The sequence below is a fragment of the Thiobacillus sp. SCN 63-57 genome (assembly GCF_001725555.1).
Classification (GTDB): Bacteria; Pseudomonadota; Gammaproteobacteria; order Burkholderiales; family Thiobacillaceae; genus Thiobacillus.
This window is the reverse complement of the sequence record NZ_MEGP01000006.1, coordinates 1-57212: the sequence shown is the minus strand read 5'-3', so window position 1 is coordinate 57212 and position 57212 is coordinate 1. Positions and strand designations below refer to the sequence as shown.

The 57212-nt window shown below is 65.2% G+C and carries 54 protein-coding genes (1 of these 54 running past the window's edge); 23 read left to right on the top strand and 31 right to left on the bottom strand.

All coding sequences use genetic code 11. From position 1 onward, the window contains the following. The 7 genes from argJ to fdxA form a co-directional block, all read right to left on the bottom strand. A protein-coding gene (gene argJ, locus ABT23_RS03460) for a bifunctional glutamate N-acetyltransferase/amino-acid acetyltransferase ArgJ (protein ID WP_296631240.1) crosses the window boundary here: on the bottom strand, positions 1-290 show its beginning. Its footprint begins 937 nt before the window's first position; 290 of the gene's 1227 nt are visible here — the first part of the coding sequence; its start codon is at positions 288-290; its stop codon lies beyond the left edge, outside the window. A gap of 64 nt (positions 291-354) precedes the next feature. Further along, positions 355-513: a hypothetical protein gene (locus ABT23_RS03455; protein WP_245539322.1), complete on the bottom strand. Its 159-nt coding sequence runs from the start codon at positions 511-513 to the stop codon at positions 355-357. Between the two features lie 214 nt (positions 514-727). Continuing rightward, a complete protein-coding gene (locus ABT23_RS03450; RefSeq protein ID WP_296631238.1) occupies positions 728-1066 on the bottom strand; it encodes a type 1 pili tip component in 339 nt (112 codons plus the stop codon). A 67-nt stretch (positions 1067-1133) separates the two neighbouring features. Continuing rightward, a complete protein-coding gene (locus ABT23_RS03445; RefSeq protein WP_296631235.1) occupies positions 1134-1733 on the bottom strand; it encodes a DUF938 domain-containing protein in 600 nt (199 codons plus the stop codon). Between the two features lie 36 nt (positions 1734-1769). Then, a complete protein-coding gene (locus ABT23_RS03440) occupies positions 1770-5066 on the bottom strand; it encodes a UvrD-helicase domain-containing protein (RefSeq protein WP_296631233.1) in 3297 nt (1098 codons plus the stop codon). Further along, positions 5059-7680: a PD-(D/E)XK nuclease family protein gene (locus tag ABT23_RS03435; protein WP_296631230.1), complete on the bottom strand. Its 2622-nt coding sequence runs from the start codon at positions 7678-7680 to the stop codon at positions 5059-5061. Before ABT23_RS03435 ends, ABT23_RS03440 begins: the two co-directional genes overlap by 8 nt. A 5-nt stretch (positions 7681-7685) precedes the next feature. After that, entirely contained in the window at positions 7686-8009 is a 324-nt protein-coding gene (fdxA, locus tag ABT23_RS03430; RefSeq protein ID WP_296631226.1) for a ferredoxin FdxA, read from the bottom strand. 159 nt (positions 8010-8168) lie between these two features. Between fdxA and trxA the strand changes: the two genes are divergently transcribed. The 6 genes from trxA to mobA all read left to right on the top strand — a co-directional run bounded on the left by trxA (position 8169) and on the right by mobA (position 13875). After that, positions 8169-8495, top strand: coding sequence for a thioredoxin TrxA (gene trxA / locus ABT23_RS03425; protein ID WP_018076670.1), 327 nt, complete (start codon positions 8169-8171; stop codon positions 8493-8495). Between the two features lie 109 nt (positions 8496-8604). Next, positions 8605-9864: a transcription termination factor Rho gene (gene rho, locus ABT23_RS03420; protein WP_296631220.1), complete on the top strand. Its 1260-nt coding sequence runs from the start codon at positions 8605-8607 to the stop codon at positions 9862-9864. A gap of 109 nt (positions 9865-9973) precedes the next feature. Then, on the top strand, positions 9974-10180 hold the full coding sequence (rpmE, locus tag ABT23_RS03415; protein WP_018509257.1) for a 50S ribosomal protein L31: 207 nt from the start codon (positions 9974-9976) through the stop codon (positions 10178-10180). A gap of 144 nt (positions 10181-10324) precedes the next feature. Further along, the gene (locus tag ABT23_RS03410; protein WP_296631214.1) at positions 10325-11749 is read left to right on the top strand and encodes a M48 family metalloprotease; all 1425 of its coding nucleotides are present in this window, start codon (positions 10325-10327) and stop codon (positions 11747-11749) included. Positions 11750-11780: 31 nt separating this feature from the next. Then, entirely contained in the window at positions 11781-13304 is a 1524-nt protein-coding gene (locus tag ABT23_RS03405) for a hypothetical protein (RefSeq protein ID WP_296631209.1), read from the top strand. After that, positions 13291-13875, top strand: a complete 585-nt coding sequence (gene mobA / locus ABT23_RS03400) for a molybdenum cofactor guanylyltransferase MobA (RefSeq protein ID WP_296631205.1) — start codon at positions 13291-13293, stop codon at positions 13873-13875. The genes ABT23_RS03405 and mobA overlap by 14 nt, the downstream gene beginning before the upstream one ends. 39 nt (positions 13876-13914) lie before the next feature. Here mobA and ABT23_RS03395 read toward each other — a convergent pair whose 3' ends face one another. The 7 genes from ABT23_RS03395 to ABT23_RS03365 are packed head-to-tail and all read right to left on the bottom strand — an operon-like array spanning position 13915 to position 22380. Continuing rightward, positions 13915-14664 (bottom strand): MBL fold metallo-hydrolase, encoded by a 750-nt coding sequence (locus tag ABT23_RS03395; RefSeq protein WP_296631202.1) that lies wholly within the window; start codon positions 14662-14664, stop codon positions 13915-13917. A 19-nt stretch (positions 14665-14683) separates the two neighbouring features. Beyond that, positions 14684-15922 (bottom strand): glycolate oxidase subunit GlcF, encoded by a 1239-nt coding sequence (gene glcF / locus ABT23_RS03390; RefSeq protein WP_296631196.1) that lies wholly within the window; start codon positions 15920-15922, stop codon positions 14684-14686. A gap of 1 nt (position 15923) precedes the next feature. Further along, on the bottom strand, positions 15924-16304 hold the full coding sequence (locus ABT23_RS03385) for a VOC family protein (protein WP_296631190.1): 381 nt from the start codon (positions 16302-16304) through the stop codon (positions 15924-15926). Next, positions 16305-17351 carry a glycolate oxidase subunit GlcE gene (gene glcE, locus ABT23_RS03380; RefSeq protein ID WP_296631186.1) on the bottom strand — a complete coding sequence of 349 codons (1047 nt, stop codon included), beginning with the start codon at positions 17349-17351 and terminating at the stop codon, positions 16305-16307. It abuts the gene before it with no gap. Further along, positions 17351-18805 (bottom strand): FAD-linked oxidase C-terminal domain-containing protein, encoded by a 1455-nt coding sequence (locus tag ABT23_RS03375; RefSeq protein WP_296631179.1) that lies wholly within the window; start codon positions 18803-18805, stop codon positions 17351-17353. Before ABT23_RS03375 ends, glcE begins: the two co-directional genes overlap by 1 nt. Before the next feature lie 18 nt (positions 18806-18823). After that, positions 18824-20158 carry a four-carbon acid sugar kinase family protein gene (locus ABT23_RS03370; protein ID WP_296631171.1) on the bottom strand — a complete coding sequence of 445 codons (1335 nt, stop codon included), beginning with the start codon at positions 20156-20158 and terminating at the stop codon, positions 18824-18826. Beyond that, positions 20155-22380 (bottom strand): phosphoketolase, encoded by a 2226-nt coding sequence (locus ABT23_RS03365; protein ID WP_296631163.1) that lies wholly within the window; start codon positions 22378-22380, stop codon positions 20155-20157. Before ABT23_RS03365 ends, ABT23_RS03370 begins: the two co-directional genes overlap by 4 nt. Before the next feature lie 107 nt (positions 22381-22487). Here ABT23_RS03365 and ABT23_RS03360 point away from each other — a divergent pair, with 107 nt between their 5' ends. Together ABT23_RS03360 and ABT23_RS03355 are read left to right on the top strand one after the other, a co-directional pair. Then, positions 22488-23252 (top strand): IclR family transcriptional regulator, encoded by a 765-nt coding sequence (locus ABT23_RS03360; RefSeq protein WP_296631161.1) that lies wholly within the window; start codon positions 22488-22490, stop codon positions 23250-23252. Between the two features lie 258 nt (positions 23253-23510). Next, the gene (locus tag ABT23_RS03355; RefSeq protein WP_296631155.1) at positions 23511-24116 is read left to right on the top strand and encodes a DVUA0089 family protein; all 606 of its coding nucleotides are present in this window, start codon (positions 23511-23513) and stop codon (positions 24114-24116) included. A 74-nt stretch (positions 24117-24190) separates the two neighbouring features. Here ABT23_RS03355 and ABT23_RS03350 read toward each other — a convergent pair whose 3' ends face one another. The 3 genes from ABT23_RS03350 to ABT23_RS03340 are packed head-to-tail and all read right to left on the bottom strand — an operon-like array spanning position 24191 to position 29750. Beyond that, positions 24191-25717 carry a glucan biosynthesis protein gene (locus ABT23_RS03350; protein ID WP_296631152.1) on the bottom strand — a complete coding sequence of 509 codons (1527 nt, stop codon included), beginning with the start codon at positions 25715-25717 and terminating at the stop codon, positions 24191-24193. A 29-nt stretch (positions 25718-25746) separates the two neighbouring features. Beyond that, entirely contained in the window at positions 25747-28278 is a 2532-nt protein-coding gene (gene mdoH / locus ABT23_RS03345) for a glucans biosynthesis glucosyltransferase MdoH (protein ID WP_296631149.1), read from the bottom strand. Then, complete coding sequence (locus ABT23_RS03340; protein WP_296631145.1) at positions 28251-29750, bottom strand: glucan biosynthesis protein G; 1500 nt, start codon at positions 29748-29750, stop codon at positions 28251-28253. The genes mdoH and ABT23_RS03340 overlap by 28 nt, the downstream gene beginning before the upstream one ends. Positions 29751-30022: 272 nt before the next feature. Between ABT23_RS03340 and ABT23_RS03335 the strand changes: the two genes are divergently transcribed. The 3 genes from ABT23_RS03335 (at position 30023) to ABT23_RS03325 (ending at position 32013) form a co-directional block, all read left to right on the top strand. Continuing rightward, a complete protein-coding gene (locus tag ABT23_RS03335; RefSeq protein ID WP_296631142.1) occupies positions 30023-31048 on the top strand; it encodes an AI-2E family transporter in 1026 nt (341 codons plus the stop codon). Positions 31049-31050: 2 nt separating this feature from the next. After that, the gene (locus tag ABT23_RS03330; protein WP_296631140.1) at positions 31051-31590 is read left to right on the top strand and encodes a glycine cleavage system protein R; all 540 of its coding nucleotides are present in this window, start codon (positions 31051-31053) and stop codon (positions 31588-31590) included. A gap of 63 nt (positions 31591-31653) precedes the next feature. Beyond that, positions 31654-32013, top strand: coding sequence for a CbiX/SirB N-terminal domain-containing protein (locus tag ABT23_RS03325; protein WP_296631137.1), 360 nt, complete (start codon positions 31654-31656; stop codon positions 32011-32013). Here the strand turns inward: ABT23_RS03325 and ABT23_RS03320 are convergent, their stop codons facing one another. Then, complete coding sequence (locus ABT23_RS03320) at positions 32014-32979, bottom strand: hypothetical protein (protein WP_296631135.1); 966 nt, start codon at positions 32977-32979, stop codon at positions 32014-32016. A 31-nt stretch (positions 32980-33010) separates the two neighbouring features. Further along, complete coding sequence (locus tag ABT23_RS03315) at positions 33011-33631, bottom strand: DUF502 domain-containing protein (RefSeq protein ID WP_296631133.1); 621 nt, start codon at positions 33629-33631, stop codon at positions 33011-33013. Positions 33632-33851: 220 nt separating this feature from the next. Between ABT23_RS03315 and ABT23_RS03310 the strand changes: the two genes are divergently transcribed. Both ABT23_RS03310 and ABT23_RS03305 read left to right on the top strand, forming a co-directional pair. Then, positions 33852-35201: an HDOD domain-containing protein gene (locus ABT23_RS03310; RefSeq protein ID WP_296631131.1), complete on the top strand. Its 1350-nt coding sequence runs from the start codon at positions 33852-33854 to the stop codon at positions 35199-35201. A 6-nt stretch (positions 35202-35207) separates the two neighbouring features. Then, positions 35208-35480, top strand: a complete 273-nt coding sequence (locus ABT23_RS03305) for a GIY-YIG nuclease family protein (protein ID WP_296631130.1) — start codon at positions 35208-35210, stop codon at positions 35478-35480. Between the two features lie 12 nt (positions 35481-35492). On the opposite strand, the gene rssA is transcribed toward ABT23_RS03305, so the two are convergent. Together rssA and ABT23_RS03295 are read right to left on the bottom strand one after the other, a co-directional pair. Then, a complete protein-coding gene (rssA, locus tag ABT23_RS03300; protein ID WP_296631128.1) occupies positions 35493-36410 on the bottom strand; it encodes a patatin-like phospholipase RssA in 918 nt (305 codons plus the stop codon). A 7-nt stretch (positions 36411-36417) separates the two neighbouring features. Continuing rightward, positions 36418-38151 carry an adenosylcobalamin-dependent ribonucleoside-diphosphate reductase gene (locus tag ABT23_RS03295; protein ID WP_296631121.1) on the bottom strand — a complete coding sequence of 578 codons (1734 nt, stop codon included), beginning with the start codon at positions 38149-38151 and terminating at the stop codon, positions 36418-36420. Between the two features lie 94 nt (positions 38152-38245). Between ABT23_RS03295 and ABT23_RS03290 the strand changes: the two genes are divergently transcribed. Genes ABT23_RS03290 through ABT23_RS03270 form a run of 5 tightly spaced genes read left to right on the top strand, consistent with a single transcriptional unit; the run spans position 38246 to position 43095 of the window. Further along, a complete protein-coding gene (locus ABT23_RS03290) occupies positions 38246-39229 on the top strand; it encodes a serine/threonine protein kinase (protein WP_296631119.1) in 984 nt (327 codons plus the stop codon). Positions 39230-39242: 13 nt separating this feature from the next. Next, a complete protein-coding gene (locus ABT23_RS03285; protein WP_296631117.1) occupies positions 39243-41024 on the top strand; it encodes an N-acetylglutaminylglutamine amidotransferase in 1782 nt (593 codons plus the stop codon). Then, positions 41017-42267 carry a lytic murein transglycosylase gene (locus tag ABT23_RS03280; protein ID WP_296631114.1) on the top strand — a complete coding sequence of 417 codons (1251 nt, stop codon included), beginning with the start codon at positions 41017-41019 and terminating at the stop codon, positions 42265-42267. The genes ABT23_RS03285 and ABT23_RS03280 overlap by 8 nt, the downstream gene beginning before the upstream one ends. A 55-nt stretch (positions 42268-42322) precedes the next feature. Then, complete coding sequence (locus ABT23_RS03275) at positions 42323-42724, top strand: DUF2237 domain-containing protein (RefSeq protein WP_296631112.1); 402 nt, start codon at positions 42323-42325, stop codon at positions 42722-42724. Beyond that, positions 42721-43095 carry a hypothetical protein gene (locus tag ABT23_RS03270; RefSeq protein ID WP_296631109.1) on the top strand — a complete coding sequence of 125 codons (375 nt, stop codon included), beginning with the start codon at positions 42721-42723 and terminating at the stop codon, positions 43093-43095. Before ABT23_RS03275 ends, ABT23_RS03270 begins: the two co-directional genes overlap by 4 nt. Here ABT23_RS03270 and ABT23_RS03265 read toward each other — a convergent pair. The 3 genes from ABT23_RS03265 to ABT23_RS03255 form a co-directional block, all read right to left on the bottom strand. Then, positions 43085-43975 (bottom strand): DMT family transporter, encoded by an 891-nt coding sequence (locus ABT23_RS03265; RefSeq protein ID WP_296631105.1) that lies wholly within the window; start codon positions 43973-43975, stop codon positions 43085-43087. The genes ABT23_RS03270 and ABT23_RS03265 overlap by 11 nt on opposite strands. Positions 43976-43987: 12 nt before the next feature. Continuing rightward, entirely contained in the window at positions 43988-44404 is a 417-nt protein-coding gene (gene rnk / locus ABT23_RS03260; protein WP_296631102.1) for a nucleoside diphosphate kinase regulator, read from the bottom strand. Positions 44405-44510: 106 nt separating this feature from the next. After that, positions 44511-45149: a HEAT repeat domain-containing protein gene (locus ABT23_RS03255; protein ID WP_296631099.1), complete on the bottom strand. Its 639-nt coding sequence runs from the start codon at positions 45147-45149 to the stop codon at positions 44511-44513. 44 nt (positions 45150-45193) lie between these two features. On the opposite strand from ABT23_RS03255, the gene ABT23_RS03250 reads away from it, so the two are divergent. Together ABT23_RS03250 and ABT23_RS03245 are read left to right on the top strand one after the other, a co-directional pair. Beyond that, the gene (locus ABT23_RS03250) at positions 45194-45832 is read left to right on the top strand and encodes an MBL fold metallo-hydrolase (RefSeq protein WP_296631096.1); all 639 of its coding nucleotides are present in this window, start codon (positions 45194-45196) and stop codon (positions 45830-45832) included. Between the two features lie 40 nt (positions 45833-45872). Next, positions 45873-46355, top strand: coding sequence for a rhodanese-like domain-containing protein (locus tag ABT23_RS03245; RefSeq protein ID WP_296631093.1), 483 nt, complete (start codon positions 45873-45875; stop codon positions 46353-46355). Between the two features lie 19 nt (positions 46356-46374). Here the strand turns inward: ABT23_RS03245 and ABT23_RS03240 are convergent, their stop codons facing one another. From ABT23_RS03240 to ABT23_RS03215, 6 genes are all read right to left on the bottom strand, one after another. Next, on the bottom strand, positions 46375-47268 hold the full coding sequence (locus ABT23_RS03240) for an arginase (RefSeq protein ID WP_296631090.1): 894 nt from the start codon (positions 47266-47268) through the stop codon (positions 46375-46377). Between the two features lie 26 nt (positions 47269-47294). Next, a complete protein-coding gene (locus ABT23_RS03235) occupies positions 47295-48749 on the bottom strand; it encodes an NAD-dependent succinate-semialdehyde dehydrogenase (protein WP_296631088.1) in 1455 nt (484 codons plus the stop codon). 30 nt (positions 48750-48779) lie between these two features. Further along, positions 48780-49145, bottom strand: coding sequence for a hypothetical protein (locus ABT23_RS03230; RefSeq protein WP_296631086.1), 366 nt, complete (start codon positions 49143-49145; stop codon positions 48780-48782). Next, entirely contained in the window at positions 49142-50032 is an 891-nt protein-coding gene (locus tag ABT23_RS03225; protein ID WP_296631083.1) for a 2-hydroxy-3-oxopropionate reductase, read from the bottom strand. The genes ABT23_RS03230 and ABT23_RS03225 overlap by 4 nt, the downstream gene beginning before the upstream one ends. After that, the gene (locus tag ABT23_RS03220; RefSeq protein ID WP_296631080.1) at positions 50029-50985 is read right to left on the bottom strand and encodes an AEC family transporter; all 957 of its coding nucleotides are present in this window, start codon (positions 50983-50985) and stop codon (positions 50029-50031) included. The genes ABT23_RS03225 and ABT23_RS03220 overlap by 4 nt, the downstream gene beginning before the upstream one ends. Positions 50986-51137: 152 nt before the next feature. Next, complete coding sequence (locus tag ABT23_RS03215) at positions 51138-52097, bottom strand: serine hydrolase (RefSeq protein WP_296631076.1); 960 nt, start codon at positions 52095-52097, stop codon at positions 51138-51140. Between the two features lie 225 nt (positions 52098-52322). Here ABT23_RS03215 and ABT23_RS03210 point away from each other — a divergent pair, with 225 nt between their 5' ends. The 3 genes from ABT23_RS03210 to ABT23_RS03200 are packed head-to-tail and all read left to right on the top strand — an operon-like array spanning position 52323 to position 56443. After that, the gene (locus tag ABT23_RS03210; protein ID WP_296631073.1) at positions 52323-54056 is read left to right on the top strand and encodes an HD domain-containing protein; all 1734 of its coding nucleotides are present in this window, start codon (positions 52323-52325) and stop codon (positions 54054-54056) included. Beyond that, positions 54041-54238: an ATP-binding protein gene (locus ABT23_RS03205; protein ID WP_296631067.1), complete on the top strand. Its 198-nt coding sequence runs from the start codon at positions 54041-54043 to the stop codon at positions 54236-54238. Before ABT23_RS03210 ends, ABT23_RS03205 begins: the two co-directional genes overlap by 16 nt. A gap of 21 nt (positions 54239-54259) precedes the next feature. Then, complete coding sequence (locus ABT23_RS03200; protein ID WP_296631062.1) at positions 54260-56443, top strand: EAL domain-containing protein; 2184 nt, start codon at positions 54260-54262, stop codon at positions 56441-56443. Positions 56444-56613: 170 nt separating this feature from the next. On the opposite strand, the gene ABT23_RS03195 is transcribed toward ABT23_RS03200, so the two are convergent. Then, complete coding sequence (locus ABT23_RS03195) at positions 56614-56820, bottom strand: hypothetical protein (RefSeq protein ID WP_296631058.1); 207 nt, start codon at positions 56818-56820, stop codon at positions 56614-56616. Positions 56821-57212 lie beyond the last annotated feature (392 nt).

Genomic DNA, 57212 nt, shown 5'->3' with positions numbered 1-57212 from the left:
TGGCGAGCCCGCGCGAGGCCTTCCTCGCCAGTCCCGGCGTTGGCGTTGCCGGTGTTGATCACCAGCGCGCGGATGTTTCCCGTCGCCAGATGCTGCTTGCACAGCGTGACCGGTGCGGCACAGAAGCGGTTTTGCGTGAACACGCCGGCGACCTGGCTGCCGGCAGCGAGCTCGATCAGCGTGATATCGCGCCGCCCCGGCTTCTTGATGCCGGCGGAGGCGATGCCGAGCCGTACGCCGGCAACGGGCAGCAGTGAGGCAGGGTCGGGAGCGGTAAGGTTGACGGGCATGGCGGCGGGGTAGGACGGAAAGCCGCTATTTTATGCCGGGCTTGCTGCAAATAGATGGCTGGGTCTACTGCGCGCGCCCCAGCAGTACGTTCAGCAGGCGGCGGAATCCCGGCCGCCATGGCCACACAGGGTCGAGTTCGATCGAGCGTGCCAGCGCGGCTAGCGCAATCAGCGCAAAGACGAGAAACAGCAATTCCGAGATGAGCTGACGCGAAGTAAGCATTCCCAGTGGCATGTCCAGAAAGCCGGGAACATAAAACAGACTGGCAAATGCTGCGAAGAGAAAAGCCGGGCCGAGATACATGGTGTTCGCAGTCAGGGTTGTTGTAAGAGGAAGGGCAGCAATCGTCGTGCCAGGAAATAAACACCATAAGAAACAAGGCGCTGGCTTGTTTGGGCCAACGCGGCGCAGCGCGATATGTAAATTAATTCGACAGCTACTTGTCCATGGGCGGCGCGGCCAGCTTGCGCAGGATCTCATGCGACAGCGAATAGAACTGCGGGGTGGGACCAAGATCCTCATAGATCGGATCGCCATAGTCGTCTTCGGCAATGATGCGGTTGCCCGGTATGTAGGGCATGGCAACCTCGAGTTCGTCGAGGGCGGCCCGGATCAGGTCGGCTATCAGTTGGGAGTCGCTGCAGTCGGGATACATCACGTGCAGCGCTTCGACGCGGGCGGCATCACGCAATGGCAAGTGAACCGTATAGGTGCGCGCATCCGGGTGCGCATGCCCCTCCTGGCCCCAGCGCTGGATCAATTCGGCGATGCGCATTCAAGTTCCCCAACCAGCTTCTTAATGGTTGTGTTATAGCAAAGCGCCCCGCAAGGCAAAGTGGAATTCAGTCCGCCATGCGCCACACCAGTGTGCGATTGTTGGCCGGCATGGCGATGTCCTGCTGCAGAAGCAGACCCTGCGAACGCGCCAATGCATCCACTGCCTCGAAATCGCGTACGCCCGAAGCCGGGTCGCGTGCCTTCAGCCAGGCGTCAAAGCGGGCATTGCTCTCCGACGTGTAGTGGCCGCCATAGTTGAACGGGCCGTATACCGTCAGGATGCCGCCGGCTCCCAGCACTGCGCCCACGCCCGCGAAGAATCTTTCCACCTCGGGCCAGCCCATGATGTGCAGGGTGTTGGCGGAAAACACCGCGTCATAGTGGCCGCTGCGCCAGGCGGTGTCGTTGACGTCGAGCGCCAGCGGCGGCAACACATTGGGCAGTGCGGCCTCTTCAAGCCAGGCCTGGATGCCGGAGTGATGCTGCGGCACGTCGGCGGTCTGCCAGATGAGATGCGGCAGGGCGGCCCCGAAATACACGGCATGCTGGCCGGTGCCGCTGCCGATTTCGAGCACATGCCGGCGATCGGCGAACAGCGTGCGCAATATCGCCAGAATGGGGTCGCGGTTTTGTACGCAGGATTCGGAAAAAGGCTTGTCGATCAAGGTTGCGGTCCTAATAACAGTGAAGCAGGGCTGTATTTATACGCTGTTCAGTTCGATCAGCCGTCCGTCGGCCAGCAGCAAGACGGTATGGAGGGGCTTGCCGGGATACAGTGCCGCCAGCAGGGTGCGATACCCCGCCAGTTGTGGGCGGTGGCGCTCGGCCAGCTCGACGTCGGATAGCGTGAGGCTGTCGTCGCCGGTTTTATAGTCGATCAGCCACACCGAATCGTCGCGTTCCACCACACGGTCGAGCCGCTGCAAGCAGCCGAGGCCATCGAGCAGCGCCAGTTCGTTGTACGCGCGCCGATACTGCGCGGGGTCGAAAAAGCGCACCAGATGTGGCTGCGCCAGCAGTGTGCGGGCGGCGGATTCGATGGCGTCCAGCCGGTTTTCGAGCCCCAGACGCGTCGCCAGCGCCGCCAGGTCGCGCGGGCTTCCGGGTGGCGCATGGTGTTCCAGGCAGGCGTGAAAGAGTTCGCCACTTGCCGCGGCCGGGTTCGTCACCGGCGTGCCGACGCGCTGCCCGATTGCCGGGGCGTCGATGGGGGGCGGTGGCAGGAGGCGATCCACCGTCCGGGTGGTTGTGGGAGGCAGGTCGGCCGGCAGGCCCAGATTCCGCCACGCAGCATCGACGCGTTGCAGCCATGCGTTTTTCTCCGCGTCTCCGCTTACGACCAGCGCCTGTTCGGCGCGGGTGAGTGCGACATACAGCAAATTGTCGGATTCGCGCTGGGCCAGCCCGGCTTCTTCCTCGAACCAGGCTTCGCGGCATGCGCCGCGCTCCTCCTGCCTGCCGAAGAGGGAAAAATGCACTGGCCGCGACGCTTCGGGAGGCCATGGCGCCAGCACGGCGTAGCTCATGCCTTTCTGGTGGTCGCTGCCGCCCAGCAGCCAGACGATGGGCGCTTCCAGCCCTTTGGCACCGTGGATGGTCAGCAGGCGAACCGCGTTCTCGCCGTCGGCGGCCAGGCCTTCGCCGGGTGCGGCGTCGGCATCGTCGACCAGACTGGCGAGTTCGCGGATGAAGCCGGCCAGCGTGGGGTAGCGTCCTGCGTCCTGCGTCAGCGCCAGTTGCATGAAGGCGCGCAGGTTGGCGGCGACCTGCGGCCGCATCGCCTCCGGCACGGCGTCGGCATAACGCGCTTCGAGGTCACCTTCGAAATAGATGCGGTCGAGCAGGTCGTGTACCGGCAACGTGCCGCAATGCGCTCGCCAGCGACCGAGCAGGGGCGCGGCGCGTGCCAGGGTGGGTGGACAATCGGGCTGATGGATCAGGGTGGCCAGCCGCTCCCAGCCGCGTGTTTCGTCCGGCGGTCGCGGCGCGAACACCCACAGCAGGTCCTCGTCGCTGCAGCCGAACACCGGGCTTTTCAGCACGTGCGCCAGCTTCAGGTCGGCGTGAGGCAGCAGCAGCGTTTCGAGCAGCGCAATCACATCCCGCGCTTCCAGCGCATGCAGCAGGCCGCCGCGGCGCGAGGTGATGAACGGGATGCGCGCCGCTTCCAGTTCGCGTTCGTACAGATGCAGGTGCGTACGTTTCCTGACCAGCGCCATCACGTCGCCCGGGCGTGCCGCACGCGGGCTTCCGCCATCCATCACACCCCAGCGACCCAGCACCTCGTCGCGCAATACCTGTGCAAACTGCCGTGCCTCCTCATGCACGGCGCGGTCGTCGACTTCCGGCTGCGGAGTGGTGAGCGGGTTGCGCAGTCGACCCCACACGCGGCCGGAGGCCGCGTAGTGGACCGGAGTCCCCGTGTGGAGCAGGCCATCGGCCATGGCGGCTTTGGTTTTTTCCGCCTGTACCGGCAGGCTGCGCAGCGCGCCCGGGCGGTCGGCGTTTTCTGGCGCGTAGGTGTGGGCGGCAAATCCTGCCACGTCGGCGAATACCGGATTGATCGCCGCCACCACCGACGGCGCCAGCCGGCGCGTCATGTCGGTGCTGAAGCGGGTGGCGTCGAAATGCGTGGCCAGAAAATCCGCCGCCGCGTCGAACACCCGTGCCTCCCCGCGTCGGAAGCGGTAGATCGCCTGCTTGGGGTCGCCCACCATGAAGACGGTCATGCTGCTGTCGGCGCCGTGTGCCTCAAGCAGCCAGGTCGACAGCGCCTGCCACTGCAGCGGATTGGTGTCCTGGAATTCGTCGAGCAGCAGGTGCCGGTAGCGTGCGTCTAGCTTCAGCGCCAGCGCCGGAGCGTGCTCCTCGCTGGCAAGGAGGCGGCAGGCCTGCCATTCGGCATCGGCAAAGTCGATCACGCCCTGCTGCGACTTGGCCTCCTGATAGGCCGCGATCAGCGCGTGACCGAGCAGCAGACCGTGGCGATTGAGGACCCAGATGCGAATGTCGGTCTGGATCGCGGTCAGGGTTTCGAGCGCGGTTTCCAGCGTGTCGAGGTCACGCAGATACGTGTCGAAATCCACCCCGAGCGCTTTTTCGAGTTCCCTGGTCGCCTGCTTCTTGCGCCGCTTGCCTGCCGTCATCAGGTGCTTCATCAGCGCGGCATGGGCGTCGTCGGGCGGCAGATCCAGGCTGCGCCGGATTTCCGGCGCGCGCGCCTGTTCGCTCTTGCTGCCTTTTTCCAGCGCAAGGCCGACCCGCTTCACACGGGCTGCCATTGATTCATCGGCCCAGAACGCTGATACGGGATCGCTGTCCAGGTCGGCGTGCAACAGCGGCCGCAACTGTTCCAGCGCATGGCTCACTGGATCGGCCGCGCCGTCGGTATAGGCCCACCATTCCGCGCGCGCCTGGACGAAATGCTTCAACAGTGTGCGCAGGTTGTGCTCGCCGATGTCGGCCAGCAGCGCCAGCAGCGCGGCGCCTTCGGCGGTGTCCGGAGCGGCGGCCCAGCGGTTGAACTGGCGATCGCGCACTTCGTTCAGCAGCTGGCTTTCGCGTTCCAGCAGCGGCGCGCCCCATGGCAAGCCGGCTTCCAGCGGCGCGCGTTTCAAGAGATCAAGAAACCAGCCGTGAAAGGTCGTCACCGTCGGCCCTGGCTGCGCGGTCAGCACGGCTTCCAGCAGGCCGCGCGCGCGCGGTAGCATCGCGTCGATCTCGGTGTCCGGCACTGCGCGCGCGCGCAGAAATTCGCGCACCGTCGCGTCATCCGCCAGCGCCAGCACGCGCAGCCATTCATGCAGCCGATCGGTCATCTCCTGCGCCGCCTTGCGCGTGAAGGTGATCGCCAGCAGTTCCGACGGCGCCGCGCCGGCCAGCAGCAGGCGCAGCATGCGCGACACCAGCAGCCAGGTCTTGCCGCTGCCGGCGCAGGCTTCCACCACCGCCGAGCGGGCGGGGGACAGGGCAATGGCGTTATCCAGCGGCTCACTCATGCCACATTCCCTTGCGGCACAGTCCGCGCGCTTCGCAGTATGCGCATACGCCGTCGATGCCATGGGCGGGAAGCCTGGCGCCTGCGGCGATGGCCTCGAGCAGGTCGGGCAGGCGGCGGCTGATGGCCTCGACGTCGGTTTCGCCGTCCAGTTCGAGCGGCACGATGGGCGCTTCGTTGACCGGCAGGTAGGCGGCGGCGGCGTCGCACAGCCAGGCGTAGAACGGCAGCTGCACGGCTTCGTCCGGCGCCTTGAGTTTTTTCCTGAGGCTCTGCGCGGCGCTGGTCTTGTAGTCGATCACGTAGCGGGTGTCGTCTTTTGCATCGACGCGGTCGACGCGACCGTGCAGGGTGACTTCGCCGAGTCCGGCAATGGGGTACGGCACCGCGAAATCGGTTTCGCCGGATTCGTAGCGCCAGCCAGCGGACGCGTGGGCCAGCCAGGCGTCGAGGTAGGCCGGCTGGATTTTGTCCCACTTGCTGCGCCAGGCGGCGGCGGTCCATGCTGGCAGCGCGGCGAATTCGGCGGCCGAAACCGCATTCAGCCGGGCCAGCGCGGCGTCGCGTTCAAGCGGCGGACGGCTGTCGTGGAAGGCCTTGAGGATACGATGCAGCGCGTTGCCGTAATCGCTCTTGTCGAGCGCCTCGTCGGCCTCGTCGAGCTCGCGGATGCCGAGTACGCTGCGTGCAAAAAACCGGTAGGGGCAATCGAGCAGGGTCTGGTAGGCGGTGGGCGAATAATGGCGCGGCAGCTGCGCGGCCGAGACCGTCGGCGCAGGTTGCGCGGATGCGCCGGGCAGCGGACTGGATTGGGCAGGCGGCACGCCGATGGTTTGTGTCGGCAGGGCCGTACCCCATGCGGCCTGGTGCAGGGCCTGCAACCGCAGCACCAGCGAGGAAGCGGGATTGGGCTCGTCATTGTTCCAGGCCTGCCAGCTCAGCAGGGCAGGCCCCTGCGTCAGCAATGCCATCAGATCGGCGGTGGCGGCGCGTGCCTCGTCGGCCGGGGTAGGCAGGCCGAGCTGCATGCGGGTAGCCTGGCTGAACAGGCCGGGGGTGGGGTGGGCAGGCAGGTGACGAGCGTCGGCGCCGATCACCGCCACCGCGTCGAAAAGACGGCCGCGCGCGGCGGGCAGCGAGGTCAGCACGATGGGACTGGCCACGCTGGCGTCGATGAAGCTTTCCGACTCCAGTGCCAGATTGAGCCAGCGCCGCCATTCGCCGAAGCCGTATTTTTCGCCGTCGTCCGCCAGGTCGCGGCGCAGGGTGTCGAGCGTGTCGAGCACGCGGGTACCGGCGGCGTCGGCCTTGAGGGATGCGGTGGCCTCCAGCTTGCCGAGGCTTTCGACGAGACGGCCGAGCCAGACCGCCAGCGGGGCACGGGTCTGGACGAAGCCTCGCCGGGCGTCGGCCAGTGCGGCCAGCCAGACGGGAAGTGCGGCGAACTCGCGGTGCGCCAGTCGCTGCATGTCGGTCATGCCTTGCGATACCCCGTGCCGGCGCAGTGCCAGTTCGAATGCGAGTACCTGATCCTGGCGTGCGCTGGGTTCGCCCAGCACGAACGGCGATTTCAGCAGGTCCAGCAGTTCGATGTGCGGAAAGTCGCTCGCCACGCATTCCAGCCAGCGGTCGATCACGGCGGCGGCGGCCGTGGTCGATAGCGTCCAGCCGGTCTCGTCGGCCACCAGCACGTCCATGCGCTCGAGCAGCGCGCGCACCCGGCGCGCGGTTTCGCGGTCGAGCGCGATCAGCGCGATGCCCTGCCGGCCGGCCTGCAGCTGGCCGGCCACCCAGGTGGCAACGGCGCGCGCCTCGGCTTCGAGGTGCGGCGCCGGGCTGAGCGTGATGCGGGCCTGCAGCGGCGAGGCGGGGCAGTGCTGTGCCAGCAGGGCGGCGCGCTCGCGCAGCGGCGGCGCGGTCTCCTGCCAGGCCTGCCGCAGAGCGAAGGCCACGTCATCGCCGGTGTCCTGTTCGAACAGTGTGAGCGGAACATGCTCGGCACAGCGTGTGAGAAACCGTTGTTCGACGGCGGTGAGCATGCCGAGCGCGTAGCCATAGACTGGCCGGGGCGCGGCGCGAAGCTGTTCGAACAGGGTGTCGAGTGCGCGCGCATAGTGCGCCTGCGGATCGCTGCCGTCGGTATTGAGCGCCTGCCACACGCCCTCGATCAGCGCGGTTTCCCGGTCGAGAGCTCCCCCATGCAGTGCGCGAATACGCGATCCAATGGCGTCGCCCAGCCGCGCGGCAGACAGTTCGTCGGCCAGTAGCAGGAGTTCATTAGCGAGTGCCCACTTATCGACTGCCCCTAGCCAATCCTGGTGCCGAAGCACACCGTGCAGCCGCGCCAGCCTTCTCGCCTGCGGCTCGGCGCGACCGTCAGCCAGGCTTGTGCCCATCAGAGTGCTTTCAGCCCAGCTTTTCAGCGGGGTGAGGTGCGGCGGGATCAGAACGGGTCGGCCCGCGCCCTGTGCCAGCGCGCGGGCAAGATCGAGTCCGGCGCGATGATTGGGGACAAGTACCGTCAGGCCGGAGAGATCGGGCAGGCGGTCGGCATGCTGGTCGAGCAGGTGGCGGGCGACGGCGTGCGGCAGTGCCGGACCGCCCAGGGTTTCCAAGCGCGTCAGCGCTCCAGGTACTGGCGCTTGTCCTTGACGCCGGCCCACTCGTCGGCGTCAGGTAGCGGATCCTTCTTCTCGATGATGACTTTCCACACCTTGGCAAGGTCGGCGTTGAGCGCAATGTAGGCGCGTTGATCGTCCGGAACGTCGTCTTCGGCGAAAATGGCTTCGACCGGGCATTCGGCTACGCACAGGGTGCAGTCGATGCATTCCTCCGGGTCGATGACGAGGAAGTTGGGGCCTTCGTGAAAGCAGTCGACCGGACAGACATCGACACAATCGGTATATTTGCACTTCACGCAGGCGTCGGCTACAACGTATGTCATTCGTAATTACCCTGATGAGTTGATAAATGCCCGGATGCTTGCAGGCGGCAATTTTGATGTAGCATATCGGCACAAAACCGAATTTTCCAGCATTACCATCTTCCCAAACTGCCCAGGCCGTATCCGGCTACCCCTACTTCTAAACTAGGAGCTTCACCGATGAGCGAGCATGTTCATTACATATCCGACGATTCTTTCGAACAGGAAGTCCTGCAGGCCGGTGTGCCCGTGCTGGTGGATTACTGGGCGGACTGGTGCGGCCCCTGCAAGATGATCTCGCCGATTCTGGACGAAGTCGCCAAGGAATATTCCGGCAAGCTCAAGGTGTGCAAGCTCAATATCGACGAAAACCAGGCCACCCCGCCCAAGTTCGGCATTCGTGGCATCCCCACCCTGATGATCTTCAAGAACGGCAATGTCGAAGCCACCAAGGTCGGCGCCCTGTCCAAATCGCAACTCACCGCCTTCGTCGACAGCAATATCTAATACGTTTCAACCGGACGGCGCATCGACGCGCCGCCGCTTCGCAGTACCGTCCGGCTTCGCTTCTCCCTCACGTCCGGCTCTTTCAAGCGAGCCCACCCAGGCCCATCCCATGCATCTTTCCGAACTCAAGCAGAAACCCATTACCGAGCTTCTCGAGCTTGCCGCCGCCAACGGTATCGACAATGCCAACCGTTTTCGCAAGCAGGAACTGATCTTCACCATCCTGAAAACCCTGGCCAAGCGCGGCGAGAGCATCTACGGCGACGGTGTGCTGGAAGTGCTGCCGGACGGTTTCGGGTTCCTGAGATCGCCGGAGTCCTCGTACCTCGCCAACACCGACGACATCTACGTGTCGCCGTCGCAGATCCGCCGCTTCAACCTGCATACCGGCGACAAGATCGAAGGCGAGATCCGCACGCCGAAGGACGGCGAGCGCTATTCGGCGATGACCAAGCTTGACCTGATCAACGGCGAGCCGCCCGAAGCCAGCAAGAACAAGATCCTGTTCGAGAACCTCACGCCGCTGCACCCGGACAAGCCGCTCAAGCTCGAGCGCGACATCAAGGCCGAGGAAAACATCACCAGCCGCGTGATCGACATCGTCGCGCCGATCGGCAAGGGCCAGCGCGGCCTCCTGGTGGCGCCGCCGAAATCCGGCAAGACGGTGATGCTGCAGCACATCGCGCACGCCATCACGTCCAACCATCCCGACGTCGTGCTGTTCGTGCTGCTGATCGACGAGCGTCCGGAAGAAGTGACCGAGATGAGCCGTACCGTGCGCGGCGAGGTCGTGGCATCGACCTTTGACGAACCCGCCAGCCGGCATGTGCAAGTGGCCGAAATGGTGATCGAGCGCGCCAAGCGTCTGGTCGAGCACAAGAAGGATGTGGTGATCCTGCTCGATTCCATCACCCGTCTGGCGCGTGCCTACAACACCGTGCAGCCGGCCTCCGGCAAGGTGCTCACCGGCGGCGTCGATGCCAACGCGCTGCAGAAGCCCAAGCGCTTCTTCGGCGCGGCGCGCAACATCGAAGAAGGCGGCAGCCTCACCATTCTCGCCACCACCCTGGTCGACACCGGCAGCCGCATGGACGACGTGATCTACGAGGAATTCAAGGGCACCGGCAACCTGGAAATCCACCTCGACCGCAAGATGGCCGAGAAACGCCAGTATCCGGCGATCAACGTCAACCGCTCCGGCACCCGCCGCGAGGAGCTCCTGATGCCGCACGACATCCTGCAAAAGGTGTGGGTGCTCAGGAAGCTGCTGTACCCGATGGACGACATGGAGGCGATGGAATTCCTGCTCGACAAGATCCGTGCGACGAAGAACAACAACGAGTTCTTCGATTCGATGCGGCGCGGCTGACGTTATCGGAGAACTGCGCGCCCTTCGGCGAGCGGTGCCCATCGCTTGCGCGCCGGGTGCCGCTCCGTTATACTCTCCCGTTCTCCGAATTCAACCCGAAGGAATTGCCATGAAAGCCGGCATTCACCCCAATTACAAAGAAGTCGCCGTCACCTGCTCGTGCGGCAGCACGTTCGTCACCCGCTCCACGCTGGGCAAGGACAAGCTGCACGTCGAAGTCTGCTCGTCCTGCCATCCGTTCTATACCGGCAAGCAGAAGATCGTCGATACCGCCGGACGTGTCGAGAAATTCCGCCAGCGTTACGGCATGAAGTAAGCAGGCCTGCGCGAAACTGCGTATGCAATCCAAAGCGGCTTCGGCCGCTTTTTGCATTTTTGCGGCACGACGACGGTATCATTTCGTGCGCGCCATCCCGAGAAAGAGGCAGATGTGACGTCCCGAGTATTTCGCCGTATCGCAGTGACCGCTTTAGGCGCGCTGGCGCTGGCCAGTTGCGCGCAAAATCCGGTCAACGGGGACCGGGACTTCGTGTCGATGTCAGAACAGCAGGAAATCCAGATGGGCGCCCAGGCCAACCTGGCGGTGTTGAAGGAATACGCGGCCCTGGATAATCCCGCGCTGCAGGCGTACGTCAACGGAGTGGGCCAGCGACTGGCAAAACAGAGCGAACGCCCGGGCCTGTCATGGCATTTCACCGTGGTCGACAGTCCCGAGGTCAATGCTTTTTCGCTGCCCGGCGGTTATGTCTACATCACGCGCGGACTGTTGGCGTACCTGAATTCCGAAGCCGAGCTGGCGGGTGTGGTCGGCCACGAGATCGGCCATGTCACCGCACGCCACGGTATACGTCTGCAAAGCGCGCCCACCATGGCGGGTCCCGGTGCGGCGCTGGGCTCGATTCTGGTCCCGGAACTGGGTAATCAGGCGGGCTCCGCCCTGCTGCAAACACTGGCGCAAGCCTGGACCGCCGGCTATGGCCGCGAGCACGAACTGGAAGCGGATCGGCTCGGTGCAGCGTATCTGGCGAAAACCGGCTACGACCCGCGGGCGATGATCGACGTCATCGGCGTGCTGAAAAACCAGGAACGGTATTCCGCCGAACAGGCCACCCGCAGCGGGCGCCCGCCGCAAGCCACCTATCACGGAATATTCGATACGCATCCCCGTAACGATGCACGCCTCGGGCAGGTGGTGGCCGAGGCGAACAAATACCGCGTGTCCCAACCACGCGAAGGCCGCAACGACTATCTGCAGAAGCTGCCGGGACTTTATTTCGGTGACAGTCCCGATCAGGGCGTGATCCGCGACAATGCCCTGCTGCATGAAAAACTGGGCATGGCGATCCAGTTTCCGCCGGACTGGCGTGTGCAGAACCGACCTGACCGGGTCGTGGCGACCAGCCCCCAAGGCGATGCCCTGGTCGAGCTGGTACAGGGACCGAAGAACGACAATCCGCTGGAGACCGCGCAGAAAGGGGTCAAGCTGGATGCGGGGGCGCGCTATGATACCGGTCACCTGGGCGGTTTCCCGGCCGCATTTGCCGCGGGCGCCCAGCAGGGCAAGCCGGTGGTGGTGGCGGTCGTGGTGTTCAACGGCACGCAATACCTGATTGCCGGCATGACCCGGGACACGGCCACCTATGAGCGCGAACGCAGCGCCCTGCGGGCGGCGATCAACAGCTTCCGTGCGATCACGCCGGCCGAGAAGCTGGTCGCCCGTCCCTATGTCCTGCAACTCCTCACGACCCGCCCCGGCCTGACGATGGCCGCGCTGGCGCGGCAGTCTCCGCTGGGGGGCGAGGCCGAAGGCCAATTGCGCCTGATGAACGATCTCTACCCTGATGGCGAACCCCGACCGGGCCAGCTTCTCAAAATTGTTCAATAAGCATCCGCTTCCTCTTGCCCGGCTTGGGCTGTTGCTGCTCTGCGCGGCGTGGCTGTTGCCCGGGCTGGTTGGACACGCGCCCTGGAAAGGCGGCGATGGCGAGCACTTCGTGCAATTGTGGCTGCTGCTGAAAAGTGGCACCGCCCCGCAGTCCGTGTCGGCTACGCCGCCCCTCTACTACTGGGTGGCCACCGCCACCGCCTGGCTGACGTCGTCCTTTCTGAGTCTGGCCGATGGCGCGCGCCTCGCTTCGGGACTGTTCATCGCGCTGGCGTTGTTCTTCATTGCGCGTACGGCCCGCGCACTGTATGGCGCGGAAACCGCGTGGGCCGCCGCGCTCACCTTGCTGGGTTGCATGGGACTCCTGGTTCGCGGCCATGAACTCAATGCGGCAACCGCGCAGTTCGCCGCCGCCGCGATCATGCTGCACGGCATCGCCACCCTGCCCCAGGGTCCGCGCGGCGGCTGGGCGCTGGGCGCCGGCGCCATCCTGATGCTGCTTGCCGGCGGCGCGGCGGAAGCGGCCTTGTTCCTGCTGTTGGCGATGGGATTGCCGGGCCTGCTCGAAGCCTTCCGTTCGCCGCCGGCACGGCGTGCACTGGCATGGGGGGTGGGCCTTGCCTTGGCGGCAAGCGCGGCATGGCTGACCTACCTGACCACACAGGCCATTCCGCTCAAGCAGGCGCTCAACCTGCAGCGCTGGCTGGGTGATGCGCCTCTGCGCCCGGCGTTCTACCTGGGCATTCTCGGCTGGTATGCCTGGCCGGCGTGGCCGCTGGCCGCCTGGGCGCTCTATCGCGGCCGGCGTCAGTGGCGCACGCCGGGCATCGTGCTGCCGGTAGGCGCGCTGCTGGGCCTGCTCGCCCTGTATGTCTTCGACACCGATCCCGGCGAGGAACAAGGCCTCATTCTGCTGCTGCCGCTCGCCTTGCTGGGGGCGTCCGGCCTCTACACCCTGCGGCGCGGTGCCGCCTATGCCCTGCTGTGGTTCGGCATCATGCTGTTCGGTTTTCTGGCGCTGGTCCTGTGGGTCTACTGGAGCGCACACGATCTGGGCAGCCCGGCGCGGCTGGCGGCGCGGCTGACCCGATTGGGCATGACGGGCGTGGGCGTCCTGCGTCCGTGGGCGCTCGCGCTGGGCATCGTCGTCACGCTGGCGTGGGTTGTGTTCCTCGTCCGCATTCGCCGTTCGCCGCTGCGCCCGATCCTGGTGTGGACGGCCGGCATGACTTTCAGCTGGGGACTGCTGATGGCGCTGTTCCAGGCGCCGCTCGACCAGCGCCTCTCCTACGCCAGCGTGGGCGCGGTGCTGGCGGCACGGGTGCCGCCGACGGAATGCATCCAGACCTACCAGGTGCGCAGCCAGCAGCGCCTGCTGCTGGCCTACCACAGCGGACGCATGCTCGCGCCGGCCGACATCGGCTGCGGCTGGCTGCTGGTGGAGACGCGGCAGCGCGATGTAGAACCACATATCGCGCCCGACTGGGTCAAGGTGTGGGACGGTGCCCGCCCCGGCGACCGTTCGGATCTTTTCCACCTGTATGGCCACCGCTGACGCCCCCGGCATGCAGGACGTGGCGGCTGTCATCCTGGCCGGCGGGCAGGGTCGCCGCATGGGCGGCGCGGACAAGGGGCTGGTCGACTATCAGGGCCGTCCGCTGGTCGAATGGGTATTGGCCGTGCTGGCGCCGCAGGTCGGGGAGATCGTCATCAGCGCCAATCGCAATCTCGAGCGTTACGCGGCCTATGGCCGGCGCGTCCTGCCCGACACCCTGCCCGACTACCCGGGCCCGCTGGCAGGCGTGCTGGCGGCGTTGCAGGCGGTGACGACCGACTGGCTGTTGGTCGTTCCGTGCGATACGCCGCACCTGCCTGCCGACCTGGCATTTCGCCTGCTGGGTGCGGCGCAATTGGAAGGTGTGCCGCTGGCGGTGGCAGAGGATGACACGCGCATACACCACAGCTGCTTCCTGGTGCATACCGACCAGCGCGAGCATCTGGCCGGCTACCTGGCACGTGGCGAACGCGCGGTGCGTCATTGGCAGGCGGAACTGTCCTCGACCACCGTGCGTTTCGACGCAGCGGCCTTTGCCAATCTCAATCGGCCCGGCGATCTCCAGCCCTAGCCCGCTCGTTCATTTTGGACAGGGCCGATCCAAACCCAGTCAGCCCTGGCGGCTTTCCGTGATCTGCGCGCAATACTGCTGCAAATGGTCCGGTACGCCAGGCGGGCAGGTACCGCATTCGCGGTTGCCGGGCACGGCATAGTCGATGAACTTGGGGTAGGCGAGCTTCAGCTCGCCCATCAGCCGGACGAAATCGTCCAGCGTCCGGTCACCGCCAAGCCGGGGGTTGCGCGCCTTCTCCTGACCGATGGTGCTGATGTGGCGCTGCTCGTAATCGTGGGCGGGATAGACCAGCGTATCGTCATCGAGCGCGAACAGCTTGCCGCGTACCGAGTGATACAGCGCGGTCGCGTCGCCGTTCTGGAAGTCGGTGCGGCCGCAGGCCTCGATCAGGAGGGCATCGCCGCTGTAGAGGCGCCCATCGTGCAGGTAGGCGAAGTGGTTGTCGGTATGGCCGGGCGTGTGAATCGGTGCGAGTTCGATCGAACCCATTTTGAACGGCGTCCCTTCGACAATGCCGACCTCGGTGCACGGCAGCCGGTCGAGCGCGGGACCGGCGATGCGGCTGCCGGCGATGGCCTTGAGTTTATTGGCCGAGGTGATGTGGTCGGCGTGGATATGCGTTTCCAGCGTGAACGCGAGTTTCAGTCCGAGTGCGTTGACCGTGGCCAGGTCGCGCTCCCAGGCCGGCAGAACCGGGTCGATCAAAAGGGCCTGGCCGGTTTTCTCGCACCCCAGAAGATAGGTGTAGGTACTGGAAATGGGCTCGAACAGCTGTTTGAAGATCATGACGTGCTCCTGATGGCAGTCAGGATGCGGCCATCGTCTCGTCCAAAAGTTCCACCCAGTGCCGTACCGGGATCGGGCTGGCCGATTGCAGGTGGGTCAGGCAGCCGATGTTGGCGGTCGCGATCATCTCCGGCGCACCGGCTTGCAGATGGCCGAGCTTGCGGGTCTTGAGCGCGCCGGCGATCTCGGGCTGCAGGATCGAATAGGTACCGGCCGAGCCGCAGCACAGATGTTTCTCCGCCACCGGCGTGAGCTCGAAACCGGCTTGCGCCAGCAACGCCTCGACGTCGCCGCCGAGTTTCTGTCCGTGCTGCAGGGTGCAGGGTGGATGGTAGGCGATGCGCTTGCCGGTGAGCGGTGAGTGGTGTGCGGTGTGTGATTTTAGTGCGTCGCGTTCCGCGGCGAGGATTTCCGAAATGTCCCGTGTGGCGGCGGAGATGCGGACAGCTTTGTCGGCGTAGGCGGGGTCGTGGCGCAGCAGCCAGCCGTAGTCCTTCACCATCACGCCGCAGCCCGAGGCGGTCATCACGACGGCTTCCGCCCCAGCCTCGAGATGCGGCAGCCAGGCGTCGATGTTGCGGCGCGCGGCGGCGAGACTTGCCTCGGTGTCGTTGAGGTGGTGCGCCAGCGCGCCACAACAGCCGGCCTCGTCCGCGGCGACCAGCGAGATGCCGATGCGGTCGAGCACGCGCGCGGCGGCAGCGTTGATGTTGGGCTTGAGACCAGGCTGCACGCAGCCTTGCAAGACCAGCATGTGGCGAGGGTGGCGTGGGGCGGGCCAGGCGCCTGCGGTCTCCGTGGGCGGAACGCGCGACTTCAGAAAACGGGGCATGAGGCCGCGTACTCCCTGGCCGAGCTTCAAGGCGCTGTTGAACAGCATGGGCGAGCCGAGGCCGGTCTTGAGCGCAGCGCGTGTCGCGGACTCGGCGATGCCGCGTCCGACTTTGTCTTCCACGATGTGGCGACCGATGTCGAGCAGCTTGCCGTATTCGACGCCCGAAGGGCAGGTGGTTTCGCAGTTGCGGCAGGTCAGGCAGCGGTCGAGGTGGAGCAGGGTCTTGGCCGTCGGCGACGCCCCTTCGAGCACCTGCTTCATCAGATAGATGCGACCGCGTGGCGAGTCGAGTTCGTTGCCGAGAATCTGGTAGGTGGGACAGGTGGCGAGGCAGAAGCCGCAATGCACGCAATTGCGCAGGATGCGCTCGGCGACGTCGCCTTCGGGGGTATTGCGATAAGGTTCGGCGAGCGTGGTCTGCATGTCAGAGCGGGTTGGAAAGTTCGATCAGATTGCCGTCGGGATCGCGCACATAGACTGACAGGAGGGGGCCTTGCGCGCCGGTGCGTTCGACCGGGCCGGCTTCGATGGCGATACCCTGTGCGGCGAGTTGGCGCGTGATGTCGGCGATGGGCGTGCGTGCGAGCAGGCAGAGGTCCGCCGCGCCCGGCGTGGGATGCGCTGCTTTCGGCTCGAATTCGCGGCCGGCCTGATGCAGGTTCAGCTTGCAGCGGCCAAAGGCCAGGGCCCGCCGGTCGTTGCCGAAAATGACCTCGCGCATGCCCAGCACGCGCGTGTAGAAGGCTACGCTGGCAGGAATGTCGCGTACGGTCAGCACTACGTGATCGATCGTATCGAGGTCCATTCAGAATTCCGGATGCAGGCGGCCGCGGTTGAGAATCCCCTTGGGATCGAAGCGCTGCTTCAGGTTGCGATGCAGGGTCAGCAGGGCCGGGGTTAGCGGGGCGAAAGCACCGTCGACCGGTGCCGTGCCGCGAAACAAGGTGGCATGCCCGCCTGCTGTTTTTGCGGCGTCGCGCAGAGTGGTCGCAGGCAGGTCGGACGCCAGCCAGCGCACTGCCCCGCCCCACTCGATCCATTCGGCGCTGCCGAGATTCAGGGGCGGCGTGGTCGGCTTGACCGCCAGCCGCCAGAGCGGGCGCTTGTCGAAGAAAGGTGTGGCCTGGTCGCGCAGGCGCTGCCAGAAAGCGGCTGCGTCATGCAGCCACTCGCCGCCGAGCCGGGCCTGCGCCGCATGCACCGCGGATTCCGCGCCCGACAGCCGCACCGTCAGCAGGCCTGCATGCCATGAAGTGGCAGACAGCGGCAGCGGCTGTCCCGCCCACCGGTTCATGTTCTCGATCGCGGCGGTTTCGTCGAGTTCGAATTGCAGCGTGGTTTCCGCCGCCGGTTTCGGCAGCACCTTGAGCGACATCTCGGTAATCAGGCCGAGCGTGCCGAGCGCACCCGCCATCAACCGCGACACATCGTAGCCGGCGACATTCTTGATCACCTGGCCGCCGAAGCGCAGCGGCTGGCCGGTGCCGTCGATCATGCGCACGCCGAGCACGAAGTCGCGTGCGGCACCGGCATAGGGTCGGCGCGGGCCGGACAGGCCGGTGGCGATGCTGCCGCCCAGCGTGGCGGCGCCGCCGAAGTGTGGCGGTTCGAACGCCAGCATCTGGTTCCGTTCGGCCAGCGCGGCTTCGATCTCGGCCAGCGGCGTGCCGGCACGGGCGGTCAGCACCAGCTCCTTGGGCTGGTAGTCGACGATGCCGGTGAGCGCGCGCGTGCTGAGCACCTCGCCTTCGTCCGCGTTGCCATAGAAGGTCTTGCTGCCGCCGCCCTGAAGAATGAGCGGCGAGCCTTCGGCGTGGGCCGCGCGGATGCGGTCGATGAAGGTGTCCAGCATCAGAACCTCGGCAACTCGGGATGCGGCAGCTGGCCGCCGTGGATGTGCATCGCGCCCCACTCAGCGCAGCGGTGCAGCTCGGGCACGGCCTTGCCGGGGTTGAGCAGCGTGTCGGGATCAAACGCGGCTTTCACCTCGTGGAAACGGGTCAGCTCCGGCGTGGCGAACTGCGCGCACATCTGGTTGATCTTTTCCAGTCCGACGCCGTGTTCGCCGGTGATGGTGCCGCCGACCTCGACGCACAATTCCAGGATCTTGCTGCCGAAGGCTTCGGCCTGGTGCAGTTCGCCCGGCTGGTTGGCGTCGAACAGGATCAGCGGATGCAGGTTGCCGTCGCCGGCATGGAACACGTTGGCGACGGCCAGTCCGAACTCGAGGCTCATCTCGCTGATGCGGCGCAGAACCTGCGGCAGCTGGGCGCGCGGAATGGTGCCGTCCATGCAGTAATAGTCGGGCGCCAGCCGTCCCACGGCAGGAAACGCCGCCTTGCGCCCGGCCCAGAAGCGGAGGCGTTGTTCTTCGCTCTCGGCCGTGTGGATCTCGATCGCGCCGGAGGCCGCGAGCACTTCGTGCACGGTAAAGATGTCGTCCGAGACTTCCTCGTTGACGCCGTCAATCTCGCACAGCAACAGGGCCTCGCAGTCGAGCGGATAACCGGCGTGGACGAAGGCCTCGGCGGCCTGGATGGCGAGGCGGTCCATCATTTCCAGCCCGGCGGGGATGACGCCCGCGGCAATGATGTTGCCCACCGCGGCACCGGCTTTCGCCACGTCGTCGAACGCGGCCAGCACCACTTGCGCGCGCTGGGGACGCGGCAGCAGCTTGACCGTGACCTCGGTGATCACTGCCAGCATGCCTTCGGAGCCGGTCATCAGCGCCAGCAGGTCGTAGCCCGGACTGTCGAGCGTGTCGTTGCCGATTTCGAGCAACTGGCCATCGATGGTCCAGGCACGCAGCTTGAGGATGTTGTGTACGGTGAGCCCGTATTTCAGGCAATGCACGCCGCCCGAGTTTTCCGCCACGTTGCCGCCGATCGAACAGGCGATCTGCGACGAGGGATCGGGCGCGTAGTAGAGGCCGTGCACGGCGGCGGCTTCGGAAATCGCGAGGTTGCGTACTCCGGGCTGTACCGTCGCCGTCCGGGCCAGCGGGTCGATGTGCCTGATCTGATTGAGCTTGGACAGCACCAGCAGGACCGCGCCGTCGACGGGCATCGCGCCGGCGGCCAGGCCGGTACCGGCACCGCGCGCCACCACCGCCACCTGGTTGGCATGGCACAGCCGCAGGATCGCCGCCACTTGCGACTCGTTTTCCGGCAGCGCCACCACGTCGGGCGTGTTGCGGTACGCCGACAGGCCGTCGCTCTCGAACGGCACGAGATCCTCGCGCGCGTGGAGTACGCAATGGTCGGGCAGCAGTTTGCGTAGCTGGGACAGAAAAGCGGGGCTGAGCATGAAAAGCGATGTGTACGTTCAGGCTGCGAGTGTAGCCGGGCTTGCCTGCGCGTGCGAGGGTGCGAGTCGTCGATAGGCCTCCGCCAGCGCGCCGTCGCCGCCGACATTGCCGGGAAAGATGACGACCGGCAACTGCGGCAAGCGGTGGTCGGGCGGCGTCTGCACCACGGTGACGCCGGGTAGGATCTGCCCCAGCACGCGCGAGGCGGTCAGCGCCAGCCCGGTCGACAGTACGTCGTTGGAGGTGATGCCGCCCTTGCTGATGAGAAAGCCGAGCGTGTCCGGCAGTCGTTTCACCACGTCCATCAGCGTGCCCGACACCGACTCGCCGAACGCCAGACGCTCTGCAATGTTGGCGAATTGCCGCTCGCTACGGCTGGTGAACACCACCGGGGTGAGGCCCCGTGCGTGGGCGTGGGCGATGCCGGCGGTGAGTTCGTCGACCACCGCGGCGCGCGCGTCGGGCAGGCGGGCAACGTCGAGCGGCAGACCGACCACGCCGCGCTCCTTCAGCAACGCGGTGAGTTGTGCGGTGGTCTTGGCGACGTGCGAGCCGACCACGACCGCGCCAGGCTGACGGTCGCGCACCAGGGTGGAAAAGGCTTCGGCGGCCACCGGCTGCGGTGGCAGCTTCGCCAACGCGGTGAGCAGCGAAGCGGCGCTGCGGAACAGCCATCGCTTGCCGCCGGCCGCGGCCTTCAGCGCAGCGTCGGCGAACAGCCGGTAGTCGTCCGTCGTTTCGCCATCGATCACCCCCACCTGATTGTCATGCAGCGCCGCCAGCCAGGTGTCCGCCTGCCCCGCGCGCAGATCGGCCAGCGTCAGGCGCCGTACCGAATCGGATGCCACGCGACCATTTGTCTTCTCGGCGACATAGTCCGGCAGATACGCCGTGCGATAGCCGAACACCGAGTCGCGCGCGAACTCGGTCTCGTGGGTCGGCACCGGTTTGCCGTCGACGATCAGGTAATGCGTGCTGTCCCGCGTGATGCGGCCGCCTTCGAAAAAAGCCGGCGTCAGCAGCGTCGCGTCGAACGGCCCGAGCACGGCGTTCATCACGTCGGTCTCCACCGGGTAGTGGCCGCGCAGGGTGGAATCCGAGCGCGACACGAACAGGACCGGCCCGGGGAAATCGGCGAGCGCGAGCCTGAGGTTTTCACACACCTCGCGCGTCACGGTGGCCGCGCGTTCCGCATCCATCCCGCGCGTATTGGTGAGGATGAAGAACAGCGGCGCCGCATCGGCCAGCGCCGTCTTCAGCGTGGAGACATCCCAGCGCGTCAGCAGCAGACAGGAATGCACCGTCTGCGAGCCGGTGGGATCGTCGTCGAGAACGACGATCTTGGGGCTCATGATCCCGTGCGCTCCAGCATCGCCAGCACGCGTGCGCTCATCGCCTGCGCATTCATGCCGTTGAAGTCGAACAGCTGCTGCGGGCTGGCAGTGGTTTCGCCGCGCTTCCAGCAGAACACATCCCGCTGGGCGGCCTGGCTGCGCAACAAAACAGGCTCGAGCGGTGCCGACGGGCCGCCGCTGACGCCGAGCAGGACGTCGCCTTGGAACATCGCCTTGAAGGAGTCGTCGTCCATGAAGCGGTCGTCGGGCTCCGACACGCTGCCCCACAGCACGTCGCCCGGACGGTACAGGCGGCGCGGGTTGACCACGGCGACGATGCGGGAACCGATGCCGGATTCGGCCAGTTTCTCGGCAGCGGCGAACACCGGCTGCAGCACCATATCGCCGGTCACGGCGAACACGACCGACTTCTTGCCGGGATGCTCCTGCAGCACGATCGCGCCCTGCTCGATGGCGGCCTCGCCCTGTGCGAGCGAGGTACGCACCGGAAGCGGCGACTTCGATGCGGTGATGACGATGCCCTTGTTGTGCTGCTTCAGTGCCCAGTCGTAGCTCGCCTGGATCATGTTGGCGTCGACCGGGAACAGCGGGTAGACGTTGCCGTTGCGCATCATCGCGGCGAAGTAGCTCTCGATTTCCGGCCGCTGGTGGGTCCAGCCGTTGCGGCCCTGCTCGAGCGCGCCGGCGGTGAACAGGCATACCGTGGCGGGCGTCTTGCGCCGCAGTTCGGCCATCGCCTGCGTCACTGTCTGCCAGATCGGCAGGCCGTTGATCGCGAACGACTCATAGCTGCACCACAGGCTGCGGCCGCCGAACAGCGCCACGCCCACCGCGAGGCCGGCGCAGGCATCCTCGTTGAGCGGCTCGTAGACCTGGCCCGAGGGGCCCTGGAAATAGAGGTCGTCGGCAGTCGGGTGGCGGATCGTCAGCGCCTTGTTGATGTTGGCCATGCCCGAGGCCTCGTTGCCGTCGGCGTTGGTGACCACGAACATCGGGTCGCGCTTGCCCACCTCGCCGACCACGTGGCCGAAGGCAGTGGTGGGCACATGATTTTCGCCAATGGCGAACTCGGTCAGCGGCAAGCCATCCAGGCTGGGCAGATCGCGCACGCTTTCGGTCACTGCGACGCGTGCGGCGGGCCCACCGCCGGCGTGACGGAAGTTTTCCCGCGTGATTTCCCAAGCCTTGATCGGCAGCGCGCGGCGCTGCAGACCGCCCTTCACGTCGTCGGAATCGAGCGTGTGGTGAGCATAGAGGTTGTGCGACTTGGCGCCGGTGGCGTGCACGCCGGCGCCCTTCAGCTGCTTGACGATGAGGCAGGCGCGGCGGCCGGACAGGGCGCTCTTCGCGGCAGCATCGGCGGCTTTGAGGATGGCGCCGGTGAAGGCCATGCGCGCGGCGAAGCCGAACGTGGTGCTGTCCGTGTACACCGGCGCGTCGGGGGTGTCGGCGTAGTCGCGCGCGTCGATCAGGTGCACCTCGTCGAAACCGTGGGCGCGCCAGTAGTCGGTCATGCGCGTGTTGTCCCACAGCGACACCATGCTGTGATGCTCCTGTGAGTAGCCGTTCCACACCAGCACCGGCAGGTAGTTGGTGACGTCGGGATACGCGGTCGCGAAGTGCTGGAACGCGCTCATGATGTAGGGTTCGCCCAACCCGCCGTCGCCGATGGTGACCGGAAACAGTTTGTCGCGGTGCAGATAAGCGCCGGCCATGGCGAAGTGCTGGCCTTGTCCGAGCGGGCCGGCGGGTGCGAGCAGGCCGGGGATTGCGCCGGACAGGTGGCCCAGCAGGCCATGGCGTTCGCGGAAACGCGTGCGCATTTCGGCGACTGTCTGGATCCCCATCGCTTCCAGCGAGGTGTCGAGGAACATCGCCGAATAGAAACCGGGCGCGTGGTGGCCGACTTCGGTCACCATGTTGCGGTGGCCCAGCAGATGCAGCGCGGCGACGGCGTCGGCGCTGGAGGCGAAGCCGCCCGGATGGCCGGACGACTTGCTGCCGGTGACCTGCAATGTCAGGTAGCGCAGCGCGTCGGCGGCGAGCAGGGTCTGGTAGACCGCCGCTTCGCTGGTCGCATCCGGCAGCGCGGGCTGGTTGGGGCCCAGCAGCGGTGTGGCGCCCAGACGGTCGATTTCGGGGAAGCTGTCGGCGAAATACTGAATGCCTTCGCAAAACGCAGGGAAGGTCTCGGGGGTGGACTGCATCTGGGCGCTCATGGCTATACCTTTCACAATATGAAAATGTTTCACATCATGTGAAACGATGAACGTATTGAAGCAGTAAACTGCCAACAATTTCACATTGCGTGATAAATTTTCACTTTATGAAAAACGGTGCTTCCTCTATTCAGGTTCTCGACCGCGCCATGGCGCTGGTCGGCATTCTTGCGCGCGCGCCAGGTCCGGCGACGCTTACCCGGCTGGCCGAGCAGGCCGGCCTGCATACCGCCAGCGCGCACCGCATCCTCGGCGCGCTGATGGCGCACGGCCTTGTCGAGAAGACGGGCGCCGGCGAATATGACCTGGGCGTACGTTGGCTGGAAGTGGGCAATCGCTTACGTGCGCGGCTCAACATCCGCCAGGTGGCCATGCCGTATATGCAGCAACTTGCCGAGTTGACCGGCGAGACGGTCAACCTGATCGTGCGGCGCGGCGACGAGGCGGTCTACATCGAGCGCGTGTCGGGTGGCCAGACGCTGATCCAGGTCGTGCAAGTGGTGGGGGCGCACGCGCCGCTCCACGTCACCGCGGTCGGCAAGATCTTCCTGGCCGAGGACAGCGCCAGCGGGGTGATGGGCTATGCCGAGCGCACCGGCCTGCCGGCCTATACGCCGAACACCTTGACTACGCTGGAACGCCTCTCGGCCGAACTGGACACCATACGCCACGAACAGCTGGCCCGCGACCGCGAGGAAGCCGAACTGGGCGTGGCGTGCATCGGCGCGCCGGTACGCGATGCAGAGGGCAAGCTGATAGCGGGCCTGTCGATTTCCGCGCCGGCCGATCGCCATAAACCGGGCTGGGTCGAGGCACTGAAAAAAGCCGCTGGGCAGACCGGTGCCGCGCTGGGTTACCAGGCCATTGCCTGAAACGAACCGGGTCGCTGGCGCGGCATGGCGCGCGCTGTCGAAGGATTTTACAAATCGCCCCGAATGACCCTCCCCCGTCCGCACGTCAGCGCACACGATACGTGTAAGTCATTGTATTTAAAGTGGGACTCTGTTGTGTGGGTATGGACTGGCATGTTCCGTGCTCCTCGAATGGCAGGCTGGAAAGGCAGATGCAATGAATAATGAATGGAAAACCTGCCTGCCAGCGCAACCTAGATCGAGCGGAAAGCGGAGAGAATGAAAACCAACCTGAATAAACTGAGCCTTGCGCTCCTGCTGGCGGCGGGCATGACCTCGGCTCATGCCACGTATATCGAATCGGGCGATGCCTCGAATTTCCTGGCGTCAGCCCAACTGGCTACCGATATGCAGATCCAGGGCACGATCGGCCAGGGCGACGAAGGCGATGTATACAAGCTCGTTTTTGGCACCGGCGGTCTGCTGACGATCAACGCCACGGGCCAGATTGGGACGAATTTGGATACGAATATCGCCCTGTTCGATGCGGGCTTTCAGGCCCTGATTGGAAACGACGATTCGGGTGGCAGCCTCGATTCGATGCTGACCTATGCCATCAGTGCCGGGACCTATTACATCGGCATCGGCGATTACAAAATGTACGCGATCAATGCCAGCAACCAGGCCTGGTTCATGGATGGCCTGCCGCCGGCCGGATTCGGTGCCGTGTCGCATATTGAAAACCTGATCTCGATTGATCCGGGCGCCTACACGCTGACCCTGTCCGTGCAAGCGCGGAGCAACGGGGTGCCGGAACCGGCCACGGTGGGCCTGCTTGGCCTGGGGCTACTCGGTTTGGGCATGATGCGGCGCAAACGGGCCTGACCCGGCCCGCGCCAAAGGCGACCGCCATTCGTGGCGCGAATACCAGGTGTGCCCGCAGATGACTCCGCCGGAGGTTATAAGGGCGGCCGCACCTGAGGCGGTGTCCACTGATACAGCCAAGTCTCCGTCAAGGGCTGGCCGTCCACCCGCAAAAACATACGGAGGTTGATCGGGCCCGGATCCCTATCGGTTGGCTTCAGGTCGAACATCGCACGCAATCCCTGTATGGGTGCCAAGGGGCGCACGGATGTGATCTCGACTTGACCGCGCGAAACGACGATCACCGGCTCGACAACCGTATCCTTGCCGAGCATGGCGAGATCGCCCCCAGCAAAGTCGACCGCGAAACGCCAGGAGAAGTATTTGCGCTTCTGCCCCACAATGCCACCGAGACCGGTACGCGTGGCGACGACCCGGGCAAGCGGCGCAACGACCGGGGGCCTGTCACCCCAATAGAGACGATAGGCGAACAGTAACTCCTGGCCGGGTTGGGGTTTCTCGGCCGGGTTCCAGAATGCAACGATGTTGTCGAAGGTCTCGTCGGAGGCCGGCAATTCGACCAGTTGGATCGACCCTTTGCCCCAGCCCGACCGTGGCTCGACCCAGAGGCTGGGCCGGCGTTCGTAGAAGGCGCCGTCGTCCTGATAGTGATCGAAATTGCGGTCGCGCTGCAGCAGGCCGAAGCCGCGCGGGCTGTCGTCGGCATAGGCGTTGAAACGCAGGTTCGCCGGATTGACCAGCGGCCGCCAGATCCATTCGCCGTTTCCGCGCCATATTGCGAGCCCGTCCGAATCGTGGATCTCCGGCCGCCAATCGTGGTTGATACGATTTTCGTTCTCGCCGAACAGGAACATGCTGGTCAGGGGGGCAACGCCGAGCCGCTCGATCGGCTTGCGCGGGTAAAGCGCGGCATCGACGTCCATGACCAGCCGCGCCGCTGGATGAATGAGGAAACGATAGGCGCCTGCGATGCTGGGAGAATCCATCAGGGCATAAACCGTGAGCACGTCCGATTCGGGCTCGGGCCGTTCAAACCAGAAGGCGGTGAAACGCGGGAACTCCTCGCTGCGCGACATGCCGCTGTCGATGGCCAGGCCGCGCGTCGAGAGGCCATACTGCATTTCTCCCCCGACTGCGCGGAAATAGCTTGCGCCGAGGAAGGCGACGATGTCGCGCTTGCGATCGGTGTGATAAAAAAGCTGGAAGCCGGCGAAACCAAGATCCTGTGGCAGGTGCGCGCTTCGCAACCCGCTGTTGCCGTAGTCGAACATGGCGGGATCGTAGGCGATTTCTCGCGCCTGGCCGTCCTTTATCTCGTACATGCGAACCGGGGTCTTGAAGAAGAGACCCAGGTGAAAAAACCGCGCCTCGAAGCGTGATGGCTCTTTTGCCCACAGGGCGTGATCGGGACTATAGCGAATCGCCTGGAACTGATCCCAGTCGAGCTTCTGCACGCTCTCAGGTAGTGCCTCGTTCGGGGGCCGATAGGGGCTGCGAGCCAGCGCCCGGGCTTGCCCCTTGAGCGTGGCATAGTCGAAACGGTGGGCTTCGTCTGCGGTATTGAGCAGCGTGGCCGTTGCGGCGTTGCCCCACGCCGGCAAGGCGGTAACCCCCAAGGCGGTACCGGCTTTCAGGAAACGACGTCGATGCATGACAGGCGGCCTGGAATGAGTGAAAGTGACTCGCGCCATGCGGGATGGGCCTCGGCAGAGACCCATACTTCGAAGTGCAGACGCGAAAATGCGATGGGATCGCTGAGCAAATGCATCTTGTGACCGGTACCGAGGGCATCGGGCCCTTCGCGCAGCGCCTTGTCCACCAGTTTTGCGCGATGTTCCGCGACACGAGCCTGCCGGAAGCGGGGCACGCCGGCGGCGCAGATCATCGCATTGGTTGCCGGATCGGTTACGGCTTCGATGAAGCCCGGCGACGTGGGCGCGCGGGCTGCGTATTCCTGGGTCCGGCTCAATTCCACCGGCGGGTTCAATTCCTCCGGGATCAGGAAAAAGCGAAGCCCACGGAGCCGCTGGCCCAGCGAAATACGGCTCGAGAGGACCGAAATTGGAATCGAGAGAACGAGCGCGCCCACGACGGGCAGCAACCACAACAGGTAGGAGGGCTTGAGCCAATAGACGCCGGCGGCCCAGCCCAGACCCAGCAGCGTATGCAACCCATGGCGGCGCAGCGCTTCACCCCAGCCTGTCTCGACGTCCTCCCGCGGCGGGGATTTCCATTGGATACCCTTCCCCAGCAATGGCGCCAGCACGAAAGTGGTATGGAACAGCATGCGGATCGGCGCCAGCAGGGCCGAAAAGAGCGATTCCATCAACATGCCCGAAACGAGGCGCAGTCTTCCCCCGAAGTCTTTCGCGCCCTGGATCCAGATCAGCACGACACTCAGTATCTTGGGCAGAAACAACAGCGCTGCCGTGAACGAGAAGAGCGCAATGGCGCGTTGCGGATTCCATTCTGGCCACACCGGGAACAACTGAAACGGCGTGACGAAGTATTGCGGCGTCGCGAGTGCATGTTCTGCCAGTTGGACCGTGGACAGCAGCAGGAACAGAAACCACAGGGGAGCGGACGCATAGGCGGCCACCCCGGTCAGGAAGACCGCCCGATGCGCCGGATGCACGCCGTTTGCCAGGAACAGTCGAACGTTCATCAGGTTGCCCTGGCACCAGCGCCGGTCGCGCTTGAGTTCGTCGACCAGATTGGGCGGCACTTCCTCGTAGCTTCCCGGAAGGTCATACGCGATCCACACCGTCCAGCCGGCTCGGCGCATCAGCGCGGCCTCAACGAAGTCGTGCGAGAGGATTTCTCCCGACAGCGGTCCGCCGCCGGAGAGTCGGCCAAGCGCGCAGTGGCGCATGAAAGGCGCAACGCGGAGGATGGCGTTGTGCCCCCAGTAATGGGATTCGCCCAGTTGCCAGAAGTGCAGCCCGGCGACGAAGAGCGGCCCGTATACGCGGCTGGCGAACTGCTGCATGCGGGCATAAAGGGTGTCGCGCCCCGCGACCAGCGGCGCGGACTGGATGATGCCGGCACCGGGGTTGGCTTCCATCAGGCGCACGAGCCTGGCGAGGCACGCGCCGCTCATCACGCTGTCGGCATCGAGCACGATCATGTAACGGTAGTTGGCGCCCCAGCGCCGGCAGAAATCGGCGACGTTGCCGCTCTTGCGCTTGAGCCGGTGCTGGCGCCAGCGGTAGAACACCTGGCCGAAACCCTGCACGGCGCGGCACAGCGCGAGCCACGCATCGACCTCGGCGACGCGATTGTCGGCATCGCTGCTGTCGCTGAGTATGAAGAAGTCGAAGTGACGCAATTCGCCGGTGCGCGCCAGCGATTCAATGGTGGCGCGCAGCCCGGCGAAGACGCGCGCGACGTCTTCGTTGCAGATCGGCATGATCACCGCGGTGCGCGCAAGCGCGTCGATGGGCACGTCGGCAGCTGCGCTGGCGGAAATCGCAAAGCGGTCGCCGCCGGTGGCTTTCACCACAAAACCCATTATCGCGGTCCAGAAGCCGAGCGAGACCCATGACGTCAAGATTGCGAACAGGATCAGGATGGCAATCTCCAGCATCCGGTGGCCGTGATAAGGCAACACCGCAGCCATGGCGCTGGTGAAAAAGTAGACCTGGGTAACCACCAATACCAGCAATGCCAGGCGTCGCAGATTGGCGGCAGCTTGCCAGCCCCCGGGGGAAGCGCGGGAATCCGCCGGATCCTTGCCGGGCGGGGGACAACCTGGGCCATGCCGGAGCCGGCGCGATTTGAACAGACGAAAGCTGGGCCTGGGGGGCCAGCGCAGCGGGGCCATACTGCTGCGATTGATGGGCGGCGAGATGGGCAGGGTCGATTGCGTCACCGTCTCGGGCCCGGTTCCGGTTGTCGGGGGCAGTTCGCTTTTGCCTAGAGCGAGCCGGCTGTCGATGGACGCGGCGGCCGGGTTAACCGGGTCGGCATCGCTTCCGTGGCCGGCGAGCGCGATATGCAACGCCGCCATCGCTTCGCGCGTACTGGACACATCCAGTTCGGCCAGCTGGGCCAATATCGCTTCGCGCTGTTCCTGCGCCAATGGCAGGCGGCCGAGATAATGTTCGCACCTCTCCCGGCCGGGAAAGCGGCCGCTCAATCGGGTGGCAAGATGTAGCTCCATGTTTCGGATATCCCCTTGTTTCCGCTGTGCAAGGACGCGCGCATTTCCACCGGCTTACCTGAGTCGAGCCGTTGCAGGCGCAGCGAGAGCCGCCAGCCGCCCGTCGCATCGTTGTGGATCATTTTCTGTTCGAGGAGCTTGGCGTTCGCATCGACCGACACCTGCGCCTCGGGCTTGAGTTCGGGCGATTCCAGTTCGGATGGCCCTTCGAAGTCGACCGCCAGCGAGATGCTGCCGTCGGGCGTGTGCGTGTAGCCCCGCCCATACAGCGTCTGGGCCACGTGCAGCCCGGGCGGCTGCGTATCCTTGTCCTTCTGCCACCATATGCGGTAGGCGTAGTCATAGGCGGCCTTGGGCGCCGGCAGTCGGTCGGGCACCCAGTACGCAACAATGTTGTCATTGGTCTCGTTCGGTGACGGGATCTGCACCAGCTCGACTCGCCCAGCGCCCCACTGGGCTTTGGGTTCGACCCATGCGCTTGGCCGCAGCTCATACCGCAAAACCGGATCTTCGAAATTGGCAAAGTCGCGTTGGCGCTGCATCAGACCGAAGCCGATCGGATTGGTGGTGGAAAACGAGGTGACCAGCAGGCGCTTGGGGTCGCTCAAAGGCCGCCAGACCCATTCGTCGTTGCCCATATGGACCGACAGTCCATCGGAGTCGTGCACCGCCGGGCGGAAGTCGTCTTCGGTCGCATGTTGGCCCCGGCCAAAATAAAACATACTGGTCAGCGGGGCGAGTCCCAGCTTGCCCACAGCGCTGCGCAGGTACAGGCGCGCCGTGACGTCCATTACCGTGTCGACGCCCGGCGTCAGCACGAAACGGTAGGCGCCGGCAGCACGCGGCGAATCGAGCAGGCCGTAGATGACCAACTGTTTATCCGACGCTTGCGGCCGCAATATCCAGAATTCCACGAAGCGCGGAAACTCCTCGCCTGTACCCAGTGCGGTGTCAATCGCCAATCCGCGTGCCGACAGGCCATAATGTTGCCCTTTGCCGAGCGCGCGAAAGTAGCTGGCGCCGAGAAACGTCAGCACCTCATCCTTGTGCGCGGCCGAATTGACCGGATAGCGCACCCGGAAACCAGCGAAGCCCAGGCCGTGCAGTTTGCCGGGGTCGACCTTGGTAGCCCCGAAGTCGAACGCGTCTTGATCGAAGCGGATCTCGCGCACACCCTGAGCCGTGACTTCGTTGATCCTGACCGGCTGGTCGAAATGCCAACCCGGAGGGAAGAAATCCACTTCGAAAGGGAGCTTGTCGTTGCGCCACAGCATCCGCTCCGGTTTGTAGCGGATCTGGTGATAGTTTTCATAGTTGAGGTTGCGCAGTTCCGGCGGCAGATCCGCGTCGGCCTTTTTGTACGGGGCGTCCGCCAAGCGACGGGCACGTTGCGCGACATCCTGAAAATCGAATGCCGAGGCTGACGTGGAGAGGAAACCAAGCAGGGCGCCAGCGACACACGCGAATCCCATAGCCTGCTTGTAAATGGTGACTGTTCGGGAAAATGCGGACGCACAAAAGCGGGAGGATGACAGCAAAAAAGTCAAATTTCTGACTCCGGTTTATCGTTATCGACGCATTGGTTCAGATTTGTCCATGTTTGAATACTTCTGTGCCCGACTCAATGCCGACAGTTTTCTGAACAATATGTTTGTCAGAAAGTTCCCGGCCCGGCAAGTAGCCAGGCACATGCTGGTATGAGGCAACACTTGCCCGTTAGCCCGTTTCTTGGCACTGTGCGGCCATGACCGCCATCCCTGCGCCTTTCGTCGCTACCCGTTATCAGATCGCCGCCTGGCTGCTGATGGCGGCCGGACTGTCGTTCACCCTGATGTTTCACCTGCTCCCTGCCTTGCTGTCCGGCTTGCTGGTGGTTCAACTGGTACACATGCTGGCGCCGCGTTTTGTGATCGGTCGCCTCGATCACACCTGGGCCAAGGTGCTGGTGGTGTCCCTGATCACTTTGACGGTGCTCGGTGCGCTGGGCGGGCTCACTGCCGGCGTGATTCTCTATTTGCGCACTGAAGGCGGATTGGCAGGGCTATTGACCAAAATGGCCGAGATCATCGAGAACTCACGCCAGTTGCTGCCGCTGTGGGCCGCCGCCTGGTTGCCGCAGGGGGACGGATCGGTCATCCGGGCGGGGTTGGTCGAATGGCTGCGCACTCATGCACTGGATATCCGTAAATTCAGCGGCGATGCTGGACGCGTCCTGCTGCACTTCATCATCGGCCTCGTAATCGGCAGCTTCATTGCCTTGCGCGAGGCGCGCCAGACCCAGACGCTGGCACCGCTGGCCCAGGCGATGTGCGAGCGCGTGTCGCGCCTGGGCGAAGCGTTCCGCCGCGTGGTGTTCGCGCAGATTCGCATCTCGGCGCTGAATGCGTTGCTGACCGGTATTTACCTGATGCTGGTGCTGCCCGCCTTCGGTGTGCACCTGCCGTTCACCAAGACCATGATCGTCGTCACGTTTGTCGTCGGGCTGCTGCCGGTGCTGGGCAACCTCGTGTCCAACACGATTATCGTCATCATCTCGCTTTCCCATTCGCTGCATGTGGCGGCTGCATCCCTGGTGTTCCTGATCCTCATCCACAAGCTCGAATATTTCGTGAATGCCCGTATCATCGGCGGGCAGATCCAGGCGCGGGCGTGGGAACTGCTGATCGCCATGCTGGTGATGGATGCCGCGTTCGGCGTGCAGGGCGTCATCGCCGCGCCGATCATTTACGCCTACATCAAAAAAGAACTGTCCGACAGGGAGTTAATTTAAGCATGTCCAACGACACCGAATCACTCGTCATCACAGCCAGCGGCGAGGATAAAATCGGCCTGGTGGAAGGTTTCACGCGCCGCATCTCGGATAGCGGCTGCAACATCGAGGAGTCGCGCATGGCCGCGCTCGGCGGGCGCTTTGCGCTGCTGATGCGCGTGTCGGGGAACTGGGATGCCCTGGCCAAACTGGAGGCGCGTCTCCCTGCCGTCGCCGAGGAGCTCGGCCTGTCGCTGACCCAGCAGCGCACCCGCCCGACGCGCGCCGACAAGCCGCTGATTCCCTATACCGTCGAGGTCGCCGCGCTCGACCAGCCCGGCATCGTCAACAGCCTGGCAAACTTCTTTGCCCGCCTGCATATCAACATCGAGGCGCTCGACACCGAAACCTATCCGGCCCCGCATACCGGCGCCCCGATGTTTGCCGTCCACATGACGCTCGGCATTCCCGCCGACACCCATATCGCGACGCTGCGCGGCGATTTTCTCGACTATTGCGACGACCAGAATCTCGACGCGACCTTCGAGCCGGTCAGGATGTAGATCGGGAACTTTACGCTGCGCGCGCCGCTCACTGCCGTTCCCTATCTGTTCAGGATCATCGACATGCCCAGCATGCTCATCATCGCCCACGGCAGCCGCCGCGCCGCCTCCAATGACGAAGTCCGCGTCCTGGCCGATGCCGTGCGCGCGCAAGCAGGCGTGGTGTACGAACACGTCGAAACCGCGTTCCTGGAGCTTGCTGAGCCCAGCATTCCAAACGGGCTGGCTGCATTGGCAGCGAAAGGCGCCCGTGAAATCGTCGCGTTTCCCTACTTCCTCGCCGCGGGCACCCATGTGGCGCAGGATATCCCCGATGCCATCGCCGAATTTACTGCGACGCATCCGGCGGTGACGGTCCGGCTGGCGCCGCATCTGGGCGCCTCGACCGTGCTGCCCGCCGCCATCCTCAACGTCGCGGCCTGATCATTCGTCGGCGCTGACGCCGAGCTCGATGTAATACATCGGCATGACCTCGGCCTCCGATTTCTTGCGCGGCTGACTGCGTATCAGCGCCGCCTCGACGCGTGCGGCCTGCAGCGCCGTGCGGTTGAGCACGATGGGATACAGCCGGTAGTGCTTCTCGATCAGTTCGGCCTGCTGGAATGCGCAGGACTCGAGCCGGCCGCGGGCGGCCATGTCGAGATGCGGCAGCAACAGCATCCACGGCGCCTGCCACGCGTGGTAATCATGCACCAGCCGAGTGTGCGCCTCGTCCATGCCGGCAGTGGAGATGAACAGCTGCGGAAAGGCGTCGGCCTCAAGCACACGGCCGCGCAGGTGATCGCCACCCCTGAGCGTATGCAGTCCCAGCCCGGCGCCGTCGTCCGAGCGGCGGAACCATTGCACCACACCGCTGGCGAGGTCGTTCACATGGCGCGTCAGGTACACGCCGGCGGGCTCGTCGAGCCCGGCTACCGCCGCGCTTACGAAATGTTCCTGTGCCGCCATACCAGCGCGCCAGTCGAGCGGGGGCTTGGTGTCGGTCTCGATGTCAGTGCGCACGCTGTGCAGCAGCGCGAGTGGCCGGTCGTGCCGGTCGAGCAGCCAGAGTTCGAACTGGTCGCGAAAGGCGAAGGGCACCTCGCGATGCACCTTGAGCAGGTGCTCGTAGACCACGGCGCCCATGTCTTCCAGCCGCCTGAAATCGTCCGAGGGAAAAAGCGGGCCGCGTTTCAGGCCTTTTTCCGCCGACCAGTGGCCGTAGCGGATGTCGGAAATCTGTGCGCGTCGCCCTGCGCGCCCCAGGCCGTCGAGCAGGGCGTCGTTGGCCACATAGATGTCCCACTCGACGCCGTCGGTCGTCACCGCCTCGGCCGACTGGTACCGGATCGTGTGCACCACCCCGCGAAACGGGTTGAGCAGGCGCTGGGCGTAGCATTCGATCTGCATGGGCGGGACTCTCCTCAGTTATTGCGATCAATCAAGGCGATGGCGAGCGTGTCGTCGACGTGTCGTGGGTTGCCGTGCTCATCCAGGCGAACAGCGAGGCGCGCATGGCCTCCTCCACCGACATGTCGATCTGCTGCACCCAGGTACGCGGTACAAAAACGGTATACCCGCCGATCATGTAGCCCATCGGCAGATAGACCGCCACGCGGTCGCCCTGCAGGAAACCGGCGGGCAAGGTGTCGACGCTCTGGCGCGTGACCAGACCCACGACCTCGAGCGCCTGTCCCGGAATCTTCAGAACGACGACCATTTGCTGCGCGGCCGTGTCGCGGCGGGGCGAAAAATAATCGGCAAAATCCTTGAGCGACGAATAAATGCTCTTCACGACAGGCAGATTGGTGAAGGGCAGTTCCACCAGCGACAGCAGCTTGCCCACACCCGGTTGCGACACGAGGATGCCGAGCAGGAAAATGCAGACTACACCCAGCACCAGCCCCATCCCGGGTACGTAGTATTCGCCGATCAGGGGACGCGTCAGCTGCATGGCCAGCGTTTCGCTCCAGTGCAGAAAGACGTACAGCAGATAGACCGTCAGGCCGAGCGGCAGCGCAGTGAGCAGTCCGCGAAAAAAATACTGGGAGATGCGTTTCATCGGTTTCGGGGCCGGGTGGCGGCAGCCATCATTTCATCCTGTCCCGTTAGCATAGCAGCGACGGGCGTACGAGCCGTGGGAGAGGATCGGCTGGCAAATGCGTGTTAATACGACCGGCCTATCGCCCCACCCAAAATATTTGTGCGACGAGGCTTCAGTCCCGGGTGGCGTTGCCGATTATTCACGTGATGCGTCCAAGTCTGTTGTGGGGGAATGTAGCGTGCTGAATCGTCTTGTCGGAATGTGGTCGGGTAATCGGGAAAATACAGTTGCGCCGCCACCGCCGCGCGTCGAGGCCGTCGAGCCCGAGCCGGCAGCCAGGCCGGCTGGCAAAGCGCCGTCGGTCATGCGTCGCGAGGCCATGCTGGGACGCGACCAGCGTGTCGCCGGCTATACCTTCATGTTGCGCCGCACGGCCGACGAACATCCCGATCCGAATCTGCCCGATGTACAGCGTCTCTACGACGAAACCCTGCTGGGCAACCTGCAGCGTATGGATATCGCGCGCCTGCTGGGACAGCGCCTGGCATTCGTGCCGATTTCGCCGGCGACCCTGGACCACCCGCTCATCGAAGAATGGCCCGCTACCGGCACGGTCTGGCTCCTGAACGTCGACACCCTGACCACGGTGGACGCGTCTTTGCCGGCCCGGCTGGCCGAACTGAAGACGCGCGGGTTCAGTTTTGCGGTGCAGGCGGACGCGGCCATCCGTCCCGAACGCCATGCGCTTCTGCAGCATATGGATTATGTGGTGTTGGATGTCAGCAGCGAGGATATTCCCGCCATCACCGCGCAAATCGCCGCCGTGTCCAAGCTGGCCGCGGGCAAGCGCCTGGTCGCGACCGGCGTGCAGACGCTGGAAGCCTTCCACATGTGTCACAAGCTGCAGTTCGCGCTGTTCATGGGGCCGTTCATCACCCGCCGCGAAAACCTCGGCAACCCGGTCATGGGACCGTCGCGCGCCAAGGTGCTGGACCTGATGAACCGGGTGCGTACCGGTGCCGAGCAGCCGGAACTGGCCGCCCAGTTCCGCCACGACCCGGCGTTGTCGGTACGCCTGCTGCGCTATGTCAACTCGCCCGGCATGGGCCTGATGAACAAGATTGGCGGTATCGAACAGGCATTGATGGTGATGGGGCAGGACAAGCTCTATCGCTGGCTGACGCTGATCCTGTTTACCGGCGGCCAGACCCAGGAGCTCGACCAGGCCGTGCTGGAGAATGCCCTGGTGCGCGGGCGGGTGGCCGAACAGCTGGCTGGCCGCGCCCTGTTTGCCAAGGCGCGCGACGAAATTTTTGTCGCCGGGCTGTTTTCCTTGCTGGACGTCGTGATGCACATGCCGATGGAGCAGGTATTGAAGCAGATCAGCCTGCCGGCCGAGATCACCGAGGCCATCGTCTCGCAGCGCGGCCCCTATGCACCCTATCTGGCGCTGGCCATTGCCTGCGAACAGGACGACCAGAGCAGCATCGAAGCCCTGGCCAAGCAGATCGGACGCGACGTGGCCGACATCAACGGCGTGCACATGGATGCGCTGTTGTGGGCGCAGCAGCTGTCCGGCGACGTATGACCTGACATGCCGACTGCTGCGGACGCCGCGTGGTGTGTCTACATGCTGCGCTGCGCCGACGGCACGCTCTACACCGGCATCACCACCGACATCGCCCGCCGCGTCGCCGAGCACAACGGCGAAGGCGGCTTGGGTGCCCGCTACACCCGCAGCCGGCGTCCGGTGCAACTGGTCTACGTCGAGGCCGCAGCCGATCGCGCCGAGGCGGCGCGGCGCGAAGCCGCGATCAAGCGCCTGGACCGCGTGCGCAAGCTGGCGTTGTGTGCATCCGGTCGATAACGCCCCACCCACTCAGCCTTTCAGACGCCGCTGCAACTCCGGCATGGCCCCTTCGACGGCACGCCGCCCGGCATCGATCGCGACATCGCCCCGGTGAAACTCCATCAAGCCCAGGTCCGCGAGCAGTGGCGTCACCATCACGTCGGCCGGTTCGCCGGCCAGCCGGCTGCGTGTGATCAGCACCTGCATGATGTTGATGCTGCTTGCCAGCACGTCGAGCATGGCTGGCGGTTTGGGCCCGCTGTCGTGGTTGAGGCCGAGTTGCGACATGCCATTCTGGATGCGTGCCATCACGCTGTCGGTCAGCGTTTCAGGTTCTGCCGCGGTGCGCTGACGCAGTCTGCTCTTGGCCGGCTTGGGTTTGAGGTGGCGGCCGAGCAGATCGGCGTTCAGATCGACTGCGATCACGAGGTCGGCGCCCATCGCCCGACATAGCGACACGGGAACTGGGTTGACCAGGCCGCCATCGACCAGCCAGTTGCCGTCGTACAGCGCAGGCGTGAACAGCCCGGGCAGCGCGATCGAGGCGCGCACCGCGTCAGTCACCGGGCCCTCGCGCAGCCATATTTCGCGGCCGCGTTGCAGGTCGGTGGCGACGGCGCCGAACGGGCGGGCCAGTTCGCGAATGTCGCGATCAACGAAATGGTTGCGGAAGAACTCGATCAACCGGTCGCCCTTGATCAATCCGCTGCCGAGTGAAAAATCCAGGAAACCCACCACGGTCTGCAGGCGCAGGCTGCGCACCCAGGCCTCCAGGCGGTCGAGTTCGCCGCCGACATAGGCGGCGCCCACCAGCGCGCCGATCGAGGTGCCGCAGACCAGATCGGGTTCGATGCCGGCTTCCGCCAGTGCGCGGATGACGCCGATATGTGCCCAGCCGCGCGCCGAGCCGCCGCCAAGCGCCAGACCGATGAGGGGCGGTTTGCTCACGATGGGGTCAATCCGCCTCGCGTTCGATGCCGCAGCATTGGACCCGCTCGCCGGCCGGCTCGCTCAGGATGGCGCCGGTGACCGGGTTGGGACGAAATACGGTGCAGCCCTTGAGGCCCAGCGCATGTGCCTGCCGGTAGAGATCCTCGAAACGCTCGAACGGGATGTCGGCGGCGACGTTGATGGTTTTCGAAATGGCGTTGTCGACAAAGGGCTGGAGCGCCGCCTGCATGTGCAGATGGGCGAGCGGGTCGATCTGCTGCGCCTCGATCAGCGTAGGTGGCAGGCCTGTATGGCCTTGCTGTTGCCACAGATGGGCGGCGTGATCGACCACGCGGTGGGTGTGATACTCGCCGTCCGCTTCGAGTACGCGGCGCTCCGCTTCGGCGGAGAAAATCGGTTCGATGCCGCTGGAAAGATTGTTGGCGAGCAGGCTGATGGTGCCGGCCGGCGCGATGGCCAACACATGGCTGTTGCGGATGCCGTGTACGGCGATGGCGTCGCGGATGCCGGCCGGCAGGCGGGTGGCGAAACCGCTCGCCAGGAAAGCGTCGCGCTCGAAGGCAGGAAACGCGCCTTTCTCGTGCGCGAGCTCGACCGACGCCTGGTAAGCATGGTCGCGCACCGCCTGCATCGCCTGCGCGGCCAGGCGTTGCGCAGCTTCGCTGTCGTAGCGCAGGCCCAGCAGCACCAGCGCGTCAGCCAGTCCGGTGATGCCGAGGCCGATGCGGCGTTTCAGGCGCGCTTCCTGGGCCTGTGCCGGCAGCGGGTAGCGCGAGACGTCGATGACATTGTCGAGAAAGCGTACCGCGTGCGCTGCCGCGTCGGCCAGTGCGGCGAGATCGAGACGTGCGTCGGCGGTAAAAGGTGATGTCACGAAGGCGGTCAGATTGAGCGAGCCGAGGTCGCAGGCGCCATAGGGCGGCAGCGGGATCTCGCCGCACGGATTGGTGGCGGTCAGCGTCTCACGGCTCGCCAGCGTGTTGTCGCGGTTGATGGTGTCGGCGAACAACACGCCAGGCTCGGCGGTGTCGTAGGCGGCGCGCAGAATGCGCTGCCACAGTGCACGCGCCTTCACCGTGCGCGTGCTGGCGAAGCCGGGAAACACCAGCGGCCAGTCGCGGTCCCCGGCTACCGCCGCCATGAAGGCGTCGCTTACCAGTACCGACAGATTGAAATGCCGCAGCACGGCGGGATCGCGCTTGGCGTCGACGAATTTCTCGATGTCGGGATGGTCGCAGCGCAGCGTCGCCATCATGGCGCCGCGCCGTGCGCCGGTCGACAGCAAGGTCGCACACATCGCGTCCCAGATGTGCATGAACGACACCGGGCCGGACGCGATGCTGCCGGTGGCCTGCGCCACCATGCCGGCCGGACGCAGGGTGGAAAAATCATAGCCCACGCCGCCGCCGTGCTGCATCGTGAGCGCGCCTTCCTTCAGCGCCTCGAAAATGTGCTCGAGGTCGTCGGCGATCTCGCCCATGACGAAGCAGTTGAACAGCGTCACCCGGCGGCCGGTGCCTGCACCGGCAAGAATGCGACCCCCAGGCAGGAAGCGGAAATCGTCCAGCAGCGTGGCGAAACGTTCGGTCCATTGTTCACGCCGGTCCGTTTCGGCCTGCGCGATCGCCTGCGCCACGCGCCGCCAGCTGGCGCGGATATCGGGTTCGCCCGCGGCGCGGTAGCGGGTTTCCCAGATATGGCGGGAGATGTCCATGCTGAATGGGTCGTTCGTCTTCATGCGGATACGATGTCAGGCGGCGTTTGAGGCATTATCTGCCTCCTGACGTTTTCTGGGCAGCGGTCCTTTGGATATGGCTGCTTTGTTTCTGACCATGATGGATTCATCCCACCCGTATTCCGCCCTGACACCGGACTGTGCGCTCGACGCGCTCGACAGCACCGGCCTCAGGACCGATGGCCGCCTGCTGGCCTTGAACAGTTACGAAAACCGCGTCTACCAGATGGGCGTCGAAGACGCGCAGCCGGTCGTCGTCAAGTTCTATCGTCCTGGACGCTGGCGCGACGACGCGATCCTGGAGGAACATGTCTACACGCAAGATCTGGCCGAGCGTGAAATCCCGGTGGTGGCGCCACTACGGTTGAACGGCGCCACGCTCCACCTGCATGCCGGTTTTCGGTTTGCGGTCTATCCTAAACAGGGTGGCCGCATGCCCGAGTTCGATCGCGCCGATGCGCTTGAATGGATGGGCCGCTTCCTCGGGCGCATCCATGCGGTCGGCGCAACGGCGGATTTCGCGCACCGACCGGTACTCGATCTGGAGACCTTCGGTTACGCGTCACGCGATTTTCTGCAGCAGGGCCGCTGGCTGCCGGCCGACCTGATCGCCGCATGGGACAGTGTGGTCGAGCATGCGCTTGCCAGTGTGGCGCACTGCTACGTACGTGCCGGGGCGGTGCGCACCCTCCGCCTGCACGGCGACTGCCACGCCGGCAACGTGCTGTGGACCGAAGCCGGGCCGCACTTCGTCGACTTCGACGACAGTCGCATGGGCCCGGCAGTGCAGGACCTATGGATGTTGTTGTCCGGCGAACGCGAGGAGCAACAGGCGCAGATGAACGCGATCCTGACGGGCTACGAGGACTTCATGGAGTTCGATCCGCGCGAACTCCATCTGGTCGAAGCGCTCAGAACCTTGCGGCTGATCCACTATGCAGCCTGGCTGGCCCGGCGCTGGGACGACCCGGCTTTCCCTGCTGCGTTTCCGTGGTTCAATACGCAACAGTATTGGCAGGCGCGCATCCTCGAATTACGCGAGCAGATCGCGCTGATGGACGAGCCGCCACTGGCGGCTTGATGAGGACAAAGGCATGTGCGGCATAGCAGGTGAATTCCGATTCGACAACACGGCGCCCGATGCGGCAGCGATGGCGCGAATGCTGGCCAGGCTGGCCCGGCGCGGGCCGGACGCCGAAGGCCAGCACACCGACGGACCGGTGCGCCTGGGCCACCGGCGGCTGGCGATCATCGACCTGTCGCCGCGCTCGCGCCAGCCGATGGTCGACGCCGCCAGCGGCACCGCGCTGGTGTTCAACGGCACCATCTACAACTACCCGGAACTGCGTGCCGAGCTGATCGATCTCGGCCATGTCTTCCATTCCGACGGCGATACCGAGGTCATCCTGCGCGCCTACCTGGAGTGGGGCGAGGCCTGCGTCGAGCGCCTGCACGGCATGTTCGCGTTCGCCATCTGGAACCGCGAGGAACTGTTTCTGGCGCGCGACCGCCTCGGCATCAAGCCGCTGTACTACAGCGAAAACCTCGGGCGCTTCCGCTTCGCTTCGACGCCCCAGGCCTTGATCGCCGCAGGCGGCGTCGACACCAGCATCGACGCCGTGGCGCTGCACCACCTATTCACCCTGCATGCGGTGGTGCCGGCGCCGCGCACGATCCTCAACGGCATCCGCAAGCTCGCTCCCGGCACCACGCTGACGGTGAACGCGCGCGGCGAACTCTGCCACCGGAAATACTGGTCGCTGAAAGCGCAGCGGCCGGCCCAGCCGGCTGCCCAATCGGAATGGGGCGAAGCCGAGTGGACCGAGGCCATCCACGACAGCCTGCGCCAGGCGGTGAAAAAGCGCATCGAGATTGCCGACGTCAAGGTCGGGGTCTTGCTGTCCGGTGGGCTCGATTCGAGCCTGCTGGTGGCCCTGCTCGCCGAACAGGGCGTGCCCGACCTGATGACCTTCTCGGTCGGTTTCGAGGACCAGCCGGAAGAGCGCGGCAACGAGTTCGAATATTCCGACCCGGTGGCGGCCATGTACGGCACCCGCCACCACAAGTACCTGATCCCCAATTCGGAGGTGCTGCGTCGCCTGCCCGAGGCCGTCGACCAGATGTCCGAGCCGATGTTCGCGCAGGACGCGGTGGCCTTTTATCTCCTGTCCGAACAGGTCAGCAAGACGGTCAAGGTGGTGCAGAGCGGGCAAGGTGCGGACGAGGTGTTCGGCGGCTATTTCTGGTATCCGCGCATGGCGGCGGAAACGGACGGGACCCCACTGGAGCGCTTCCGCCGCCACTATTTCGACCGCGACCACGACGAGTTCCTAGACATGGCGATGCCGGCCTATCACGGTCCGGATTACACGGCGGAAACCATTGCGGCGCATCTGGCGGAACCTTTCGCCGACGACTTCATCGATCAGGTATTGCGCATGGACACGACCATGCTCATCACCGACGATCCGGTGAAACGGGTCGACAACATGACCATGGCCTGGGGGCTGGAAGCGCGCGTGCCCTTTCTCGACCACCAGCTGGTGGAACTTGCCGCGGCGATGCCCGCCCAACTGAAGCTGGCATCCGAGGGCAAGCACGTGCTGAAGAACATCGCGCGCGGCCTGATCCCGGATGCGGTGATCGACCGCAAGAAGGGTTACTTCCCCATGCCGGCGCTCAAATTCGTGCGAGGAGATTTTTTGTACTTCATGCAGGACATATTGAATTCCCAGGCCTGCCGCGAGCGCGGCCTGTACCAGCGCAGTTACGTGAACAGGCTGCTGGATGCGCCGGAGAAGCACCACACCCGCATCCAGGGCAGCAAGCTGTGGCATCTGGCGCTGCTCGAATACTGGCTGCAGAAACATGCGTAGGACATTCCTGTTCCTGGCTGTGCTGGCGGCAGGCCCGGTTCAGGCGCAGGACGACTTCGACAGCTGGCTCGGCGCCTTCCGCCAGGATGCCAGGGCGCAGGGTATTTCCCCGGCCACGCTCGACGCCGCACTGTCCGGCGTCGAGCCGAACGAACGCGTGATCGAACTCGATCGCCGCCAGCCTGAATTCCTGCAGACCTTTTCCAATTATCTGGAGCGGCGCGTCACGCCGGCCCAGGTGGCGCGCGGTCAGGACCAGCTGGAGCAGCACGCGGCGCTGCTGGATGCGGTCGAGCAGAAATACGGCATTCCGAAGACCGTACTGGTGGCGTTCTGGGGGCTGGAAACCCGATACGGCGCCGTGCTGGGCAGCCTCAACGTGCCGACGAGCCTGGCCACGCTGGCCTGGGACGGGCGGCGCAGCGGGTTCTTCCGCAGCCAGTTGCTCGACGCGCTGCGTATCATCGATGCCGGACACGTCAGCGCGACCGACATGAACGGTTCCTGGGCCGGTGCAATGGGCAATATGCAGTTCATGCCGTCGACTTTCCGCGCCTATGCGGTGGATGGCGACGGCGACGGCCGCATCGACGTGTGGCAGTCGCTGCCCGACGCCCTGTACTCCGCTGCCAACTATCTGCAGCAGGCTGGCTGGCATGCGAACGAGCCGGTGGCGATAGAGGTGCGGCTGCCGGAGGGGTTCGACTGGCGTCAGGCCAGGGTGGCGCACCGTCTGCCGGTGGCGGACTGGAAAGCACTGGGCGTCCAGGCGGCGGATGCGGACGCCTTGCCCGAGGTGGCCGGACGCGCCGCCATCGTCCTGCCGCAGGGCTGGCAGGGGCCGGCTTTTATGGTGTTCGATAATTTCGACGTGGTGATGAAGTGGAACCGCTCACAGAACTACGCACTGGCGGTGGCGCTGCTGTCGCACCAGTTGGCGGGAGGGCATGCGCTGGCCGCGCGTGAAGGCGAAGCCGGGGCACTCAGCGTCGAACAGTTGAAAGCGATGCAGCAGGCGCTCAACGAAATGGGCTTCGACGCCGGCACGCCGGATGGCCTGCTCGGTCCACACACGCAAACCGCGATCCGTGTGTACCAGGCCTTGCACCAGCTGCCGGTCGACGGCTATCCCGCACCGAGCGTGCTGGCGCATGTCGAGCAGAGCCATGCCGCTGCCGCCGCTGCGGGCAAACTGACGCTGGCGCCCGCGCCGACCTTCGCCGAGCCCAGCGGCCTGCCCTGACGCACGCATGCGGCAACTGTGATATTTTTTAGTCGTTCAATCCAGGAGACGAAGGGTGAGTGACGCGCGCAATGTGTTGGGCGGCCTGCTGCAGGTGTGCAGCGTCTCGCCGATGACCGGGTTCGTTCGCGATGGGGTCTGCCATACCGGTCCGCAGGATATCGGCAGCCATACCGTCTGCGCGCAGATGACCGATGCCTTCCTGCAGTATTCGCAAAGCCGCGGCAACGACCTCGTCACGCCGGTTCCGGAATACGGTTTTCCCGGCCTGAAGGCCGGCGATCGCTGGTGCGTGTGTGCCGCGCGCTGGCTCGAAGCCGCCGAGGACGGCATGGCGCCGCCGGTGGTGCTGGATGCGACCCATGAGCACACTCTGCAGACGGTCGCCCTGGCGGACCTCAAGTATCACGCCCTGCGTTATCCCGATTACCCGGGCCAGTTGTTCCCCGAGCCATGAGCCTGGTCTGCTGGAAATGCGGCGCCAGCCTGGCCGGCATGCCCTTGCCGCTGTCGCGCCGGGTTACCTGCCCGAGCTGCCGCGTCGACCTGCACGTCTGCAAGCTGTGTCGCCACTACGATGCGCACCGCGCCAGCCAATGCCGCGAACTGGCGGCCGACCGGGTTGCCGACAAGACGCGTGTCAACGATTGCGGCTGGTTCGTGCCGCGGCCGGAAGCCTATCGGGGTGGCGGCGCGGTGATGGCGCAGCCCGGTCGTAGCGCGCTCGATGCGCTGTTCTCGAACGCATCCGGTACGAACCCGCCGGCCGACGGCGAACCCGACAAGCCGGCCTCCCCGGCTTCGCTCGACGACCTGTTCAGGAAATAAGCGGCCGCCGCAGCTGCCGCAGCGCCTGCCACTCATACAGCAACAGGCCCGCGCCGATCAGCGCGATGCCGGCCCAGCCGATGGCCGGGATGCGCTCATGGTTCAGCGTCTGGCCGAGCAGCAGCGCCGACACGGGCGTGACCAGCATGATCAGCGCGATGCGGCCGGCGTCGAGATGCTTGATCATGTAGTAATACAGCGTGAAGCCCACCACCGAACCGAGGATGCCAAGATACACGATGGCCGCGCCGGCGCGCAGCGTGGCGTCGGCGGGTAGCTGCGCGGCGTCGGCAATGACCCAGGCCAGCACGAAGCAGGGCACGGCCACGCCGAGCGAGCCGGTCGTGATGGCGAGCGACGAGACCCGCACGTTCAGGCGTTTGATCCACACCAGCCCCAGCGCCTGCAGCGCCATGCCGCTCACCGTCGCCAGCGTACCGAGCGCGGCGTGGCGGTCACCCGGCCACGGCTGGCCGAAAATCAGCCACAGCCCGGCCAGCGCCAGCGCCAGACCGGCGATGCGAAGCGGCGTGAGCGTGCGTTCGGCGAGCCACAGCGCGGCGAACACGCCGGTGACCAGCGGCGACAGCCCGAAGATGACCGAGATCAGCCCCGACGGAATGTGCAGCGCGCCCCAGTAGGTGAGCAGCATCGACGCGAACAGCGACAGCCCGCTGACCGCATACAGCCGGCGCGCGGCCGGGGTGAAGGGAAAGGCGGTGCGGGTGGCGGCGAGCAGCACGAGGCAGACCGCCAGGCCGATCAGCATGCGCGCCATCACCGCGAAGCTGAAGCCGGCGCCCTGTGCACTCCACTGGATGGCGAGCGGCGTGGTCGACCAGATGAGGATGACGCCGAGATAGGCGGCAGGAACGGACATCGGGCCCCCGGCTCAGAGCATATAGTCGCCCGCGCGTTCGGGCTGATAGGGGATGTCGATGATGCGCGCACGCACGGTCTGTCCGCCCGGGACGCACCATTCGATGTGCTGGCCGACCGCCAGGCCCAGTACGGCGATGCCTGCCGGTGCGGCCACCGACAGCTGGTCCGGGCGACCGGTGAAGTCGCGCGGGTACATCAGGGTCATCTCGACTTCCCGGTCCGCCGGTTCGAGCACGAAACGGATGCGCGAATTCATCGTCACGACGTTGGGCGGCATCGCTTCGGACGGGGCGATCTGCGCGCGATCGAGTTCCTCGCGCAGCGCCTCCACCCCGGGCTGGTCGTCTGGCAGGCCGGCGAGCATGGTTTCGAGGCGCTCCAGATCGCGCTCGGATACGGTGATGGCGGGACGGGTCGTGATTTCCATGGCGGTCTCCTGGAACAAGTCTAAAAATGAAAACCGCCCGGGCCGAAGCCCGGGCGGTGTATGCGTAAAACTATAGCACCGAAGGGGTGCCCGGGCCAGCCTGCAACTAGGCTGCCGGCGGCAGGCTCTCCAGGCTTTCCGCGGCGATCTCGCGTACGTCCGCGTCTTCGTCCGCCAGCCGCGCGTCCAGCCAGCTGCGCGCGGCGGCCTCCCCGGTCAGTCCCAGGTAATGGCAGGCATCGGCACGCACCCGCGCGTCAGCGTGTTGCGACAGTTCACCCAGGCGTGGCAGCAGCGCGCGCAGCGTGTCGCTGCCGGCAAAGGTTTCCAGCAGCACGCCGGCGCCCAGCCGCACATTGAGGCTGGCCTCGACGTTGCCGACGATGGGCAGTACCGCCGCAAGCAGCGTGGGATCGGCCTCGATCAGCGCCTGCGCACGCGGCAGCTGGCCCTCCTTCAACAGCATGTGGAACCAGTCGGCCAAGCCGGTCTCGCTGTCGGCCTTGGCCGCCCATTCGGCGAGTTCGGCCGGGCTGCGCATGCCGGCGAGTTCGATGCGGCCGAGCCGCAGCCAGGGCACGGTCCAGACGCCGAGTGTCTGTCCCACCTCGGGGTGAACGTTCAGGTTCACGGCTTCGAGGCGTCCGATCGCGCCCCGCTTCACCAGGTCGGCAAGCGCTGACAGCATCGCCGGGCAGTACGGGCATTGGGTGGAAATGAGCAGCAGGGCGTCGGGTGCGGACATGGCGGCGTGAATCCGCTGTGGCGGAATCGGCAGATAATGGCAGGATGGAATTTACCATCCTCCCCGTCACCCCGTATCAACAAAACTGCTCGCTGGTATGGGACGCCGATGGCCGGGCGGCCTTGATCGATCCGGGCGGCGAAGCCGCGCGCCTGCTGGGCGAAGTGCAATCGCGCGGCCTCGCACTGGAAAAAATCCTGCTCACCCACGGCCACCTCGACCATGTCGGCGCAGCGGTCGAACTGCGCGAAGCCCTCGGCATCCCCATCGTCGGCCCGCAGCGCGAGGAGCAGTTCTGGCTCGACCTGTTGCCGCGGCAGGCCGAGCTGTTCGGGTTTCCGCCTGCGGCGGCGTTCACGCCCGACCAATGGTTGAACGACGGCGATCGGGTGGACGTGGGGACCCTCCGTTTCGACGTGCTGCATTGTCCCGGCCATACGCCCGGCCATATCGTGTTCTTCCAGCCGGATGCGCGGCTCGCTTTCGTCGGCGACGTGTTGTTCAAGGGCTCGATCGGCCGTACCGATTTCCCGCGCGGCGACCACGCGGCGCTGATCGCCGCCATCCGCGACAAGCTGTTCCCGCTCGGCGACGACGTGCGTTTCGTGCCGGGACACGGCGCGATGTCCACGTTCGGCCGCGAGCGCCGAGAAAATCCCTTTGTTGGCCAATCGGCGGATTGATCCCCGTGTCGCGGCTTCCCATCATCGAAAGGAGACCGAGATGAACCCTCCCCGATTATCGTGTGCGCTGTTCCCGGCCGTGTTGCTGCTGGCAGCCGCTGCGCAGGCGCAGGACCTTTCCGTCATCGGCGTGCCGCCGCCCGAAGCGTCCGCGCTGACGCAGACCGCGCAAGCTCTGGTCGACGCGGCCAATGCGCGCGTGCCGCAGCTCGACACGGCCGGCCTGCTGACGCAGCTGAAGACGCAGCCGCAAACGGTGGTGCTCGACGTGCGCACGCCGGCCGAAGTCGACTACTCGGGCCACATCGCGGCGGCGCATTTTTTCAACATCACGCGCGGGCTGCTGGAATTCAGGATCGAAGCCGCGGTGCCGGACAAGGCCACCCCCATCGTCGTCTATTGCGGCGTCAGCCAGCGCAGCCCGCTTGCGGCCGACACGCTGATCAAGCTCGGCTACACGAACGTGAAGAACTACCGCGACGGCTTCGTCAACTGGATGCGAGCCGGCCTGCCGATCGAGTAATCAGGCAACCGGGTCGGTCTCAAAGCGGCGTGATGGCACCGGCCAGCGCGCCGGCGGCGTCGGCCGTGGCATGCCCGCGGTCGCGGCGCGGATTGTATTCGACGATTTCCATCGCCACGAAGGCGCGGTCGCCGCGCAATCGGCACAGCGCATCGGCAAGCTCGGCATGGCGCAGGCCGCCGGGCACCGGCGTGCCGACGCCCGGTTCCTCCTCGGGATCGAGCGCATCCAGATCCACACTCACGCCGAAGCCGGCGGTGCTGTGCCGCACGATGGCGAGCGCCTCATCGAATACGGCGGCGAGTCCGCGCCGGCGCACCTCGTCCATTTCGAACACGCGCACGCCGAGGCCATGCAGCAGCGCCGCCTCGCCGGCTTCGTAACTGCGCACGCCGATCAGGCACACATGCTCGGGCAGCAGCTTGGCTTCCATGCCCTCGATCCCGGTGAGCGTTGCGTCGCCGTGGCCGAGCAGGGCGGCCAGCGGCATGCCATGAATCTGGCCGCTCGGCGTGGTGGCGAAAGTATGACTGTCCATGTGGGCGTCGATCCAGATCAGGCCGATGGGACCCCGGTCGGCCAGCGCGCGATGCACGCCGCTCCAGGTCCCGATCGCGCAGGAATGATCGCCCCCGACCACCAGCGGAAAGTTTCCCGCCTGCAGAACCCTTTCCACTTCGGCAGCCAGCCGTTCGCCGAGCGCCCTCACCGCGTGCAGCGGCGTGTCCAGCGCTTCGCGCGGCACGCGCAGGATCGCATTCCATTCCACATGCTGCAGCGGCGTGTCGTGAAAGACGCGGTAATGGCGCAACGCATCCGGCCCTTCGGCGGTGGCCGGGTCGGGCGCGCCGGCGCCGCTGGCGGCGCCGATGACGATGAGATTGCGCGAGGAAGAAACGGAGGCCGGGATCATGCCGTCAGCCTAGCAGGTGCAACGACTTATCCCAGCCCGCCCAGGTTTACGTACTTACTTTCCAGGTACTCGTCGATTCCGCTGCGCCCGCCCTCGCGCCCCAGTCCCGACTGCTTGACGCCGCCGAATGCCACCTCGGCAGTGGAAATCAGCCCGGCGTTGATCCCGACCATGCCGTAGTCGAGCCGCTCCGCGAGTCGCCAGGCGCGGCCGAGGTCGCGCGTGTAGGCATAGGCAGCGAGGCCGTACTCGGTGTCGTTGGCCATGCGGATCACCTCGGCCTCGTCGGCAAAGCGGATCAGTGGCGCTACCGGGCCGAAGGTCTCGTCGCGGCAGATCTGCATGTCGGGCATGCATTGGCTCAGCACCGTCGGCTGGAAGAACAATCCACCGAGCGCATGGCGACAGCCGCCGGTCAGCAGTGTCGCGCCGCGGGCGAGCGCGTCGGCGATGTGGGTTTCGACTTTTCCCAGCGCGGCGGCGCTGATCAGCGGGCCGGTCTCCACACCGGGCGTGAAGCCTTCGCCCACCTTCAACTGGGCCACTGCAGCGGTGAATTTTTCAACGAAGGCATCGTGGATCGCGTCCTGCACGAACACCCGGTTGGCGCATACGCAGGTCTGCCCGCTGTTGCGGTACTTGCTGGCGAGCGCGCCTGCCACCGCGGCATCGAGGTCGGCATCGTCGAACACGATGAAGGGTGCGTTGCCGCCGAGTTCGAGCGAAACATGCTTCAAGGTGCCGGCGCTCTGCGCAAGGAGTTGCTTGCCCACCGCCGTCGAGCCGGTGAACGAGACTTTTCTGACCAGCGGATGCGACGTCAGCACAGCGCCGATCGTCGCCGCGTCGCCGGTCACCACGTTCAGCACCCCCGCCGGCAGCCCCGCGCGCTGCGCCAGATCGGCCAGCGCCAGCGCGGTGAACGGCGTCTGCGACGCCGGCTTCGCCACCACCGTGCAGCCGGCGGCCAGCGCCGCGCCCGCCTTGCGCGTGAGCATCGCGGCGGGAAAATTCCACGGCGTGATCAGCGCCGCCACGCCTAGCGGTTGCTTCAGCGTGAACATGCGCCGGTCCGCCCACGGCGACGGCACCACGTCGCCGTACACCCGCCGCGCTTCCTCGGCGAACCACTCGATGAAGCTTGCGGCGTAATCGATCTCGCCGCGTGCTTCGCTCAAGGGTTTGCCCTGCTCGGACACCATGATGTTGGCGAGATCATCGCGGTGTTGCAGGATCAGCTCGAACCAGCGGCGCAGCAGTTGCGCGCGGGTTTTGGCAGTTTGATCGCGCCAGGCGGGGAAAGCCGTGTGTGCAGCTTCAATGGCGTGTTCGGTGTCGGCAACGGTGCAGCGTGGTGCGTGGCCGACGGCTTTCGAGTTGGCCGGGTTATGCACCACGAAGTGCGAACCATCGGCGGCGTTCAGCCATTTGCCCCCGATTAGCGCTTGTTGCCGGAATAGCGTGGAATTGCCGAGCATCATCCCGTGAGTTTGTGCAGATCGCCTGTGAATTCAGGGTTTGGCGCTGTTGGACGCAGCCTCAACCATTGTTTCGAGCAGACTGATCAGCGCCTGGCCCGAGCCATCGTTGGCCGGCAGTGGCTGCAGCACGATTCCGCGCGCTGCGCATGCTTCGACGTCGATCCTGGCAGGTCCGGTGACGACAATACGGGTTAGCTTGTGCAACTGTCCGATCGTCTCCGCATCGATCGGACACGCATGGGTAATCGCCGTCGTCGCCCAGAAGAGTCGCGGCACGATGTCGGCCGCTTCGGTGTCCGGGTATTCGCTCCAGTTGTGCTCGAAGCTCGGGATCGGCAGGTCGTCCGCGGTGAAGGCGGCGCGGTCGAGGAAAACGACGCGTTCTTTCGCGCTCACTTGCCGTTGCCGTGGTTTTCGCCGGTCAGCCGCTCCAGCGCGCGCATGAGGGCCGAGGAATCGAGTTCGCTGTCGCCGGCGCCCATCAGCGCATTCATCTGCTGCGCGATCAGCGCGGCGCCGGGCAGCGGGGTGGCGGTTTCCTGCGCGTTGTCCATGACGATGGCCATGTCCTTGTGATGCAGTTTGACCTTGAAGCCCGGCTTGTAGTTGGAGTCGAGCATGCGCTGGCCGTGGACTTCGAGGATGCGGCTGCCGGCGAAGCCGCCCAGCAGCGCCTCGCGCATCTTGACCGGGTCGACGCCGTTGCGGCGCGCGAGCAGGATGGCTTCGGCGACACCCTCGAAGGTGAGGCCGACGACGATCTGGTTGCAGCATTTGACGACCTGGCCGGCACCGTGGCCGCCGACGTGGACGACGTTCTTGCCGAGCACCTCGAACAGCGGGCGCACCTTCTCGAAGATCGGTACTTCGCCGCCGACCATGATGGACAGCGTGCCTTCCTTGGCCCCGGTCTCGCCACCCGATACCGGGGCGTCGAGCATGTGAACGCCGCGCTCCGCCAGGGCGGCGGCGATGCGGCGGGTGGCGGCGGGCGACACGGTGCTCATGTCGACGATGGTGTGGCCGGGCTTGGCGCCGTGTACCAGGCCGCGGTCGCCGAGGATGATCTGCTCGACGTCGGTGGTGTCGGAGACGACGGTGAAGCTGATGTCGGCCTCGGCGGCCACTTCGGCAGGCGTGCCCTTGCCGAGCGCGCCGGCGACCAGCATGGGTTCGATACGATCGAAACGGCGGCCGTAGACATAGAGCTGGTGCCCTGCGCGCAGGAGATTCTCCGCCATGGGGCGACCCATGATGCCGCTGCCGATAAATCCGATTTTCATGATGCAAGTCCCTTCAGCAGCCATAACCAGAATGGCAGCGTAACCAATCCCGTCAGCGTTGACCAGCCCATGATGAGGCCGGCCAGACGGGTGTCGAGCCCGAAGCGGTCGGCCAGTGCGATGACCATCACCATGGTCGGCATGGCGGCCTCGAGGACGCCGGCTTCGCCGGGTTCGGTGAGGGGCCCCGGCCATGCCAGCGCGACGCCGAGCGCGAGCAAGGGCATCAGTGCCAGCTTGATGAGCAAGGCCACGGCGACGGCTTTTTGCGGGCGCAGATCATGCCAGGGGATGGTCAGGCCGAGCACGAACAGCATCAGTGGAATGGTCGGGCTACCGGCCCAGCGCGCGGCTTCCACCAGCGGGTCGAGGTGCGCGCCGGACAGGTTGACCGCGATGCCGGCAGCGAATCCCCATACCGGCGGCAGTCTCAGCCACATCCGCAGAAACGAGGCGTGTTCGGTGTGCTTGCCGCAACGGAAGGCGATCCACACGCCGAGCGACCACACCAGCGGCGTGGTCGCGAGCATGTCGGCGAAGAAGGGATAACGCGCGCCGCGTTCGCCGAAGACCGTGGTGAGGAAGGGATAGCCGAAAAACAGCACGTTGCCGAAGCCGGCGGCCAGCATGACCGCGCCGCGCTGCGGCCGCGACAGGCCGTGCCCGAGCGGGGTGGCGAACAGCGCCAGGGCGGCGAGCCCCAGGCCGGCCAGCGTGGCGACGCCGAGAATCAAGGGTACCTGCAACAGGTTCAGGTCGACCGTGGCCGCGGCGCCGGCCGAAAAGAACAGCACGGGCGCGAAGAAGTTCAACACCAGCCGGTTGATCTCGCCGCGCAGGCCGACGATGGAAATGCCGCTTTGCCAGCGCGGCCAGATGCCGCCCGCGGCGATCAGCAGGGACAGGGGCAGCAGCGTTTTCAGCAGCAGTTGCTGGGCGAGATCGGCGGACATGAAACGAGATGTCGGGCGGACGGGGCGGCCATCATAACGCGTGTCGCCCCGGTTCCGGCGGGATCCGGCCCCGCAGTGCGCCCGTCAAATGAAACGGGCTTTCACGGGGCGATGAACCCGTGAAAGCCCGTTGGGCCCGGCGCCAGGAAGCGTCAGGTGCGGGACGCGGCGGTGTAGTGGGTTACGGTGTTGCGCGGAAGATTGGTTTCTTCCAGCCAGGCCTTGATGCGCGCGGCGTCCCTGGCGCGGCTGTTGTTGCCGCTGGAGTCGAGCAGCACGATGATGACATCGCGATCCGCCACCTCGGCCTGCATCACCAGACAGTGTCCGGCTTCATTGATGAAACCGGTTTTCGACAGGCCGATATGCCAGTCGTCCATGCGTGTGAGGCGGTTGGTATTGTTGAAGGCAACGGTGCGGTAATACACCTTCGCCTGCCGGTGGTGCTTCTTCTTCAGCACCACGCGCTGGGTCCCCAGCGTGTACTGGCCGGTCGCGGTGATCTGGCGGATTTCGGGATAGTTCTGATAGGCGTAATCTGCAAGCTTGGCGAGATCGAGCGCGGTCGAACGGTTGCTGCTCGACAGGCCGGTGGGTTCGACATACACGGTGTCGCGCATGCCCAGCACGCGCGCCGTGCGGTTCATGGTGGCGATGAAGCGGTCGAGGCCGCCCGGATAGGAGCGGGCCAGCGCGTGCGCCGCGCGGTTGTCGGAGGCGATCAGGGCAAGATGCAGCAGTTGTTCGCGGGTGTAGTGGGCGCCGATCGCCAGGCGCGAGCCGGTGCCCTTGATGGTGTCACGGTCGTCGGACGTGATGGTGATGCGCTCGTCCAGAGGCTGGCCGGCATTGATCACCAGCATGGCCGTCATCAGCTTGGTGATCGACGCGATCGGCGTCTGCATGGTGGCATTCTTTTCCAGCAAGGGCCGCCCGCTGGCCTGGTCGTACACCAGCACGGACTGCGCATTCAACTCGGGCATGGACGCGGGTTCGGGCTGCGATTGCGGGGCGGCGACCGGCTTGTCCACTTCGAGCGCGGTGTTGCCGTCGAGCGCAGCGGCGCCGGTATGTACGCACAGCAAAATCAATCCGGTCAGAAAAGCTTTCATGTGCATTCTGCTTTCAAAGAGGGTACGAAAATATATCAGCTATGGCCAATACGGACACGCAGACCAAAACTTGAAAACAACAGTTCGCGGCGCCTGCCCAATTATTTTAAGCCCTAGATTGACGGTGTAACAAAATTTATTATATATAGCAATGACATGGGAGAACTTCCGAATAATTTACTAAAGAAATCGGGGCTAACAGCATGTCAGTGCGCCCCCGGCGTGGTGGCTGAGGCGCTGGAGCTCCTGATGCGGGGCGAGGCTGCGCAGGCGGAATTTGCCGCCTGCGTACGCTGCGACCCCGTATTGGCGCTGCGATTGCAATTGCTACCCGTCGATTTCGGCGCGCAGCCGGATCTGCTGCGCGCACTGCTATTGGCTGCGCCGGTTGCGGCGGGTACGGCGCAGGTGAACTATGCCGGCCGCTGGAGGCAGTCGATCGGAGTGGCGCATCTGGCGCAGGCCTTGGGCGTGCGGTCGGGCGCGGTGGATGTCGAGGCCGCCTGGACGGCCGGCCTCGCCCACAATCTGGCGGACTATCTCGACACGGACATCATGCCGCCGGCCCATGCGGCCGACTGGCTGGAGGCGCTCGACGCCGACGGCTGGCTGGCCGATGCGGTGCGCTATCACGCCGAACCGCTGGCGCGCGGGCGCGCCGCCCATCCGCTGGTGCGCATCGTCCAGCTGGCCTATCAACTGGCGACGCGAGCCGACGCGGTAGACAGCGTGGACGTGCGGGCCGCGCTCGCCGCCTTGCAGATGGGCGCGGGCGAAGCCGCTCAATTGCTGGCCGAAAGCCAGGTGCAGGTACGCCAGCTGGCGCAGCGCTTCGGGCTGGTCGATGCCGTGGCGCAGTCATCCGGCGGCGGATTCGACCGCCTCGCCCGCCTGTATGCCGCCCAGGCGGCCCAATCGGCGTTGCATGGACACTTCCGCCAGTCGGACGGGTCGTCCAGCCAGATTTTCGGGCTGTTGCAGGATAGCCTGCGCGCCTTGTTCGGAATCGAACATACCTGTCTCTTCGCCCCCGCGGTCGACGGTACCCTGCGATTGACCACGCTGATTCCGGCAGAGGCCGGTTTGCGGGCACTGGCGATTCCTCCGGATGACGGCCACTCCGCGTTGCCTCGGGCGCTGGCACGCAACGCGCCCCAGCAGTTCGAGCGCGGCGAGACAGATGCCGCGCTGGTCGACGAACAGATCGCCCGCCTGCTGGGCGTGGCGCGCTTTCTGTGCCAGCCGCTGGCACTGCACGATGGCCAGATGGGCGTGCTGGTGGTGGGCGATGCGCTGCCCGGCCTGGGGCTGTCGCCGCTGTGGCGGTTTACCCTGGCCGAGTACAGCGAACTGTTGCGGCCGGCCGCCGTGCCGGCGGCAGCGCCGCCCGTAGTCCTGCAGCCCGTTACGCCTGCCGCTGCACAGGGCGACGATATTCCGCGCGACCGGGTGCGACGGGCCATTCATGAAGTGGCCAATCCGCTCACCATCATGCGCAATTACGTCAACCTGCTGTCTGACAAGCTGGGCGCGGATTCGGCGGTGCAGCGCGACCTGGGCATCATCAGCGACGAAATCGAACGGGTGGCGCGCATTGTGCGCGGCATCACGCTGGCCGAGGAAACCGCGGTGCCCGCCGCGTCACTCGAACTGGTGTCGGTCAATAGCGTGGTCTCCGAGCTGGTGCGCATGGCCCTCGGCACCCTGTTCGCGCCGAACAAGGTCAACGTGCAGATCGACCTCAACCCCGACGTGCCGCCGATGCCGCTGCAAAAGGACCTGCTGAAGCAGGTGTTGTTCAACCTCGCCAAGAACGCAGTCGAGGCCATGCATGCGGGCGGCCATCTCAAATTCATCACGCGGCTGGTTGCGGTCGACGGCCAGCGTCAGATCGAAATCGAAGTGGCCGATACCGGCCCCTGCCTGCCGCCGTCGCGTCGCATTTGTTCGAACCGGTGATCAGCGAAAAGGGCGGCGACCATGCCGGCCTCGGACTGACCATCAGCCGCAGCCTGGTGGAGCGTCTGAATGGCCACCTCAGCTGCACCAGCACACCGCAGGGAACCCATTTCCTGATCCGCCTGCCGACTTTGCAAAACGGCCAGGCTCCGCTCACAACAACACGCTACGGGTCTATGTAACCCGCGCCAAGGAGAACACACGTGTCAGACGATCCCATCGAATCCTCCCCGCCCCGCAGTACGGTCAGCACGTTTCCGGTGCGCCCGCGCCTCCTGGTGGTGGACGACGAGCCGCTGATTCTGGAGGGGTTGACGCGCTTGCTGGCCACCCGCGATTACGACGTGGTGACCGCCAACGGCGGTTGCGACGCGCTGATCGCCATCGGCAAGCAGCAGTTCGACGCCATCCTGCTCGACCTTGGCATGCCGGACCTCAACGGCAACGAGGTGCTGCGCTTCGTCGCCGATCGCAGCGCCGATACGCCCGTGATCGTGGTGTCGGGCGACAGCACCATCGACGCGGCGATCCGCGCGCTGCGCGGCGGCGCCGCCGACTTCGTGCGCAAGCCCTATGAGCCCGAGGAACTGCTGAGGCGTATCGACAACACGCTGACCCGGCGGCGGCTGGAAAAGGAAAACAACCACATCCTGCAGCGCCTGCAGCAGTCGGAGAAGTGGCATCGTTTCCTGGTCAACAGTTCGCCCGACTTCATCTACACGCTGGATTGCGACGGCCGCTTCACCTTCGTCAACGACCGCGTCGAAAGCCTGCTCGGCTACCGCAGCGAGGAGCTGTTGGGCCAGCATTACAGCCTTGTCATCCACGAGGACGACATCGCGCGCGCCGAACACGTGTTCAACGAGCGCCGCGCCGGCGACCGCAGCGCGCGCAACACCGAGATCCGTCTCAAGTGCAATCCCGGAATGCGCCGCCCGCGCCTGATGAACGGCCGCTGCAAGTCGGTCGAGCTCACCGCGACCGGCATGTACGACGAGGAGGCGAGTCCGTTCGAGAAACGCTTCATCGGCAGCTACGGCGTCGCCAAGGACGTCACCGAGCGCAAGCAGGCCGAGGAAACCGTGCACTACCAGGCCTACCACGACCTGCTCACCGGCCTGCCCAACCGCGCGCTGTTCCGCGACCACCTCGGGCTCATGCTGGCGCAGGCCAAGCGCAACCAGAAGCCGCTGGCGGTGCTGAGCCTCGACCTCGACCATTTCAAGGTGATCAATGATTCGCTCGGCCATACCATCGGCGACGAACTGCTGCTTGCGGTCGGTGCGCGCCTGCGCCAGTGCCTGCGCGAGGGCGACACGCTGGCGCGCCTCGGCGGCGACGAATTCGCCGTGCTGCTGCCGACCCTGGTGTCGCGCAGCGACGTCGAGCACATCTGCCGCAAGATCATCCAGGTGCTGTCCAAACCGGTGTACGTCAAGGGCCACGAGATCTATATCTCGGTCAGCATCGGCGCCTGCGTCGCGCCGGAAGATGGCGACATGATCGACAGCCTGATCCGCCAGGCGGAAATCGCCATGTACCAGGCCAAATCACAGGGCCGCAGTCGCCTCCAGTTCTGGGAATCTGGCATGCAGGCGCCCTACTCCGAGCGCATGCAGATCGAGGCCGACCTGCGCCGTGCACTGGCGCGCAACGAATTCGTGCTGTTCTATCAGCCGCAGGTCGACACCACGACCGGTGAGGTGCGCGGGTTCGAAGCCCTGCTGCGCTGGTGGCATCCGCAGCGCGGCCTGCTGACGCCCGCCGACTTCATCCCGGTGGCCGAGGAATCCGGCGTCATCGTGCCGATCGGCGACTGGGTGCTGCGCCAGGCCAGCGCGCAGATGGCCGACTGGCGCAAGGCCGGGCTGCCGCCGGTGCGCCTGTCGGTGAACATCTCCGCGCGCCAGCTCGAGAATCCCGATTTCGTCGACAGCGTCATGCGTGCGATCCAGGTGTATTCGCTGGACGGCCACCAGATGGAACTGGAAATCACCGAGAGCCTGCTGATGCGCGACTTCGAGGCCAACGCGATCAAGCTCGGCCGGCTGTCCGCCTCGGGTATCCGGCTGGCCATCGACGACTTCGGCACCGGCTACAGCTCGTTCAAATATCTTTCGCGTTTCCCCATCCACACACTGAAGATCGACCAGTCCTTCGTGCAGGACCTCGAACGCGAAGAGAACATGTCCATCGTCAACGCCATGATCGCCATGGGACGCGGCATGAATCTTGTCGAAACCGAGGCCCAGCGTGCCAGCCTGCAGCAGATGCAATGCCACGAAGTGCAGGGGTATTACTACAGCGCCGCCATGTCCAGCCATGAAGCCACCACCCTGCTGGGCCGGCATGCGCGGGGTTTCGCCCGAGCGGAACTGGTGGGCTGAACGCGCGGAGACGGGCTTAATCCGGGTATCCGGAATCTAGTGCTGAAAATGGATGCCGACAGGCTTGTCCGTCACGATGTAAGGATTAAATCCGGTTTGAATCGATAGCCGGCATCAATCGGCCAGGAGCCGCCAGTCAGGGATCCCGGAGACCGGCTATTTGGATGCGGCTAGGCTTTTGTATTTACAACCGAGCCGATGGTCTGGCCACTGGCATTGACCGTTGATGTCGGCTCCTTTGCAGGCTGCGCCGCTTCGGCTTTTTTGTCGTCGCTGTCGCCGTCATTCTCGACCCGTTCACTTCGCTCGGCCTGAGACTTGGCATAAGTTGCGGCTAACTGCGCTGTCTCGCTCGAGGTTACGGATGAAATAGCCATGCAAGTTCTCCTGAAGTCGAAACGGGTTCCAAGACCCCGTAATTCATTTGCGGCTTCGGAGCCGAACACTTGAGCCGCAAAGACTCCGGCACACCGATCCGAAATTGCCCGATCCTGCCTATAGCGACAACATTACCGTGATGTGGTCTGCAGGGATAAATGCTACTCCACTAGGAATAATGTTTTTCGCGTGCTATCGGCCAGAAACTGACATTTGCCTAGTCCATTTTGCCGTCTGCTTACCCCTCAAAAAGAGACGCTCAACCTGTCCGCATTATTGGGGGTTATTATAGAGACGCAGAAAAACGAAAATGATTAAGAATCAGGAGGATAGGAGCCATGATGAGCGCCCTAAATAATAATGTTATACGGACGTTGGCGTCCGTATATTA

Bases quoted from the DNA above. Each gene is read 5' to 3' on its own strand.
- ABT23_RS03455 (WP_245539322.1), bottom strand. From the start codon at position 513: ATGCTTACTTCGCGTCAGCTCATCTCGGAATTGCTGTTTCTCGTCTTT.
- ABT23_RS03450 (WP_296631238.1), bottom strand. From the start codon at position 1,066: ATGCGCATCGCCGAATTGATCCAGCGCTGGGGCCAGGAGGGGCATGCG.
- ABT23_RS03440 (WP_296631233.1), bottom strand. From the start codon at position 5,066: ATGAGTGAGCCGCTGGATAACGCCATTGCCCTGTCCCCCGCCCGCTCG.
- fdxA (WP_296631226.1), bottom strand. From the start codon at position 8,009: ATGACATACGTTGTAGCCGACGCCTGCGTGAAGTGCAAATATACCGAT.
- trxA (WP_018076670.1), top strand. From the start codon at position 8,169: ATGAGCGAGCATGTTCATTACATATCCGACGATTCTTTCGAACAGGAA.
- rho (WP_296631220.1), top strand. From the start codon at position 8,605: ATGCATCTTTCCGAACTCAAGCAGAAACCCATTACCGAGCTTCTCGAG.
- rpmE (WP_018509257.1), top strand. From the start codon at position 9,974: ATGAAAGCCGGCATTCACCCCAATTACAAAGAAGTCGCCGTCACCTGC.
- mobA (WP_296631205.1), top strand. From the start codon at position 13,291: ATGGCCACCGCTGACGCCCCCGGCATGCAGGACGTGGCGGCTGTCATC.
- ABT23_RS03395 (WP_296631202.1), bottom strand. From the start codon at position 14,664: ATGATCTTCAAACAGCTGTTCGAGCCCATTTCCAGTACCTACACCTAT.
- glcF (WP_296631196.1), bottom strand. From the start codon at position 15,922: ATGCAGACCACGCTCGCCGAACCTTATCGCAATACCCCCGAAGGCGAC.
- ABT23_RS03385 (WP_296631190.1), bottom strand. From the start codon at position 16,304: ATGGACCTCGATACGATCGATCACGTAGTGCTGACCGTACGCGACATT.
- glcE (WP_296631186.1), bottom strand. From the start codon at position 17,351: ATGCTGGACACCTTCATCGACCGCATCCGCGCGGCCCACGCCGAAGGC.
- ABT23_RS03375 (WP_296631179.1), bottom strand. From the start codon at position 18,805: ATGCTCAGCCCCGCTTTTCTGTCCCAGCTACGCAAACTGCTGCCCGAC.
- ABT23_RS03370 (WP_296631171.1), bottom strand. From the start codon at position 20,158: ATGAGCCCCAAGATCGTCGTTCTCGACGACGATCCCACCGGCTCGCAG.
- ABT23_RS03365 (WP_296631163.1), bottom strand. From the start codon at position 22,380: ATGAGCGCCCAGATGCAGTCCACCCCCGAGACCTTCCCTGCGTTTTGC.
- ABT23_RS03360 (WP_296631161.1), top strand. From the start codon at position 22,488: ATGAAAAACGGTGCTTCCTCTATTCAGGTTCTCGACCGCGCCATGGCG.
- ABT23_RS03355 (WP_296631155.1), top strand. From the start codon at position 23,511: ATGAAAACCAACCTGAATAAACTGAGCCTTGCGCTCCTGCTGGCGGCG.
- mdoH (WP_296631149.1), bottom strand. From the start codon at position 28,278: ATGGAGCTACATCTTGCCACCCGATTGAGCGGCCGCTTTCCCGGCCGG.
- ABT23_RS03340 (WP_296631145.1), bottom strand. From the start codon at position 29,750: ATGGGATTCGCGTGTGTCGCTGGCGCCCTGCTTGGTTTCCTCTCCACG.
- ABT23_RS03335 (WP_296631142.1), top strand. From the start codon at position 30,023: ATGACCGCCATCCCTGCGCCTTTCGTCGCTACCCGTTATCAGATCGCC.
- ABT23_RS03330 (WP_296631140.1), top strand. From the start codon at position 31,051: ATGTCCAACGACACCGAATCACTCGTCATCACAGCCAGCGGCGAGGAT.
- ABT23_RS03325 (WP_296631137.1), top strand. From the start codon at position 31,654: ATGCCCAGCATGCTCATCATCGCCCACGGCAGCCGCCGCGCCGCCTCC.
- ABT23_RS03320 (WP_296631135.1), bottom strand. From the start codon at position 32,979: ATGCAGATCGAATGCTACGCCCAGCGCCTGCTCAACCCGTTTCGCGGG.
- ABT23_RS03315 (WP_296631133.1), bottom strand. From the start codon at position 33,631: ATGAAACGCATCTCCCAGTATTTTTTTCGCGGACTGCTCACTGCGCTG.
- ABT23_RS03305 (WP_296631130.1), top strand. From the start codon at position 35,208: ATGCCGACTGCTGCGGACGCCGCGTGGTGTGTCTACATGCTGCGCTGC.
- ABT23_RS03295 (WP_296631121.1), bottom strand. From the start codon at position 38,151: ATGAAGACGAACGACCCATTCAGCATGGACATCTCCCGCCATATCTGG.
- ABT23_RS03290 (WP_296631119.1), top strand. From the start codon at position 38,246: ATGATGGATTCATCCCACCCGTATTCCGCCCTGACACCGGACTGTGCG.
- ABT23_RS03285 (WP_296631117.1), top strand. From the start codon at position 39,243: ATGTGCGGCATAGCAGGTGAATTCCGATTCGACAACACGGCGCCCGAT.
- ABT23_RS03280 (WP_296631114.1), top strand. From the start codon at position 41,017: ATGCGTAGGACATTCCTGTTCCTGGCTGTGCTGGCGGCAGGCCCGGTT.
- ABT23_RS03270 (WP_296631109.1), top strand. From the start codon at position 42,721: ATGAGCCTGGTCTGCTGGAAATGCGGCGCCAGCCTGGCCGGCATGCCC.
- ABT23_RS03265 (WP_296631105.1), bottom strand. From the start codon at position 43,975: ATGTCCGTTCCTGCCGCCTATCTCGGCGTCATCCTCATCTGGTCGACC.
- rnk (WP_296631102.1), bottom strand. From the start codon at position 44,404: ATGGAAATCACGACCCGTCCCGCCATCACCGTATCCGAGCGCGATCTG.
- ABT23_RS03255 (WP_296631099.1), bottom strand. From the start codon at position 45,149: ATGTCCGCACCCGACGCCCTGCTGCTCATTTCCACCCAATGCCCGTAC.
- ABT23_RS03250 (WP_296631096.1), top strand. From the start codon at position 45,194: ATGGAATTTACCATCCTCCCCGTCACCCCGTATCAACAAAACTGCTCG.
- ABT23_RS03245 (WP_296631093.1), top strand. From the start codon at position 45,873: ATGAACCCTCCCCGATTATCGTGTGCGCTGTTCCCGGCCGTGTTGCTG.
- ABT23_RS03240 (WP_296631090.1), bottom strand. From the start codon at position 47,268: ATGATCCCGGCCTCCGTTTCTTCCTCGCGCAATCTCATCGTCATCGGC.
- ABT23_RS03235 (WP_296631088.1), bottom strand. From the start codon at position 48,749: ATGATGCTCGGCAATTCCACGCTATTCCGGCAACAAGCGCTAATCGGG.
- ABT23_RS03225 (WP_296631083.1), bottom strand. From the start codon at position 50,032: ATGAAAATCGGATTTATCGGCAGCGGCATCATGGGTCGCCCCATGGCG.
- ABT23_RS03220 (WP_296631080.1), bottom strand. From the start codon at position 50,985: ATGTCCGCCGATCTCGCCCAGCAACTGCTGCTGAAAACGCTGCTGCCC.
- ABT23_RS03215 (WP_296631076.1), bottom strand. From the start codon at position 52,097: ATGAAAGCTTTTCTGACCGGATTGATTTTGCTGTGCGTACATACCGGC.
- ABT23_RS03195 (WP_296631058.1), bottom strand. From the start codon at position 56,820: ATGGCTATTTCATCCGTAACCTCGAGCGAGACAGCGCAGTTAGCCGCA.